49 protein-coding genes, 2 tRNA genes and 1 riboswitch (1 of these 52 cut by a window edge) are annotated in these 57,671 nt (G+C 36.9%); of the genes, 17 read left to right on the plus strand and 34 right to left on the minus strand.

Annotated elements, in window-relative coordinates:
- Window positions 1-98: 98 nt before the first annotated feature.
- Together R2Q77_RS01035 and R2Q77_RS01040 are read right to left on the minus strand one after the other, a co-directional pair.
- Window positions 99-1,064, minus strand: a complete 966-nt coding sequence (locus R2Q77_RS01035; RefSeq protein ID WP_316801855.1) for an alpha/beta hydrolase — start codon at window positions 1,062-1,064, stop codon at window positions 99-101.
- Window positions 1,065-1,212: 148 nt separating this feature from the next.
- Entirely contained in the window at window positions 1,213-2,190 is a 978-nt protein-coding gene (locus tag R2Q77_RS01040; protein ID WP_316801856.1) for an NmrA/HSCARG family protein, read from the minus strand.
- Window positions 2,191-2,300: 110 nt separating this feature from the next.
- On the opposite strand from R2Q77_RS01040, the gene R2Q77_RS01045 reads away from it, so the two are divergent.
- Window positions 2,301-2,675 (plus strand): helix-turn-helix domain-containing protein, encoded by a 375-nt coding sequence (locus R2Q77_RS01045; protein WP_316801857.1) that lies wholly within the window; start codon window positions 2,301-2,303, stop codon window positions 2,673-2,675.
- A 617-nt stretch (window positions 2,676-3,292) separates the two neighbouring features.
- Here R2Q77_RS01045 and R2Q77_RS01050 read toward each other — a convergent pair.
- The 10 genes from R2Q77_RS01050 to R2Q77_RS01095 form a co-directional block, all read right to left on the minus strand.
- Window positions 3,293-4,801 carry a serine hydrolase gene (locus R2Q77_RS01050; RefSeq protein ID WP_316801858.1) on the minus strand — a complete coding sequence of 503 codons (1,509 nt, stop codon included), beginning with the start codon at window positions 4,799-4,801 and terminating at the stop codon, window positions 3,293-3,295.
- 99 nt (window positions 4,802-4,900) lie between these two features.
- Window positions 4,901-6,037 (minus strand): AraC family transcriptional regulator, encoded by a 1,137-nt coding sequence (locus R2Q77_RS01055; RefSeq protein ID WP_316801859.1) that lies wholly within the window; start codon window positions 6,035-6,037, stop codon window positions 4,901-4,903.
- 450 nt (window positions 6,038-6,487) lie between these two features.
- Window positions 6,488-6,564, minus strand: a tRNA-Asn gene (locus tag R2Q77_RS01060).
- 188 nt (window positions 6,565-6,752) lie between these two features.
- Window positions 6,753-7,916 (minus strand): TIGR03364 family FAD-dependent oxidoreductase, encoded by a 1,164-nt coding sequence (locus R2Q77_RS01065; RefSeq protein WP_316801860.1) that lies wholly within the window; start codon window positions 7,914-7,916, stop codon window positions 6,753-6,755.
- A gap of 70 nt (window positions 7,917-7,986) precedes the next feature.
- A complete protein-coding gene (locus R2Q77_RS01070) occupies window positions 7,987-9,315 on the minus strand; it encodes a DUF5690 family protein (protein WP_316801861.1) in 1,329 nt (442 codons plus the stop codon).
- Between the two features lie 2 nt (window positions 9,316-9,317).
- Window positions 9,318-9,998 (minus strand): HAD-IA family hydrolase, encoded by a 681-nt coding sequence (locus R2Q77_RS01075; RefSeq protein ID WP_316801862.1) that lies wholly within the window; start codon window positions 9,996-9,998, stop codon window positions 9,318-9,320.
- A gap of 99 nt (window positions 9,999-10,097) precedes the next feature.
- Entirely contained in the window at window positions 10,098-10,988 is an 891-nt protein-coding gene (locus R2Q77_RS01080; RefSeq protein WP_316801863.1) for an alkaline phosphatase, read from the minus strand.
- Window positions 10,989-11,079: 91 nt separating this feature from the next.
- Complete coding sequence (locus tag R2Q77_RS01085; protein WP_316801864.1) at window positions 11,080-11,649, minus strand: XRE family transcriptional regulator; 570 nt, start codon at window positions 11,647-11,649, stop codon at window positions 11,080-11,082.
- Window positions 11,650-11,785: 136 nt separating this feature from the next.
- The gene (locus R2Q77_RS01090; RefSeq protein WP_316801865.1) at window positions 11,786-11,944 is read right to left on the minus strand and encodes a hypothetical protein; all 159 of its coding nucleotides are present in this window, start codon (window positions 11,942-11,944) and stop codon (window positions 11,786-11,788) included.
- Window positions 11,945-12,175: 231 nt separating this feature from the next.
- A tRNA-Asn gene (locus R2Q77_RS01095) sits at window positions 12,176-12,249 on the minus strand.
- Window positions 12,250-12,394: 145 nt separating this feature from the next.
- Here R2Q77_RS01095 and R2Q77_RS01100 point away from each other — a divergent pair.
- Window positions 12,395-13,315 (plus strand): PfkB family carbohydrate kinase, encoded by a 921-nt coding sequence (locus tag R2Q77_RS01100; protein WP_316801866.1) that lies wholly within the window; start codon window positions 12,395-12,397, stop codon window positions 13,313-13,315.
- Window positions 13,316-13,351: 36 nt separating this feature from the next.
- On the opposite strand, the gene R2Q77_RS01105 is transcribed toward R2Q77_RS01100, so the two are convergent.
- From R2Q77_RS01105 to R2Q77_RS01115, 3 genes are read right to left on the minus strand one after another with little or no spacing between them, the layout of a single operon-like run.
- Window positions 13,352-14,947 carry an MFS transporter gene (locus tag R2Q77_RS01105; RefSeq protein ID WP_316801867.1) on the minus strand — a complete coding sequence of 532 codons (1,596 nt, stop codon included), beginning with the start codon at window positions 14,945-14,947 and terminating at the stop codon, window positions 13,352-13,354.
- Window positions 14,940-16,004, minus strand: a complete 1,065-nt coding sequence (locus R2Q77_RS01110; RefSeq protein ID WP_316801868.1) for an HlyD family secretion protein — start codon at window positions 16,002-16,004, stop codon at window positions 14,940-14,942. The genes R2Q77_RS01105 and R2Q77_RS01110 overlap by 8 nt, the downstream gene beginning before the upstream one ends.
- Before the next feature lies 1 nt (window position 16,005).
- Window positions 16,006-17,337: a TolC family protein gene (locus tag R2Q77_RS01115; RefSeq protein WP_316801869.1), complete on the minus strand. Its 1,332-nt coding sequence runs from the start codon at window positions 17,335-17,337 to the stop codon at window positions 16,006-16,008.
- Between the two features lie 88 nt (window positions 17,338-17,425).
- Between R2Q77_RS01115 and R2Q77_RS01120 the strand changes: the two genes are divergently transcribed.
- A complete protein-coding gene (locus R2Q77_RS01120; RefSeq protein WP_316801870.1) occupies window positions 17,426-18,241 on the plus strand; it encodes an AraC family transcriptional regulator in 816 nt (271 codons plus the stop codon).
- Window positions 18,242-18,300: 59 nt separating this feature from the next.
- Here R2Q77_RS01120 and R2Q77_RS01125 read toward each other — a convergent pair whose 3' ends face one another.
- From R2Q77_RS01125 to R2Q77_RS01135, 3 genes are all read right to left on the minus strand, one after another.
- The gene (locus R2Q77_RS01125) at window positions 18,301-18,534 is read right to left on the minus strand and encodes a cytochrome b5 domain-containing protein (RefSeq protein ID WP_316801871.1); all 234 of its coding nucleotides are present in this window, start codon (window positions 18,532-18,534) and stop codon (window positions 18,301-18,303) included.
- A 207-nt stretch (window positions 18,535-18,741) separates the two neighbouring features.
- The gene (locus R2Q77_RS01130) at window positions 18,742-19,437 is read right to left on the minus strand and encodes a lycopene cyclase domain-containing protein (RefSeq protein WP_316801872.1); all 696 of its coding nucleotides are present in this window, start codon (window positions 19,435-19,437) and stop codon (window positions 18,742-18,744) included.
- A complete protein-coding gene (locus R2Q77_RS01135) occupies window positions 19,438-19,971 on the minus strand; it encodes a hypothetical protein (RefSeq protein WP_316801873.1) in 534 nt (177 codons plus the stop codon).
- 126 nt (window positions 19,972-20,097) lie between these two features.
- Between R2Q77_RS01135 and R2Q77_RS01140 the strand changes: the two genes are divergently transcribed.
- On the plus strand, window positions 20,098-21,579 hold the full coding sequence (locus R2Q77_RS01140) for a phytoene desaturase family protein (RefSeq protein WP_316801874.1): 1,482 nt from the start codon (window positions 20,098-20,100) through the stop codon (window positions 21,577-21,579).
- Window positions 21,580-21,856: 277 nt separating this feature from the next.
- On the opposite strand, the gene R2Q77_RS01145 is transcribed toward R2Q77_RS01140, so the two are convergent.
- The 4 genes from R2Q77_RS01145 to R2Q77_RS01160 form a co-directional block, all read right to left on the minus strand.
- Complete coding sequence (locus tag R2Q77_RS01145) at window positions 21,857-22,390, minus strand: RNA polymerase sigma factor (protein WP_316801875.1); 534 nt, start codon at window positions 22,388-22,390, stop codon at window positions 21,857-21,859.
- A gap of 133 nt (window positions 22,391-22,523) precedes the next feature.
- Window positions 22,524-23,540 (minus strand): UDP-N-acetylmuramate dehydrogenase, encoded by a 1,017-nt coding sequence (gene murB, locus R2Q77_RS01150; protein WP_316801876.1) that lies wholly within the window; start codon window positions 23,538-23,540, stop codon window positions 22,524-22,526.
- Window positions 23,541-23,639: 99 nt separating this feature from the next.
- Entirely contained in the window at window positions 23,640-25,202 is a 1,563-nt protein-coding gene (locus R2Q77_RS01155; RefSeq protein ID WP_316801877.1) for a thioredoxin family protein, read from the minus strand.
- A gap of 79 nt (window positions 25,203-25,281) precedes the next feature.
- Window positions 25,282-25,497, minus strand: coding sequence for a hypothetical protein (locus R2Q77_RS01160; protein ID WP_316801878.1), 216 nt, complete (start codon window positions 25,495-25,497; stop codon window positions 25,282-25,284).
- Window positions 25,498-25,879: 382 nt separating this feature from the next.
- On the opposite strand from R2Q77_RS01160, the gene R2Q77_RS01165 reads away from it, so the two are divergent.
- The gene (locus tag R2Q77_RS01165) at window positions 25,880-26,590 is read left to right on the plus strand and encodes a LytTR family DNA-binding domain-containing protein (RefSeq protein WP_316801879.1); all 711 of its coding nucleotides are present in this window, start codon (window positions 25,880-25,882) and stop codon (window positions 26,588-26,590) included.
- 132 nt (window positions 26,591-26,722) lie between these two features.
- On the opposite strand, the gene R2Q77_RS01170 is transcribed toward R2Q77_RS01165, so the two are convergent.
- From R2Q77_RS01170 to R2Q77_RS01185, 4 genes are all read right to left on the minus strand, one after another.
- Window positions 26,723-28,006, minus strand: coding sequence for an HlyD family secretion protein (locus tag R2Q77_RS01170; protein ID WP_316801880.1), 1,284 nt, complete (start codon window positions 28,004-28,006; stop codon window positions 26,723-26,725).
- Between the two features lie 43 nt (window positions 28,007-28,049).
- Entirely contained in the window at window positions 28,050-30,236 is a 2,187-nt protein-coding gene (locus R2Q77_RS01175) for a peptidase domain-containing ABC transporter (protein ID WP_316801881.1), read from the minus strand.
- A gap of 109 nt (window positions 30,237-30,345) precedes the next feature.
- Entirely contained in the window at window positions 30,346-31,932 is a 1,587-nt protein-coding gene (locus R2Q77_RS01180; protein ID WP_316801882.1) for a vitamin K epoxide reductase family protein, read from the minus strand.
- A 138-nt stretch (window positions 31,933-32,070) separates the two neighbouring features.
- Complete coding sequence (locus tag R2Q77_RS01185; protein WP_316801883.1) at window positions 32,071-32,511, minus strand: sterol desaturase family protein; 441 nt, start codon at window positions 32,509-32,511, stop codon at window positions 32,071-32,073.
- A 163-nt stretch (window positions 32,512-32,674) separates the two neighbouring features.
- Between R2Q77_RS01185 and R2Q77_RS01190 the strand changes: the two genes are divergently transcribed.
- From R2Q77_RS01190 to R2Q77_RS01210, 5 genes are all read left to right on the plus strand, one after another.
- On the plus strand, window positions 32,675-33,280 hold the full coding sequence (locus tag R2Q77_RS01190; protein ID WP_316801884.1) for a TetR/AcrR family transcriptional regulator: 606 nt from the start codon (window positions 32,675-32,677) through the stop codon (window positions 33,278-33,280).
- Window positions 33,281-33,360: 80 nt separating this feature from the next.
- The gene (locus R2Q77_RS01195) at window positions 33,361-34,701 is read left to right on the plus strand and encodes a TolC family protein (protein ID WP_316801885.1); all 1,341 of its coding nucleotides are present in this window, start codon (window positions 33,361-33,363) and stop codon (window positions 34,699-34,701) included.
- 2 nt (window positions 34,702-34,703) lie between these two features.
- A complete protein-coding gene (locus R2Q77_RS01200; protein ID WP_316801886.1) occupies window positions 34,704-35,771 on the plus strand; it encodes an efflux RND transporter periplasmic adaptor subunit in 1,068 nt (355 codons plus the stop codon).
- 59 nt (window positions 35,772-35,830) lie between these two features.
- Complete coding sequence (locus R2Q77_RS01205) at window positions 35,831-39,019, plus strand: efflux RND transporter permease subunit (RefSeq protein WP_316801887.1); 3,189 nt, start codon at window positions 35,831-35,833, stop codon at window positions 39,017-39,019.
- Between the two features lie 166 nt (window positions 39,020-39,185).
- On the plus strand, window positions 39,186-39,989 hold the full coding sequence (locus R2Q77_RS01210; RefSeq protein ID WP_316801888.1) for a hypothetical protein: 804 nt from the start codon (window positions 39,186-39,188) through the stop codon (window positions 39,987-39,989).
- Between the two features lie 5 nt (window positions 39,990-39,994).
- Here R2Q77_RS01210 and R2Q77_RS01215 read toward each other — a convergent pair whose 3' ends face one another.
- From R2Q77_RS01215 to R2Q77_RS01240, 6 genes are all read right to left on the minus strand, one after another.
- Complete coding sequence (locus tag R2Q77_RS01215) at window positions 39,995-41,203, minus strand: MFS transporter (RefSeq protein ID WP_316801889.1); 1,209 nt, start codon at window positions 41,201-41,203, stop codon at window positions 39,995-39,997.
- 182 nt (window positions 41,204-41,385) lie between these two features.
- Window positions 41,386-42,216: a bifunctional hydroxymethylpyrimidine kinase/phosphomethylpyrimidine kinase gene (thiD, locus tag R2Q77_RS01220; RefSeq protein WP_316801890.1), complete on the minus strand. Its 831-nt coding sequence runs from the start codon at window positions 42,214-42,216 to the stop codon at window positions 41,386-41,388.
- Between the two features lie 58 nt (window positions 42,217-42,274).
- Window positions 42,275-42,374: riboswitch (TPP riboswitch) on the minus strand.
- 230 nt (window positions 42,375-42,604) lie between these two features.
- The gene (lpdA, locus tag R2Q77_RS01225) at window positions 42,605-44,011 is read right to left on the minus strand and encodes a dihydrolipoyl dehydrogenase (protein ID WP_316801891.1); all 1,407 of its coding nucleotides are present in this window, start codon (window positions 44,009-44,011) and stop codon (window positions 42,605-42,607) included.
- Between the two features lie 160 nt (window positions 44,012-44,171).
- Window positions 44,172-44,834: an HAD family phosphatase gene (locus tag R2Q77_RS01230; RefSeq protein ID WP_316801892.1), complete on the minus strand. Its 663-nt coding sequence runs from the start codon at window positions 44,832-44,834 to the stop codon at window positions 44,172-44,174.
- Between the two features lie 64 nt (window positions 44,835-44,898).
- On the minus strand, window positions 44,899-46,062 hold the full coding sequence (locus R2Q77_RS01235) for an esterase-like activity of phytase family protein (protein ID WP_316801893.1): 1,164 nt from the start codon (window positions 46,060-46,062) through the stop codon (window positions 44,899-44,901).
- A gap of 145 nt (window positions 46,063-46,207) precedes the next feature.
- Window positions 46,208-47,056 carry a DUF6515 family protein gene (locus R2Q77_RS01240; RefSeq protein ID WP_316801894.1) on the minus strand — a complete coding sequence of 283 codons (849 nt, stop codon included), beginning with the start codon at window positions 47,054-47,056 and terminating at the stop codon, window positions 46,208-46,210.
- Between the two features lie 209 nt (window positions 47,057-47,265).
- On the opposite strand from R2Q77_RS01240, the gene R2Q77_RS01245 reads away from it, so the two are divergent.
- The 5 genes from R2Q77_RS01245 to R2Q77_RS01265 all read left to right on the plus strand — a co-directional run bounded on the left by R2Q77_RS01245 (window position 47,266) and on the right by R2Q77_RS01265 (window position 54,315).
- Window positions 47,266-49,134 (plus strand): CocE/NonD family hydrolase, encoded by a 1,869-nt coding sequence (locus R2Q77_RS01245; protein ID WP_316801895.1) that lies wholly within the window; start codon window positions 47,266-47,268, stop codon window positions 49,132-49,134.
- A gap of 86 nt (window positions 49,135-49,220) precedes the next feature.
- Window positions 49,221-51,086 (plus strand): CocE/NonD family hydrolase, encoded by a 1,866-nt coding sequence (locus R2Q77_RS01250; protein WP_316801896.1) that lies wholly within the window; start codon window positions 49,221-49,223, stop codon window positions 51,084-51,086.
- A gap of 3 nt (window positions 51,087-51,089) precedes the next feature.
- Window positions 51,090-52,745 (plus strand): M1 family metallopeptidase, encoded by a 1,656-nt coding sequence (locus R2Q77_RS01255; protein ID WP_316801897.1) that lies wholly within the window; start codon window positions 51,090-51,092, stop codon window positions 52,743-52,745.
- 282 nt (window positions 52,746-53,027) lie between these two features.
- Window positions 53,028-53,759, plus strand: a complete 732-nt coding sequence (locus R2Q77_RS01260; RefSeq protein WP_316801898.1) for a head GIN domain-containing protein — start codon at window positions 53,028-53,030, stop codon at window positions 53,757-53,759.
- Window positions 53,760-53,868: 109 nt separating this feature from the next.
- A complete protein-coding gene (locus tag R2Q77_RS01265; RefSeq protein WP_316801899.1) occupies window positions 53,869-54,315 on the plus strand; it encodes a DinB family protein in 447 nt (148 codons plus the stop codon).
- A 96-nt stretch (window positions 54,316-54,411) separates the two neighbouring features.
- Here R2Q77_RS01265 and R2Q77_RS01270 read toward each other — a convergent pair whose 3' ends face one another.
- Window positions 54,412-55,332, minus strand: coding sequence for a hypothetical protein (locus tag R2Q77_RS01270; RefSeq protein ID WP_316801900.1), 921 nt, complete (start codon window positions 55,330-55,332; stop codon window positions 54,412-54,414).
- A gap of 56 nt (window positions 55,333-55,388) precedes the next feature.
- A complete protein-coding gene (locus R2Q77_RS01275; RefSeq protein WP_316801901.1) occupies window positions 55,389-56,093 on the minus strand; it encodes a DUF2490 domain-containing protein in 705 nt (234 codons plus the stop codon).
- 226 nt (window positions 56,094-56,319) lie between these two features.
- On the opposite strand from R2Q77_RS01275, the gene fabV reads away from it, so the two are divergent.
- Window positions 56,320-57,513, plus strand: a complete 1,194-nt coding sequence (gene fabV / locus R2Q77_RS01280; RefSeq protein ID WP_316801902.1) for an enoyl-ACP reductase FabV — start codon at window positions 56,320-56,322, stop codon at window positions 57,511-57,513.
- A 114-nt stretch (window positions 57,514-57,627) separates the two neighbouring features.
- Window positions 57,628-57,671, plus strand: partial view of a GNAT family N-acetyltransferase gene (locus R2Q77_RS01285; RefSeq protein WP_316801903.1) — the beginning only. Its footprint extends 490 nt past the window's final position; 44 of the gene's 534 nt are visible here — the first part of the coding sequence; it begins with the start codon at window positions 57,628-57,630; its stop codon lies beyond the right edge, outside the window.

Genomic DNA, 57,671 nt, shown 5'->3' on the forward strand with positions numbered 1-57,671 from the left:
TTAAACCTTTGATTACGATTAATCTGTTTAAGGGCGCTAAAAAGAGAAAGAAATTACACTAAAATCAAGAATAACTTAACGCGTTAATGATTAAACCCTTACCTATTCTCTACCCCAGATACAAATTCTTGTACAGCCTTAACAAAAAGCGGATTCTGTTCATAATATAACAAGTGCCCTCCCTTAATTTGGGCAACCTTTGAATCTGGAAATTTAAATAGTTTGTAATGATTGGGGCCAATAGCATGATCATTTATCCCATTAATGATTAATGTTGGCTGGTTAATATTTGCAGAAATGGCCGTATAATCTTTAAAATATTCGGGATATAACATTTGTTTACTTTTATCAATGATCGGCCCTAAAACTTTAAAAGCAAAATCGTTGGTACGCGGGTGCAGAGAATCCAGTTTTTCCAATGCGGCAATAGTGTTTATGCTATCCGTTAATAGTTTAAAGCCAAGGTGTTTTTTACTCAATTTTTTTCTGAGCAACATATCGCCTGCAAAAAGTGAATCCGGATTTTTTGTTCTAATAACCGTATCTGTACCTAACAATTTGTATCCATATTCTATCTGGTCGGTAAGCATTTGCGGACTAAAAAAGTAAAGTGCTGAATTAACCAGTATTAAACCCTTAACATGCTGAGGATATTTTTTAGCATAATTTAGGAGAATTATCCCTCCAAACGAATGGCTCATTAAGTACATTTTATCAACACCAAGCTTTGCCCTTACTTCATCCATATCTTTTAGAACCCTATCCAGGCTATACACTTTGGCGTTTTGTGCACTCCCAGATCCTCTCTGGTCCATATAAATCATGGTTAAATTTTTTTCCAGATTACGACCACCCAATTGCTCAAATGAAAGATAACCTCCGCCAGGCCCTCCGGGCACAAACATGCAAGCATACCCCTTACCTGCAACTTTTACCGGTAATTTTACACTATCGGTTGTTGTGAATGTAAGCTGAACATTCTTTAATTGGGTAAGTTTTTCGCTGTTTTTACAGTTGGAAAACAGCAAGATTGCAGAGATAATTACAACAAATCCAAATTTCATATTATTATTCTATTGATTTAATTACAATAACACCTTACCACCTTTTTGTTTTTAAATAGGCTTTTATAAATATAAGAAAATTTACAGGCTTGACTACAATAGAATCTCTGCAAATCGCCAGCCGAATGCTCTAAGAAAATAAATCCGGTCAATATGATTTTTTTTGACCTGTCCAGCCCGTAGTGCGAAGAAATTGCGCCCAATTAAGTGTATTAGGATTTATTTGCCTGCTCCACAATAAATCACGGTCATTTCTAAAATAGCCGTATTCAACGGCATAATCCACCATCCCCAAAAGTTCTTCCACTAAAGGTAAATTGGAACCGTATTCGGGAAAATGGTGAAGCAATTCCTCTCGTGTAAATGCTGAACTATACACCGCTTTTTTCCCTGTTACCTCAATAAACACATCTACCATTTCCTGTGGCGATATAATATCGCCGATTATTGGCAATGACTGACCGGAATACCGACTTGGATTTGAAAATATTTCCAAAACAGCAGCTCCGGTGGCGGTAAGCGGATCAACAAATGGCGCACGGAAATCTTTAGGTAAATAAATCGGAAATACAAGCGTGTCACCTTTTAACTTAGGTGTATAAAATTCAATCAGGTTGGTATAAAAGAAAGACATATAAACAAACGAACTTGTAACGGGCAGGGTACGAATGTATTCTTCGATTTTAGCCTTGTCCGTAAAGTGGGGAGCAGACATTTTCCCTCCCGTTATTTCCTCCACGTTTTCCAGGCTACTGAAAATAATATGACCTACTCCCGCCTCAACAGCGGCATCTGCCAACTGTTTACCCAATTCCATTTCATGGGTTGCTGGTGGCGCAATATTGGGTGTCATTAAGAAAACACCATCCGAACCACGGAATGCTTCTGTAAACTCCTTTTTATGTCCGAGGTCGAGCGGTAAATTCACTAATTGAGCTCCTTGCTCTGTCAATTTAATCAATTCTGGAGAATTGATTTGGCGGGTTATACCACGTACACGATAACGACCGCTCTCTAACAGCGCACGTGCGGTACTAAAGCCCTGTTTTCCAGAAACACCAACTACGGTAATAAGTGGTTTGTCTTTTTGTGTCATTTCTCCGTGTTCTTCCAAAGTAGATACCATTTCTTTTTTATTTAGCGATAACTATACTATAATTATTATAGTTGCAAAACTATATTTAGTATTTTATATTTGCAATAACTATCGAAACAGATAGGTTGAAAACATAAAAAATGAAAACAGAGTGTATTGGGGATTATGTGAAACTTAAAGGCAAGAATTATCCTTGTACAGTAAGTCTTACGATGGATTTATTAGGTGGGAAATGGAAAGCCGTTATTCTTTATCATCTCCAAAACGAGCCAAAAAGATATAGTGAGCTTCGTAAGGAGATACCAGCCATTACGGAAATGACATTAAGCCTGCAATTAAAGCAATTAGAGAAGGACCTATTGGTTTTAAGAAAAGTATATGGTAAAAAACCTCCTGTAAAAGTAGTTTATAGCTTAACAGAATTTGGAAAAAGTTTAATTCCAGTTTTGGAAGCCATTACAAAATGGGGCAATCAGGTGGTTAAAGAGAAAGGGGAATTTGTAAAAGCCTCCTAACCATTAAAAATTTCATGGCAAATCAACCGAGTTTTTATAGCATGAAAGTTTAGCCCTGTTTTTGCAGACGATTTCACAACAGGACTTTCACAATGCTTTGGTGAATTTGCCTGAAATAAAAAAAGAATAGGAAGAACATTTGCAATCTTTTAGCCGATTGCTTAAAGCCAAAACCCAGCTTTCGTCTATGTGCTTGGGGCAGGCATTCAAAAATAACTGAAATGGTTATAGGGCAGGTTCGCAGCGCCTTTGATTTTAGGTGTCTTCCACTATGAAGACCTGGGCTCCATCAGCTGGTTTCCCTGATTAGGATAGCGAAAAAGAATTTCTCGATAAATTTAAACTTTAAACAAAAAAACCACAACTTTCGTTGTGGTTTTTGATGCTCCCGAGACTGTGTACTTTTCTAGAAATTTGCTTGATGACCTTACTAGAATCGCAAGAATTGATGAAGATTATTTGGAAAAAGACTAAACTTGTTTAGCAAAATTATCAATTTTATAATTTCTATTTATACCAAATGTACTGGATACCACTTTAACCTCCCCTATATATTTCCGATAACTAAAGCTTTAACAAAAGAAATATTTTGGATACCTTTTACGTACGGCCTGATTTTACTTATGAGTTTCTCGCTCTATTTTCAAAAGCATTTCTTTCGCATTTTGATTTACTGGATCTAAGGCTAAAACTTTTAAATAGTCATTTTTTGATAACGGATATTCTTTTGTATTAAAATAGGCTTCACCACGGCTATCATATGCATTTGCTGAATTAGGAAATGCAGCAACATTTAAACTGAATATTTTAATGGCAGATGCCACTTTTCCATCTTTTAAAAGTTGATAACCAAGCATGTTCAATTCGCTTTCATTAGAGAAATTATAATCATCACTGTTATTCTTTTTAAGTTTTTTGTAGAGCTCAATACCTTTGTCTATATCTATATAGCATTCTTTTGTTATGGTTAAAGAGATAGACTCTTTTTGTGATTCTAAGGGATAATTTTTCCAAGCATTTAAACTTGCAATACTAGAAACAATTTCTCCCAGAAATTTTGTACTACTACCATTTGTCATTACTACAATACCATTTCCGCCTTCCATACTCCCTATGTAATGGCAAACAAAACCCTCATTTCCACCACTATGCTTAAAATATTTTTCGCCATCAAAATTATATAAAAATACCCCTAAATTATTTTCAATTCTTTTTACAGAAAGTTCTTTAGAAAGTACTTTATTTGATTTCCCTAATAAAGATAGTTGTGTTTCAATAACATATTTTGCTAAATCCGTTGGATTTGTCCATAAACCAGCCGCTGCCTTTTCGGGATATATATGATACTTTCCATTAACTTCTTTGCCACTAGCGCTGTATCCCGTTGCAAGTATGTTTTCATTCATTTGCATCGGAGGTTGATTAAAAGAACTATTGTTCATCCCCAATGGGATTAACACATTCGTTTTCATATAGTCTTCATATTTTTCTCCTGTTACATTTTCAAGAATTAGTTGTGTAATTGTAATTCCACCACCAGAATATTCGAATTTTAAACCAGGTTCAAATATTGACCGAACGGGATTTGAGTTGGAGGGTTTCAATCCATTAAGCGTTTCTATTGTGGTTGGTAAATCTTTTCCTTTTTCGTAACCAGCAAAACCGCCTACAGACAAGCCAGCCATGTGAGATAATAAATTTTCAATTGAGATTTTTCTCCCTTTTGCAATCGAATCGTATGGGAATTTCCATGTTTTTAAATAATTATTGATATCACCGTCTAATCCTAGTTTTCCTTCTTCAACAAGTTTTAATAGCCCAAGACTATTGATAGATTTGCTAATTGAAGCGGCTTGAAATAGTGTTTGGGGAGTTGCTGATTTTTTTTCAGAAATATCTGCATAACCATAAGCTTTTACCCATTCTACTTTGTAATCTTTAATTACTACAATACTCACCGCATTGGTGTTGTAAAAGGCCATTCTTTCTTTTAATGTCCATTTCTTGTTTTTAGATTTATCCCAATGGTTTAAATCGTTTTCGAATAATTTTATTTTATCATTTACATTTTGCGCAAAAGTGTTCAATGATAAAAACAGCAGGACAATTAAATTTACTTTTTTCATTTTTGAATAGTTGGTTTCATTTGCCGCAAATATGATCCTTGATAACTTAAAATACGACCGACTAAAAAAAGTCGAACCCTTTTTTAGAAGAAATCTCAATTATTTTGAACTTCTTCTAAAATCGGTAGGTGTTTTTCCTGTATGTTTTTTAAAAGAAGCACTGAATGAAGACTTTGAGTTGAAGCCCACCTGATATAAAATTTCTAGTATAGTTAATTTTTTTTGTGCTGGATTCTTTAATATTTTAATTGCATGATCAATACGGTATTCATTTATAAAATCAAAAAAATGTTTGTCCATATATAAATTAATCAATACAGATAAATTCTTAACGGGCATTTTAACCTGCTCCGCCAATTCCTGAATAGTAAGTGACGAATCTAAATACGGTTTCTTTGCTATCATAAACTCCTTCAGCGCTTCTATTTGTTTATTCTTCTCATCATCAAGCAAGGCAGGAGCCTTACGATTTTGAGCAATATCTTTACTACTCTCTAATTTAGAATTCACTCCCCGGAAAAACTCCGGATTCCTTAAAGCAATTAATAAATACCAGGAGGTTGAAAGCAAAAAACTAAATCCATCCACAGTAATAATCCAATCTCTTAGTTCGCCAAAACCAATGGTGTAGGTAACCAATCTTCTAAAGAGAACTAGCAAATGCAGGAGATAATATACAATGGTGATTAGGTAGAGTGCTCTGATCATGGAGAGATTAGGATCAGTATAATTCTCAAAATAAATAGTCTTTGATCTTTTTAGAATTAAAAAGGCCGCAATAAAATAAATCTGAAACGAAGTCTCAAAAAGTATTTCAAAGAAATGGATTTCTGGCATATCATTCATATGCCGGAGGAAATACAACTTTTCAGTTGGAGTTCCTAGATATAGATCAGGAATTAAAACTAAGTTAAAAACAACAAATGGCAGCAGGTGTAATAATTGCTTTTGCTTTAGCTTAAAATCAGAAAAGCAAATTGATTTTACATACAAATAAAATACTACAGGTACCAGCAATGCAATGCTCCATCGAAATGCTTCAATGTTTATCAGATTTTCAGGTATATCATGAATCAGGTATTTGCATGCATCAATTGCGTTTGCTACCAGAAAAAATGCAAAAAGCCGGTTTCCTAATTTGTGCTTTGTTTTTACTGTAAGTAAAAACAAAGCAAGAAATAACATCACAAAAACTCCTATAACTGTTATTGTACTTACAAAGTTAAACTTATCCATATTTTAAGCAGAAGCACAAGTTTACTATTTATCCGATAATATTAATGCATTTCGCCCAGATTTTGAGTACATTCCTAGTGGATACAAAAAATCCAGCAATCAGAGATCACAGGATTTGAGTGTTCTAAAAGACACACTTACAGGGAGCAATGGAATGCATTAGAATACGATTAATCTTATAGAAATTGGTTTATCCATTTAACTAAAATTACAGACAAAACTTGTATCCCTATCGAATTTAGCAGCATCGAACCAAAAAAAGCTGAAAATATAAATTATAATTTATTCGCTAAGAAGGTGTTAGTGAAGCAAGTTTGAGTCTTTTGAGGCTTTGCACAGTATGGGTGCGGACACTGGGCTCGAACCAAAAATTGGCCTCTATTTGCACTATGCAACGATTTGAAAATCAATTAAAAACAGAAATGCCCTTCACGATATCGTGAAGGGCATTGGCTCCCTCTGCTGGGCTCGAACCAGCGACCCTCTGATTAACAGTCAGATGCTCTAACCAGCTGAGCTAAGAAGGAGTGCTGGTTGTTTCTCAAAACGGGATTATCGATGCTTTTCAGCAACTATGCCCTTGTTCGTTTTGGGAGTGCAATATTAGCGCTTTTATATTATTAATGCAAAAAATAAATCAAATATTATTTATGAAGGTTTTCCTCCATTTACGATGAAGAAACATTTCTTGATTTTTAAACTGAATTTCAAATGGTTATCCAAATATTTTACCGATACTTTTAGCTGCGTAACCTGCACTTGCGGTCATTCCTTTGCCACCAATTGCGGTACGAATGTGTATGCTGTTGTCCAGATCGTACTCTACAATATGTTTAGCAGGATGCTGTGGATAAAATCCTGCCCAGGTACTTTGCAGTTTACGCACATCAAAATCTACAATCCGTTCTGCTTCTTTAAGCATCAGTTCATTAATATGATGGCTTAAATCAAAACCCAGATCATCGAGATGATTTACATCCGCATAGATATGAGAATCGCCAATAATAATGCTGTTATCCGCAGCCTTTTTAAACAGCAGGTGAATCCCCCATTTTTTAAGTTCTTCGTAGTGGGCAGGTGTTTTTATCGTTTTAAAAGACGGACAATAATGCTCGAAACTTTCGTAACGCCTAATGGTAAGCCCGGTAAGAATGTTACCTTCCAGCTGAACGCCAGGCATAGGCACACTGCGCATCATTTGTAGCTTACTCACTACAATTCCGCTATCGCTAAACAATTCAGGATAAAGGAGCTTAAATTCATATCCATTACAAATAATGGCTTTAGCTGCAAGATAAGTTTCTGTGCCATTTATTAAACCAACAGCAACGCCTGAGCCCCTCGTTTCGCAAGAGGTAACCGGGCTGTTGTACCGGAGCTTGTAATGATTAAATTTTGCCAGCATATATTGATGCAGGTTACTGATCATAATGGCTGGCTCCACACTAATTTCCTGCGGAAAGTAAAGTGCTTCTTTCGCATAGGAAGATTTTATGGAAGGGTATTTCTTCAGCACGGCAGCTTGATTAAGCAATTCTGTTTCGTAACCCAAAGTATCGTAATGCGCTTTTAGCTCGTGTATTAAAGTTTGCTCCCCTTCATCTGAAGCAATGTAAACACTCCCATTATTTCTGACCGAAATATCAAATTCCTGCTGAATGTTTTTATAAATTTCAAGTCCGGCAACACCATATTCAAACCATTCAGCTTCCATCCCTGAAGGTACCACCTGGCCAAAATTACGAACAGTTGCCCCTACCGGATAATTATCTTTTTCTAATTGCAGCACCGATTTCCCTGCCTGCAGGGCATGGTATGCATGAAAAGTGCCGAGTATACCTCCACCAACTACTATAAGATCAAAATGTTTATCAGCCATTTTATATTGTTTTTTGTGCTGTATGCAAGTACGGCACTAATTTATTAAATATTCTAATTTCTAACCTCTATTATAAAGCGCTGCTTAAAGCCGCGCCTGTTTTTTTAACCGTGCTTCGCGATTTTGTTTTTTTTAAAGTTTTTCTTCTGAAATAAATAAGCGAAAGTATGCCACAAACCCCGCCAATAAGCGGAACAGCCAGCAAACATTGCTTAAAAAAATGCATCCAGCCAATATCAGGATCGCCAAATTCGTGGAACATCAATACCGAAAAACTGCCTACATAACCTATTGAATCGGCTACATACATAATAAAGCCTATATTACTTTTATAATGGAAATTGGCAATCATCCGTTCAAAAAAGATCGCATTGTAAGGAATGTAAGCCATATAAAGGCCCATGCCCAATAAAGCCATCCAGTTAACTGCACTGATGTAACCACGATCAAAAAGAAAAGTACTTAAACCAACCAGGAAACAGCCGCCGATAATCATAATATGTATTACAGTAAAGGCTTTAAGGTTATCTTTTATGAGAATGAGAAAACCCATCATCGCCAGCACAAAAACAGATATTACGGTATCAATCTGTGTATAGATATGATTATTATGAATACCTAATCCATTCCATATTTCCACTTCAAAATTATCGCGCATATCCCGGATGCAGGTAAGCAGCACATAAATAATGATGGTTAAAATAATTCCGGGTAAAAAGGCCAGAATAAATTCTTTTCGTTGCTTTTTATCCATGGGCACCCGCCTGGTTCGCAACCGTTGGTCTTCTTCGGAAGGGGGCGGCATTACTTCCAAACAAAAAACAAAAAAGAACAGGGGCAATAAAAAAATCAGGCCGGTCAGAAATGGCATCCAGTAATTGTTTACAGAAAATAGTGTCATTAAAGTACGGGCCACCGTTTTAACAAAACCGGAAGCAAAAATTAAACTGATTGACATTAAAGCACCCATAAATTCTGTTGTTTTCCGTCCTTCCAAGTAACTAAAAACCAAACCCCAGATCATGCCCAGCGGAAAGCCATTTAGAAACAGAAAAATAATATTATATGGCGCAGGAATTAAAGCGAAACCCAATAAAGCAAGCCATGAAAAAACAATTAACGAAATGATGCTTTTAGCCCGGTTACTTTTACCCGATTCTGAAATGAAACGAATGCCATAAAATTTACTTAGCGTATATCCAATCATTTGCGCAACAACCAGCCAAACCTTATAATCGATATGGAAAAATTCCTGGTTTTCGAAAGTTGCTGAAGCAAATGCCTTTCTAAAAGCATACATACTGGTGTAACAACCAAAAGCTGCTATACCTCCAAGCACAGTAACCAGCCAGTAAGGCAGCTTAACCGCTCGTTGACGGGCAACATCAAGCAGGTTCATTTTTAAGCGCCTATAATGCCCAATACTTCAGCCAAATCATCCACAATATGCGTGGGCTTGAAAGGCTCAAGCTCAGCACGTGTAAAGGCACCTGTAGTAATGCCAATTACATATTTACACCCTGCATTTTTGCCCTCATTTACGTCAACTTCTGTATCACCAACCTTCGCAATTTCTGCAGCATCCGCGATATTAAGCTGCTGCATCATTTTCTGGATCATATCCGGATATGGGCGCCCGTTCGGAACTTCATCACTGGCAACTACCGCATCAACTTTATTTGCCCAGTTCAGCCTCTCGATGATGACATCGGAGATGTTCTTTGAAAAACCGGTATCTAAACCAATTTTAATTCCCTGGTCGCGCAAAGCACTAAATGTATCTTCTGCATTAGGTAAAGGCACGATCTGATCGGATGTACGGTAAAATTGCAGCATGCGTTCTACAAAATCACGGTGAATCTGCTGAATCAAATCATCGGTTAGGTTCTCTTTAACGGACTCATAAACCTCCAGCATCATTTTTATAGCCAGCGGTTTCTCATAACCCATAATCGGGTTAATATCCTTTAAAGGAATTTCATACCCGTTATTTTTCATCGCCTGCTGAAAAGCATGGCCTACGTAATTCTCGTCCTTAACGGTTGTGCCCGCCATATCGAACACCACTAATTTAATTGACATAACTTTTTATTTTTATGCCACAATAGTAAACTTTGTTTATTATTTGTAAACAAAGTTTACGTTATCATATTGTTAAATTTTACATCAGCAACGGTTACATTATTTGCCAAACGCCTCATTAACAGGGCGTCCTCTCCAGCTTTGAGGTTGTTTCAATCCCATAATCCAGGCCAGCGTGGCCGCAGTATCATAAGTAATAATTACATCTTTAATTTCATGGTTTTTACGAACACCCGGACCTGCAATTATCCAGGGAATCTGAACTTCATCCAAACTTTTTCCTCCATGTCCTTTACCGGTGCCACCATGATCTGCGGTTACCAGGATAATTGTTTCTTCGGCAATGCCAGCTTCCTGAACTGCTTTTACAATTTTACCAATACGCTCATCTACAGATTCTAATTGCTTATAATAGGCCGGTGTACGGTGTCCGATATTGTGCCCCGTACCATCCGGTTCATCAAAATGAACAAATGTGAAAAAAGGTTTTTCCTTTTTAATTATGGCTGCAGCGGTATCGGCACAAAAATCGTCCTTTTCTTTTCCGTTAACAACTATGTTAACAGCCTCTTTTTCGAATAAATAGCCAATACCACTCCAGCTGTAAATAACAGCAGTTTTAGCTTGCTTTTTTTGGTCCCTGATTACACTAAAAATGCCGGGAAATAAACCATATCCTGTTTTTGTAACCGAAGGGATTTCCGGCACCTTGCTATCCCATTCTGTATAACCGTGTTCTGTGGGTCCTGCACCCATTAATAAAGAGGCCCAGTTTACCGCACTTGAAGAAGGCAATACACAACGTGCTTTATCCGTCCACGAACCATTGGCCATTAAGGCTTTTAGGTTGGGCATATTTGCCTCCTTTAAAGCATAACCACCAAAGCCATCGCAACCAATTAAAATAATATGTTTGGCTTTTTTAACCTGAGCCTGCGCCAATACCGAAAAGCAAAGCAGGCAAAAAGTAATTTTTAAATATTTTTTCATAATCATTATTATTTGTGGTTCAAGTTAAATACCAATTATGAATATGAAGATAAATATTTGTTAAGTATTAATAAACATTGTTTACAAAATGTTACTCGAAGAAATAAATTACCAACATCAAAGCCTTGGTGTTACCAATATTTACGGGCGTATGAGAAAGCCGTCCGTCAAAAAGCATTGAATCCCCTTTTTCTAATATAATTTTCTTTTTAGAGAACTGGTATTCTACTTTACCCTCTATCATGTACTTAAATTCGAAAGCTTCTGTTTTAACCATGGGCCGGTGCGCATTTACTTCCAGCTCGAGCAATACGAAATCGGCAGTAGAAAACTTAATACTTTTGGTTAGTATCCGGGAATAATTGAAGCCAACGGCTTGCTCCTTTTCAAATTTCTGATATTGATCTTTTCTTTTAACGAGTACCGGAGCATCTTTTTTTTGGAAGTTAATATCTTTAAAAAAGCGGTTAAGATCGATCTCCAGACTTTTAATAATATCCATCAGTACCATTAGAGATGGAATGGTACGGCTGTTTTCTATCTGCGAAATTAGCCCTTTACTTACCTCTGCCTTATCAGCAAGTTCCTGAACGGTAATACCGAGTTCTTTCCGGCGTTCTTTAATTTTAAGGCTTATCTGTAAAAGAATTTCTTCCTGCATAGTATGAAATAGGATTATGCCGCTAATGTATTATTTTATTCCTGAATCTAAATCAACAATTACGGTGCTTACCAATTGGCCCCAACCTGTTTAAACAAAATCGCCACCATAATTTTATTACAGTGGCGAAATAACTTTAACGGTAGTGTCCGGGAATCCAATGCCGACCGCCATAAGGATCTACATTATAATGCCCCCGTACCCAGTGCGCCCTTGGTGCACGGGCGCTAACCACGCATGCACTAAAATTAAAAACCATAACCATTAAGAGTAGCGCATATACAATCCTTTTCATAACCTAAAAATTTAAGTGAAAAATAAATCAAGCTTTATGCTGTGTGTTTTATTATGACCGTTGGTTAAAGGAAAAGTTTAATCGCTTAAAGAAAAGAAAATACAAATTCAGGCAGGCGTTGGGTTAAAAAATAATCCGCTTTACTTTACTTATTTTATTGAGCAATCGGCACAAACTTCTCAATAAGGGGATAAAACAAAAAAGCCAACTTTTCAGTTGGCTTTTAATCTGCTCCCTCTGCTGGGCTCGAACCAGCGACCCTCTGATTAACAGTCAGATGCTCTAACCAGCTGAGCTAAGAAGGAGTGCTGGTTTTCCCCAAAATCAAGTCCAAATGTGCTTTTCAGTACATATACCCTTGTTCGTTTTGGGAATGCAATATTAGGGCTTTTAAATTATTTATGCAATATTTGCAGAGAAAAAAATTTAAAATAATTTAAAATAATTTATATGAGCCTGATAATCATAGGTAGTGTAGCTTTTGATGCTATTGAAACTCCCTTCGGGAAAACGGATAAAATTGTGGGTGGCGCAGCAACTTACGCCAGTTTAGCCGCTTCTTACTTCTATAAAAACACAAAAATAGTAGGTGTTGTTGGTGATGATTTCCCGAAAGAGGCAATTGATACTTTTACCGAACATGGCATTGATACCGAAGGTTTACAGATTAAAGCCGGAGAAAAATCTTTTTTCTGGTCAGGCAAATACCATAACGATATGAACAGTCGCGATACTTTAATTACTGAATTAAATGTATTGGAAAACTTTGACCCCATCATTCCTGAAAGCTATCAGGATTGTGAATATTTAATGTTGGGCAACTTAACGCCTGTTGTTCAGCAAACCGTAATTAACCGCCTGAAAAACCGTCCTAAATTAATTGTAATGGACACTATGAATTTCTGGATGGACATTATGATGGACGATTTATTACAAACCATTAAAATGGTTGATGTTTTGGCCATTAACGATGCAGAAGCCCGCCAGCTATCAGGCGAATATTCTTTGGTTAAAGCGGCTAAGAAAATTTTAGCCATGGGACCAAAGTATTTAATTATTAAAAAAGGCGAGCACGGTGCTTTATTATTCCATGAGGATCAGATTTTCTCTGCGCCTGCGCTTCCTTTAGCTGAAGTTTTTGATCCTACAGGTGCTGGCGATACTTTTGCAGGTGGCTTTATTGGCTATTTGGCTAAAGTTGGAACAATCAATTTTAACAACATGAAAAATGCAATCATTTATGGTTCTGCATTGGCTTCATTCTGCGTAGAAAAATTTGGAAATGAAAGATTGTTAAATTTAACTGATCAGGAAGTAACAGAACGAATTAATCAATTTGTAAATTTAAGTGCTTTCACCATCGAAGCATAAATAAATTCAGAGGACCGTTTACCGGTCCTCTGTTATTTAAAACCCTGCCGGAGCCGGGTGCTTGCCTTTAACATTAATAATCGTTCTGCTGATTACGGGTTGCAAGCCAATAATGATAATGGTGACCAGGCATAAAACAGCAATCATTTCGTAATAATTTACACAGAAACTTAAAAAAGATTGCTTTTGAACGGCTTTACTTAATAAACCTGTAGCCACTTTTGCGGCTTCATCCTTCATCATACCTCTTCCTGCCAGTGCGCTTTGATAGGCCATTAAACGATCTTGCATAGCCGGATTAATTAGCGTTAATCCTTTTTCCATACTATTAGTATGCGTGCCTTTAAAAAACAGCTGGAAGAAATTAATAAAGGCAAGGCTTAAGCTAAATGTACTGAACCTTACAAATACCCCAACAGATGCAGCAGACTGGCTTAAATTGGGTGGAACAGCGGAAATAATGAACATCACAATGGGCGACATTACCATGCCTGCGCCCAAGCCTTGTAAAAATAGTGGCAGAATAAAAGTCTCGGCATCTGCTTCACTGGCAAACAAAAAGCACATCATCCCAAAGAAAACCATCAGGAGTATAAAACCGGTAATCCACAATAGCCTTAGCCCCTTTTGCCGGGTTAAAAACCGTATGGATATACAAGACCCCGCTATAACGCCGGCAATGTTGTACACCATTAACTCGTTGGCATGTAAGGAATCCATCCCTAAAACAGAAATGAAATACGTACTGGTTAATGAAAATGCGCCCCTAACCAAATAAAGAATAATCAGGAAAACAATGCCTATGCTAAAGTTACGGGATTTAAAAACAGACAAATCTACCGTTGGCCTTTTCAAGCTGAGCTGCCTCACTACCGACACTATGAACAGGCCTAAAATAGCCAGTATGCAAAATATAATACCCGAATCATCTAACCAGTCTTTTTGCTGGCCATAGATCAGCACGTAAGCAATTAAGATTAACATACTTGCAAAAAGTAAAAAACTGGCCCAATCCAACTGATACAAAGGCTTGTGTTTTAAAACTTCTACCCTGTTTAACATCAGGTAAAGCAGTGCCGCACTGGGTAAAAAGAAAAATATAATGGCTTTGTACAAAATATTGTACTCGTAATTTTCTACCAGCGGCGCCCCAAATAAAGCGGTAACCGGCGATACACATAAAATCATCCCATAAAAAATGGTATAACCTACTTCTCTGGAATGTTCTGATTTTAAACGACTAAAGAGCAGGTTTAAGCAAATACTGGTTATGCCACAATTTACAATACCCTGCATAAACCTAAAGGTAAAAACCAGCCAGATTTCGCGGGTGTTGTAACAGGCGTAAGCAATTAGAATTTCTAATACGATACAAATCAACAGGTATTCTTTTGTTTGTATACGCTCGTAAAATCTTCTTTCCAAAGCGGTAAAACTGGCAACAGCTGCATAAAAAAGCAACAAAGAAAACTGAACATCGGCTGGCTCCATTCCATAGTACCCTGCAGCCGCAGTTCCATCGGCAGTAGAAAGCGCAAACAACAATACGGAGGCTAAAAGCAGAAAAAAAAGGGCAAAGCGTATAAGCCATTCGGGTGCCCACTTTTTAAATAGCAGAACCGGATTATTCATGGTCTGTTTTTTTAACCTTTACCACAGCGCTCATTCCGGCATTCAGATTTGCCATTTTTGCAGCTTCGCCATCTAAAAGTATGCGTACCGGGATACGCTGTGCAATTTTAACAAAGTTACCCGTTGCATTATCAGGGGGCAATAACGAAAACCGGGAACCGGTTGCTCCGGCAAGCGATTCTATTTTCCCTGAAAATGATTTGCCTGGAAAAGCATCAACCTGAACCTCTACGGGCTCACCTACATACATTTTACCAATCTGCGTTTCTTTAAAATTGGCAATTACCCATTTACCGGCATCCCGATCTACAATATAGGCAATGGTTTGCCCCGTTTGGATCATTTGCCCGCTTTGAATTGTCCTTCTCCCCATTTTGCCATTATAAGGCGCAACAATTACGGTATAGGAAGTATTTAAACTGCTCCTGCTAACCACAGCCTCCCGTCTTTTAATTTCGGATGACAGCACTTCAGATTGCAGCCTGATGTCGTTGGTTTTAGAGGTTGCCGCAGCATATTCATCTTTCGCCGCAGCCAGATCGGCCCGGGCAATCTCCAGCGAACTTTCTACAGTTTCCAATTGCTGGCGGGTTGCCGATTCTACATCATATAGTTTTTTATAACGGTTATATTCTTCCTGTTGTTTCCACAAACGAGCTTTCGCAGCATCAATCTTTGATTTACTAACCGATGCGGTTGTGGCTGCCGTTTGCACATTGCTTTTTAATACCGCAACCTGTGCTTTTGCATTTAACAAAGAAGCAGAAGCCTCATCCTGTTGTACCGTATAATCGCTATCATCAATTACCACAAGGGTATCGCCTTTTTTAACTTCCTGATTTTCTTCATACCGAACCTCTTTAATATATCCACTGGCCCTGGCCGTAACCGGGTTAATATATTCATCTACCTGTGCATCATTGGTATCGTTATACTGCATGTAATGCAAAACTGTTTTCCCTCCCCAAAAAAGCAATACAACCAATACCATACAGGCAATAATGGTGGTAATCCGGGTAATGATTTTATCTGTTTTATTTTGTGTTTTAGTGATCATTTTATAAAGTTCCTACAGCTTTTTGTAATTGATAATATTGAATTTTTGCATTAACACGAGCGGTTGTTAATTCGAAACGAGATTGCAACAATTGCGTTTCGGCATCCAAAAGATCCGTTAATAGAGATAAATGATTGAAATAAGTATTTTGTACAATTCGATAGCTTTCGGAAGCTTGTTTAATATTTTCCTGCGCAACATCAATTCTTTTTAAAGATTCGGTATACCTTAAATAAGACTCCTGCACTTCCTGCCTGATGCGTTCTTTTACATCCTCATCTTCCACCTGTTGTTTTTTCAGCTGTAAAGAAGCCGCCCTGACTTTGTTCTTATTGTTGTAAAAAGATGAAATCGGGATTTTCAGTTTCAAACCTGCCATTCCATTGCTATACAGCGATAGCGAATAAGGATAAAACTGAATTTGTGGATAGGTAAATGCATATTCGCCAAACAAACCCAATGATGGCAAAACATTGGATTTTACTTGCTTTAACCTCAATTCGGCAAGCTGTTGTTCCTTTTCTGAAATTTTAACCTGGAAAGAATTTGAGTTGGCATGGTCCATATATGCTGCCATGCTCTTTAAAAAAACATTGGACTCAGTACTATCCGAAATAACCGGATTAATAAGCGTTTGATCTTCCTTTCCAATCAACAAGTTTAATTTCTGCGTAGCAATGCTGATGCTGTTTTCGATTTCAGTTAACAGCATTTTTTGTTTGGATAAACGAAGCTCGGCACGCAAAACGTCGCTTTTTAAAACCGTACCGTTTTTAAACATGTGTCCTATTTCCTGAAGCTGTTTTTCACGTTCTTTAATATCCTGCTCCAATAACTTTTTGTAAGATTGATTGCGGTATACATCATAAAAATAAACTGCTGCCGTATAATGGATTTCCTGTATCTGCGAACCTTTTTTCTCCTTCGAAATTTGCAGTTCCGTTTTTGAGGCTTCTATTTCGCGGTTGGTTTTGCCCCCGTTATACAGATTTAAATAAGCATCGGCACCAATTTTATAATATTTTGGTTCTACCGGATATTGTGATGGCGTATGAAAAAGACCGTTCTCATAAATCGGCATTTCGAAAATATGCGCTAAAACGGCATTCGCTTCCACTTCTGGCAATCGCTCTGCCTTTGCTACTTTTACCTTTGCTTCGGCAGTTTGCACATCCAACTGCTGCATTTGTATTTTCTTGCTGTTGCTATCTGCAAGTTGCCATACCTGATTAATGTTGAGCGCTGTGGTTTCACGTTGTGCATAACTAAAAATTGATGATAAAAGAAGGGATATGCACATCCAAAACATTCTTTTATACCTTATAAAATTCATATTCGTTAATTAATGATGCAAATTTCGCTCAAGAATTGTTTCTTTGTTTTATCTAAACAGCCTTATATTTATCCAAACCAGCCAAAACATGAAACTTAGCAATGAAGCGCTTTTATTTGCATTAGACGAAAAACCAGAAACGATGTATGTTTGGCACAGCAGGTTTGAAGATCGCTTTCAAGATCACACACATTTAAAAGGACAACTCACTTATGTAGAGGGCGGTGTAATATTTTTACATACCGATCAAAAATCTTATTTTCTCCCGGCAAGGCATTATGTATGGATTCCTGCGGGCGTAGAACATCACCTCCAGCATCGTTACCATGCAGCCATTACGCGAAATATTTATTTTGATACCTCAACCGATGAAAGCAATTCTTTTTATAAGCAAATTGGCATCTATCCGGTCAATAATTTATTACTCGAAATGTTCTTGTTTTCTGAAAGATGGAATGGAAATATCTTCCCTGGCACGCAGGAATACGACTTTTTAAACACTTTAAAAAACATCCTGCCAGTGGTGAGCCAAAACCCTTTACCCATTGCCGTACCCACAACCGCGAACGAACGGTTAAGACCATCATTAGCTTATATTAACCTAAATGCTGGTGATGATTCACTTAGTCTCGAAAGTGTGGCCGCCGCAAATGGTTTTAGCGAAAGAACTTTGTCGCGGATTTTCCAATCGGCGTTAAACATTTCTTTCTTTCAATATTTAAAATTGGTGAGAATGACTAAGGCTATGGAAAAACTATTGGAAAGCGACTTAACCGTTAGTGAAATTGCTTATTCGGTTGGATACAACAGTATTTCTTCTTTTAGTAATACTTTTTCTAAAATGGTGGGCAAAAGGCCTTCAGACTTTAAAGACTTAAAGCATACTACCCTAACTAAACTTTAAACCTAAATTCAATCACTCGAAATAGCATTTATTTCGTTAAAAGCTATGCTAAATTATAATTATTTTAAAACGCCAATAATCGTAAATTTTTCAAAAACGGTTTCGGTATGTGGTGCGTCGGGCATTTCATCTGTTAAATCCTGGCCGGCCCAGTGCTCGTAGTGCTTACCATTACGCCATAGCCGACTTTCGGTTACCTCGTAAATAAACCCTTTATACGCCACCCATATCTGAGGTTTATCCTGTCCGTTTCTTAAAGCCAGTTGTTGTTTGGTATAACCTGGTAAATCCATTTAAATTAATTTGCTGTAATATACTTATTCTCATTTGGGCTGCAATACCTTAAACCAATACTAAGCCGGAACATGCTTTATTTTAAGTTTAGCTCTTACACAGACGCTGTTGTCGGGGGCTGCAAACCACCAAGAGCTACTATTCTTACCTTTTCTAATTCTAAAAAAATTGCCTCATAATAAATGTAATCCACTAAAACGTTACTTTTAGCGCTCCACTTTTACACTTCCAGCTTTAGTTTTAAAAAGTTCGTACAGGTAAATATTCATGAGTAATAAGGCCATAAGGTAAAAATGATCCTCAAAAGGAATCGTTCCAACCCGCATACCTAATATTTCCTTGCTGTTGTACAATACAATGGGAATAGAAGTTAAAAAGCCATTAACAATGTAAAACGGAATTAACGACACCACATATGCCCGGTAAAACCGATACATAAATCTGAATTTTTTATTAATGTATTCTACAAAAGCTAAAACAATAAATAAAAAGCCAAAATTAATCAGCGTATACCATTTGCTGTAACCAAAAAACAAAATAGCGACGCACAAGCCCAAAACAAGATTGCTTAATGCTAAGCTATATTTCTCTAATCCACTGGCGGGAAAATAAGCATTTAAACACTCATAAATAAAAATGCAGGCATAAGGAACAGTTAAAAAGAACAAAATTTCTTCAATGGGCAAACCCAACAAATTTACCCCAATAACGTAGTTTGGATTAAAAGACCAAACATTTAACTTCACAAAAAGCAGGTCCCAAACCAGAAAAACAATACCGGTTAATAATATTGCCGGCAATACAAATTTCCATTTGCTAAAAAAATGAACCTTCTTATCGAAAGATAAAACCAAGGGAAAAAATATTACGGCCAGGTTAATGAGTAAATAGGTATAATTCATTTATAAGTGTTTTTGGAATATTTTAATTTCTTGTGCGGTACAGCGTTTGCTATCAATCATAAACTTAGCTACATTTTTAACCAAATCTTCATCTGTGTTTCCAAAGCTCCGGTTTTGATAATGTTTTACAATTTCTTTTCTATCTACATCCAGATCTTTGCTAAAGCCTAAAAATGAGGGTGTAAAATGTTCTATGGAAAAGCGCATAAAACGAATTTCCATATTTTCTTTATCCATTGCAATCGCTTTATTCATTGTTTTTAAGGATCGGCTTACGTATTTGATTTTATTGTAAGGGTTCCAGGAATGTTTAGCTTTTAAGGCTTCCAATGTTCCGGTATACGCGGTTATTAAAGCTGTTTTATCTGGCAATGCATCCAGCTTTTTAAAAAGAGAATCCGTTAATCTGGAGTTTTCTACGGCCTTAACCATATTGGTTTTTAGCCCTGCTATTTCTTTATTGCTTAGCTGTGCATAGGAAATGCTGCTTGCAAGAAGGCAAAACAATAAAAATATGGTTTTCAAATTAGTCATGTATTTGGCAAAAATAGTAAAACAAAGCATTTTACATGATTATAGTTTAGGTAATTCTGTTTTCCTTAGTCTATCGGTTATCAACATAATACAACAAATTCGGGTTTATTTGCTTTATTTATACCAATGAATAAAAAACCACTTGTTACTGTAATTGGTGCGGGTTTCGCCGGATTATCTGCCGCTGCTTTATTAGCCAAAAACGGCTGTGATGTTACGGTAATTGAAAAGCACAGTATGGCCGGGGGCCGGGCACGCAATTGGGAAAAAGATGGTTTTACATTTGACATGGGGCCAAGCTGGTACTGGATGCCTGATGTTTTTGAGAATTACTACAACCTATTTAATAAAACGACTTCGGATTTTTACCAGCTTGAAAGATTAAGTCCTTCGTATCGCATTTATTTTGGAAAGGAAGATACCCTTGATGTACCCGCTACCTTAAATGCACTTTATCAGCTTTTTGAAGCCCTTGAACCAGGAAGCAGCAAAAATTTGAATTCTTTTTTAAAACAGGCCGAGTACAAATACGAGGTTGGCATGAACGAATATGTTTTCAAACCATCGCACAGTATAATGGAATACTTTGATCCGCGTTTGGCCATAAGTGGAATTAAATTACAATTGCTGGGCAACATGCGTAAACATGTGCATCGTTTATTTAAAAATGATAAATTACGAAAGCTTTTAGAATTTCCCGTTTTGTTTTTAGGCGCAACACCGCAAAATACACCCGCTTTATACAGCCTGATGAATTATGCCGATTTAGTTTTAGGCACCTGGTATCCGATGGGGGGAATGCACAAAATTGTTGATGCCATGCAACAAATTGCCAAAGAACAGGGTGTAAAATTCGTTTTCAACACGAAAGTAACCAAAATAGAGGTTAAAAATGGTAAGGCAGAAGAAATCCTGACCAGGAAAGGGAACTTTAAAACAGATTTTGTTGTGGGTAATGCCGATTACCATCATATAGACCAAAACCTGCTTGAGCCGGAGTATAGAAATTACGATGCCGCATATTGGAATAAAAGAACCATGGCCCCATCCTGCCTGTTGTTTTATGTTGGTGTAAGTAAAAAGCTAAAAAATGTTTTACACCACAATTTATTTTTTGATGAAAATTTTGATCTGCACGCTGAAGAGATTTACGCCAATCCGCAGTGGCCATCAAAACCCCTGTTTTATGCCTGTTGCCCCTCGGTAACTGACCCAACAGTTGCACCTGAAGGATTTGAGAATCTATTTTTCCTGATTCCGCTGGCACCCGGGTTAACCGATAGCGATGAAGAAAGAGAAAAATATTTTGATTTACTGCTTAACCGTTTTAAAAATTTAACCGGAAACGATATTAAAAATCATATTCTGTTTAAGCGCAGTTATGCCATGAACGATTTTGAGGAGGATTACCATGCCTTTAAGGGCAATGCTTATGGCCTGGCCAATACTTTAAGGCAAACAGCTTTCTTAAAACCGCGGATGAAGAGTAAGGTAACAAATCTTTTATACACCGGTCAATTAACTGTTCCAGGTCCTGGAGTACCACCCGCCATCATATCAGGACAGGTGGCCGCAAAAGAAATAATAAAAAAATTAAAAAAGACTTGACAAATTTAAAATTTCGCTTATCTTTATAACCACAAAACAAAAATACTGCATTTACCATTTAAAAAACACTATAAAATTTAAATTGGCAATTGTTTCGGAATTAGAGAGAAGGATGTTGAAATACAAAATAAGAATCAACTAACCAAATATATGATAAGCAAAAAGGCCCGGAAGTTTCCAGGCCTTTTGCTTTATACGGCAATTTGGATTCAAAATTATCCAGTTAAATTCAAAACAAAAGGCCCGAATAAATTCGGGCCTTTTCAATTATTTTAGGTTATGAAACCAATTCGGCAATTTGAATTTCTTTCGAATATGTTTTTAAATATTTTTTAAGAATCCCTCTTGCTACGTGAATACGGGTTTTAACTGTTCCGATTGGAATTTGCAACATATCTGCAATTTCATGGTATTTGTAACCTTCAAAATAGCGGATAAAAGGAACGTAATACTCTTCCGGCAATTGTGATAATGCTTTGTTAATATCGCCTAATACGAATTTACTTTCGGCATCGTTCTTTGTTGCACTATAAGATAGATTAGCCGATGATATGTCTTCGCTTTGTGTAATTAAAGTATTGGTTTTTACTAAGCGACGATAATTATTAATGAAAGTATTTTTCATTATTGTAAACAACCATCCTTTTAAATTCGTTCCCTCTTTAAATTTATTATAATAGGTAATGGCTTTAAGCATGGTATCCTGCACCAGGTCATTTGCGTCTTCTGCATCTTTTGTAAAGTTTAAAGCATAAGATCTAAGAGATACCGAGTGATGGTTAACCAGATGATTGAATTCAAATTTTGTCATGATGTTTTAGCTTTAGGTAAGATTTAATAAACAAATGAATTGTCCAATATTTCACTAAAAACTAAACAAACTTAATACCAAAAATTATTTTAGGCATGCCAAAAGCACGAAAATCTATTGAGGCTGCTTTTCGTCACAGAATATTTACTTCACGTTCTAAAGTGACTCCAAAAGTAGACTTTACACTGTCTATAATCTGCTCAGATAATTGATAAACTTCCGTGCCAGTTGCATTTCCATGGTTTACTAAAACCAATGCCTGATTTTTCCAGGTACCGGTTCTACCAACAATTTTACCCTTCCAGCCGCATTGCTCAATTAACCAGCCCGCCGCTAATTTTATTTTACCATCGGGAGTTGGGTAATGCACCACATCGGGGTGATTTGCGACAACATCAGCAAATTCATATTTTTCAACAATGGGATTTTTAAAAAAACTTCCTGCATTACCAATCGTAGAAGGATCAGGAAGTTTACTGACCCGAATGTGCGAAACTGCAGCAGAAACATCTGCAATATCTGGTTCCTCAATATTTCTATTGGTCAGTTCAGCCTCAATGGCGCCATAAGAAGTGTTAACTTTTGCTACGGTAGTTAAATTAAAAGTAACCGAAGTAATAATGTATTTCCCTTTTAGCTGGCCCTTAAAAATACTTTCACGGTAACCAAAATGGCAATCATCGAAATTAAATGTTTTAAAAGTTTCGGTTTCTATCTCAAAAGCGGTACAACTTTCAAATACATCTTTCAACTCTACGCCGTAAGCCCCAATATTTTGAATGGGCGATGCACCTACTGTACCAGGAATCAGGCTTAAATTTTCTATTCCGCCAAAACCATGTTGTACACAGTAGTTGACTAAATCGTTCCAAACTTCACCGGCTCCGGCAGTTACTTTTACCGTTTCGCCAGTTATTTCATTTGAAATTCCTTTAATGCTCATCTTTATCACCAGGCCTTCAAAATTTTTGGTAAAAAGCATATTGCTTCCTCCACCGATAATTAAAATCTGATTACTTTTTATAAGGTCTGATTCAAAAAGTGCTTTCAAATCATTTTCATTAAAAATTTCGGTAAAAAAACCTGCTTTAACATCTATACCGAAAGAATTATAGGGTTTGAGTGAAATATTTTCCTGAATCTGGAGCATAACTGGTTCTGATTTTATGCCCAAAAGTAAGAAAATAGTATATGACTTGCTGAATGATTGTAATTATGTCTTCATCCAAAATTAAGATATCAACTTTAATCAGTTGAGGTTAGAGTGTGGTTTATATTTATTAATATATTTTTCGATCTGCCCTATAAATTCTTTCTCATCTGCCGGACGCGGCATTTCTTTATTTAAAATTTCAAAACTGGGACTAAGCAATATGTATTGAGGAATACTTGAAACTCCCAAGGCTTTAGCTATTTGCGACTGAAATCCTTTCTTTACCAAAAACTGATGAGATAGAGGTAGGTGTTTATCTGATGCCCCACTAATTGATTTTACCCATTTGTTAATATCTTGGTCGAACGATATTCCAGCTACATAAATATTATCTGCTAATAACTCTTTCTTCGAAAGCCTATTTAAAATAGGATCGTTATATCTACACGGAGCACACCAGCTGGCACCAATATCTAATAATATTAATTTGTCTTTAGGAACAAGATTGAAAAGATCAATCGTCTGTTTCGAGGCATTTACAAAGGTATCCTGAGTAATTATCGTTTTAAGATTTTCCGATGCCTCCAATTTTGATCCCTTTCTATCGTAATATGATTTTAAAATATTTTGAACATAAATTTGATTGGTACAATCAGAAGCATACCGATTTATAATTGAGTCATCAAGTACATATCGCCCTATCATATCATTTACCAGGTAAGAAGCGATATAATTAAAGTCCGGCTTATCCTTAAATATCTTTTTGGCTGATGTATATCGATCTACATATTGCTGCCTACTTTTTTTCTTCTGAACAGCGTCTCCATTTAAGTATAGATCATTTATTCGCCACTTTGCATCATACAAATAATAGGATTGAGAAGCTGATTTTATAATATCCTCAATATGATTTTTAGCATCCTTATTAAAATATCCCTGGGGAAATAAATGTATACTATGCAAATTATATATCGGAGCCAATAAGTTCATGATATAATTATCTTCAATCAGCTCCTTTGCCAATTGATAGAATTTCGGTCGTTTATGTTTTTCATTAAACTGCGTTAATGCTTGCATCTGGCCATTATAGATTGAATCTACCTCTGTCCTTTTATACTCAAGCAAATCAACATCATTAAACTTAGTCCTACCATAATCCAGCCTTCCATACCTCAATTCAATATTGTTTAAAAAAGCATTCTCCTCATCGCCCTTTCCTTTAAACTGAATTACTGACTGTTTATAAATATCATTTCTGTTAGCAAACATACTCCATTTCTGCTCACTTTCTTTACTTACCGGCACATCGCCTTTATAATTTACATTAAAAAAAACCGTATCCTTCGGAGTAGCATACACATGGTAAACGGCCTCTTGAATTTGAAATTCAATAATAGTGGGTGATTTTCTGGTTATGGTAAAAAGAAACTTATTACTGATACTGTCGAGGTAAAATTTTTGCATTGTAGGCCTAAACATCCTGGCTCCGGTAGCTGAAAAATCTAATTTGGAGTAATCTGTTATTATGACCATCTCTTCCAAACCTTTTTTAACAAGCTCATTTTGATTAATCACACCATTAAATATGGTTTGACTACGGGTAGCTGTAAGGTGAAAAATTAAAAAAACTAAAATAATAGATCTTAATTTATTGTTCATTCGATTTTAGATAGTTTAAATAAAGATATAAAGAGCAGGCATATTAAATGCCGCTCTTAAAAAATTGTGGAAATGTTTATTATCCGTCACAATCAACATCATCACAAGTTTCATCATGTTCACATATACCATCTGCAAAGTCCTGTCCATAGCCATCTGCCATTACTCCTGTTTCCTTTTTCCCATTTATGGTATACGTACAGGTAACACTTCCCCCTCCTTTAATGTGCTTCATTTCTTCTCTGCTTAACACGCCGCTTTGTGGGCTGATAATACCAAATCTGTTTAAATCCATGTTTTACTTTTTAATTTGAACTTCAGGATTCGCTCTATACAACGACATGTATTAATAAAGTGCATGCTCCTTTACCTTCTCAATGAATATATTTTTGTGCTTCTGTATGTATTTCCACCTGAAAGTTATACTTAGCTCTGTTGGGCTGTATAATGTGGTATAGAAATAATTAAATAGGAATGATTAAGAGCACTTTTTCTCCTTTAAATCATAAATCTAATTTGAAAAGAAATTTTAAATGAATTTTATTTATTATGTGAATGCCTAAAAATATTATGCGAGTGACCTTAATATCTTATTCATATTCAATAGAGATCGTTTATATTTGACTTGCAAATGCTATCATCATCCCAAATAGCAAAACGATTAAACTTGTTTACTGATGATTTTTACTTGCATTATAGTTGATGACGATCAATTTGCCTTAAATCAACTAATTGAATACATATCGCTCATTCCATCCCTAATTTTAATTAAAGCGTATAAAAAGCCATTAGTAGCATTAAAAGAAATACTCAAGCGTGAAGAACCTATTGACTTCCTATTCACGGATATTGAAATGCCAGAAATTTCTGGCCTGGAGTTAGCCAAACAAATTAACCAAAAAGTTTCCCGGCTCGTACTTGTATCTGCTCATACCAAAAATGCTATTGAAGGGTACAACGTTGACGCCCGACATTTTTTATCGAAACCTTTTGGATTTCAGAAGTTTCAATCTATAATAGATCAGTTAATGAGGAGTTTTTTGTTAGAAGAGGAATTTATCTGGATAAAATCAGGCATAAAAAGTGAAACCTTAAAAATATTTATCACCAGTATCATCGCCGTACAAGCTGCCTCCAATTATATCCAAATCCATACACATGAAAAAACTTATCTTCAATATGGTAAAATCTCAGACATGGAAAAACATTTGAAAAAATTTAATCGATTTAAAAGAATTAGTAGGTCCTTTATTATTTCCGTCAATCACATAAAAAAATATGACGGCAACAACGTTTATCTATCCAATAACATAGTAGTTAACATTGCTTTGTCCTATAAACCTGAGATTAAATCCTTTTTAACGTCGCTGACAAAGAATAATTACTAATTTATTTGTTAATTAAATCCACAAGGAAATTTATCAATTTATACGATCACGAGTATTTATAGATAAAAGGCTCCATGATAATTAAGTTTTTATAATTTCTTTTTTAGGTGCAAATTAAAAGCTAATACACAACTACTGGCTATGCATCATTTTGGTGATATTTCTGAAAAACCGCTGCAACAATGAACTTTCTTCTGTAATAATTTCAGCATCGGCCTGCATGCCATTTTTTAGTACAATCTTTCGGTTTGGATCTTTATTTTCGAACTGTTCGAAACTTACTTTCGCGATGAATACACTGTCTTTATAAGCTACGTCAGAAATAAAGGTTAAACGCCCTCTAATCATTCCGTACTGTTCAAAAGGATAACTTTTTAATTTCACAAGCGTACGTTCTCCTTTTCGTATTTTACCCATGTTGTACTGCGGAATCTGTATTTCTCCAAAATAATTTGCGTTACCAGGATTAACAATAAAAACCTCCTGGTTAGCTACTACATTCTGGTTTTGCTGCACAATACCTGCAAAACTTAGTTTACCAGCCACCGGGGCTCTTAAAATGTGTTGCAATATCCACGCATCGCTTTCAGTTATACATTGATTAAGCGATTGCAGAAACTTAGCTTGTTCTTCTGTTATGGTGTGTTTTAAATCAAGCAACTCTTTTTCTTTACCGGTATAACTACTGGCATTATTAAGCATCGAAGTTTCGGTTTGTTGCAATGGATATTTCGAAGCTAAATATTTATTTTCCTGCTGCGAAAATTCACTGCTGGAGATTACCTTTTTATCATAAAGCTGCCTGTACGCCTTATATTCCTTTTCGTTATTGGCATATTCCTGCTGCTGTACTTTTTGCTGCCTTATTAACTGCGCTTTAAGTGTATTAATATCTTTTAAATCGCGCTCCAAAAAGGCCATCCTATTTAGATAGTAACCATTTTTCTGCGTAGACTGGTATTGTAGGTATTGCTGAAAGAAGCTTTGATAACTGGTTTGTAACTCGCCAAGGTTTAATCCCGTTGGTAAATTAATCATAGTTAGCTTGTTGGCTAAAACATTATTTTGAAATTGTTTTAATTGTTTGCTCAACTTTAAAACATCATTGGGATTTGCGGTACTTTCAAAAAATGCAAGCACTTGATTTTCCTCAACCATCTGTCCGTCTTGTACCAGCAGGGCTGTTAATTTTCCACCTTGTTTTGCTAAAACCTGTTTGGGCGAATTTAAACTATTCACTTTCAGGTTGGTTTTCACTACATCGGGATATTCAATTAAAGCAGACAGTAAGATGATCCCACCTAAAATGGCAAAAATCAAAGTAATTCCCCAGCGCAAAATCCATGATGGAACCGCAGTAATAATATCCTGCACTTCTTCGCTGTTTACTTCCTGATATACGTTTTCCTGAGGCATTTATTTGTTATTTTTTGATTATTCAAAATCAATTGTTTTTTATTTACGAACCCAGTTCTAACTGATTTTTCACCAATTGATAATACTCGCCTTTACTTTGTGTCAGTTCGGCATGTGTACCTTGTTCTATAATTACACCCTTATCCAGTACAATGATGTTATCTGCATTTTTAACTGTACTTAACCTGTGGGCAACCACAACTACTGTCCGGCCTTTAAAAAAGCTCTCGAGGTTTTCCATAATCACTTTCTCGTTATTAGCATCGAGTGCATTTGTAGCCTCATCAAAGAAAATATATTCCGGATCTTTATATACCGCACGGGCAATTAAAATTCGTTGTTTTTGTCCCTGACTAATTCCATTACCTTCTGAACCAATTTTAGTATTTAAACCTAAAGGTAAGCTTTCTACAAAATCGTTGATATTGGCTACGTTAATGGCATGTTTTAATTTAGCCATATTCGGGTATTCATCACCTACAGCAATATTTTTGGCAATACTGTCTGAAAATATAAAGCCATCCTGCATTACAACACCACAAAGCCCTCTCCAATACCGAAAACTAACCTGATTTAAATAGGCATTACCAACTTTAACGTCGCCCTTTTGAGGTTCGTAAAACCGTAGCAAAAGTTTAAGAATCGTAGTTTTCCCACTTCCGCTCATACCAACAATAGCGGTGGTTTTACCTTGCGGAATGCTTAAATTTACCTGAGATAAAACGGGTTCATTTCCCGCTCCTGGATACGTAAATGATAAATTCTGGATATTAATGCTCTTATCTTGCGGCAACGCTCGGATAAAAGTTTTATCCAAAGGTTCTTCATCGTCCATTTGCCTGATTTCATTTAAACGCTCCAATGAAATTTTAGCATCCTGTAATTGCTGTACAAAACCCAGCATTTGCTCTATCGGGCTATTTAACTGTCCAATAATGTATTGAACCGCCATCATTGCCCCAAGCGTTAACTGACCATCTATCACGGATTTTGCTACTAAAAAGGTGATCAGGATATTTTTACCCTCGTTAATAAAAAAAGTTCCGGCTTGCTGGTATTGCCCAAGTGCCAAACTCTTTACATTAAACCTAAAAAGCGCCGCTTGTATGCGCTCCCATTCCCAACGTTTTTGCTGCTCGCAGTTATTCAATTTTATTTCCTGCATGCCACTAATCAACTGCACAACTGCGCTTTGATTTTTTGAAGAGATATCAAAGCGTTTAAAATCAAGTGCACGTCTTCGCTTAAGAAAAAATATTACCCATAAGCTATACAGAATACTGCTTACTACAAAAATGATGAATATATTGATATTGTAATAAGCTAATACAATCGCAAAAATCACCAGGTTAAACATGGAGAAGATTACACTTAGGGTAGACCCTGTTAAAAAGCTTTCAATTCTTTTCTGGTCATTCATCCGCTGCAAAATATCACCGGTCATTTTCGTATCAAAATAACCCATAGGCAGTTTCATCAGCTTAATTAAAAAATCGGTTAATATCGAGATATTAATACGGGTACTTATGTGAAGTAAAATCCAGGAGCGTATAAAATCAACACTCATCCGCCCAATAAACAACATGGTTTGAGCAATGAGGATAATGTAAATAAAATTGAGGTTGCGGGTATTAATGCCTATATCAACGACCGATTGTGTAAGAAAAGGTAAAATAAGCTGGAGTAAACTCCCTACACCTAAACCCACAAAAAGCTGAATAACCAATTGTTTATAACGATATAAATATTTTAGCAGGTAACTAAAATCAAGGCCTTCGTTTTTGTCTCCCTCCTGCGTATAAAAATCAGGACTGGGTGAGAGTGTTAACAAAATGCCTTCGCTTTGCCCATCAACTACGGTACTAAGCCAATGTTTTGAAAATTCTGCTTCCGAATATTCCATTAATCCTTTTGCAGGATCGGCAACAAAATATTTATTTCGTTTAATTTTATAAAGAACCACGAAATGGTTCTGGTCCCAGTGCAGGATTATTGGAAATTCTACTTCTTTAATTTGATTTAACGGCAGTTTTATTCCTGTGGTACGAAACCCAATTTTTTCCGCGGCTTCGCTAATGCCCAATAAAGAAACGCCTTCCCTGTTGATTCCAGAAATTTCCCTTAACCGTTGTAAACTAAAATTTTTGCCATAATGTTTGGCAATCATTCGCAGACAGGTGGGTCCGCAATCCATTTGATCTGGTTGTTTATAGTAAGGAAAGGTTTTCAATGGATGGTTAGGCTATGTTTAATGTTTGATCAATAATACAATTATTGTTATTTATTTGATGAGTTAAATTTTCATTTTTGAAATATTAGAAATTTGCGACCACAGCCTCCTAAGTAATCAAATACTTAATATCTTCCAACCGGTAAGGTTCTGGTAATTTGTAGCCATTAATTAAAATGGTTGGTGTAAAAGTAATTTCGGCCATTTTGCACCAGGCTTTATGCTTTTCTGTTACGCCGGCAACCTCATCATTAACGGTTACAGGGTATTGTTCTGCCCAGCTCTCATATTTCTTATTGGTTTGATCGTACCAGGCATTTAAAGCTTTTTCGGTTACGCTCTTATCTTTTAATAAACTCAAGGCAGTGATGTGTCTGGCCATTTTAGTTCCCGAATCATGGTCATGATCTGCTGTACTAAAAATAACCTTTAACTGAATATCGTCTCTGGTCTGTAACCATTCTTCAATGGTTTTGTGCGCTTTACTGCAGGGCCCGCAAAACGGGTTACTTACCATCGTTATAATGGTTTCAGCCTTTGTATTCCCCATTAAAACCGGCAAAAGCTCATCATTTACGGCATAGCGGGGTTGATTGGTTAAAGCCTGCTTAAATAAATCGCCATTGTATTTAAAAGTTTTAAGTTGGTTTTGTACGGGTTTTAATTGGGCAGCATCTAAAAAAAACGGCTTAAAAAATGCCCACAGTACAATTGGAAAAAGAAAGCAGATTGCCAATATACCGATATTAAAAAGTGAGATGCCTGTGCTAAAGCTAAATTGACCAGAAATAAGATTAGTTAAAAACTCCAGCCAAAGCAAAGCCTGTACAGTACAACATAATATACACCAGTTTTTACTTCTGTACTGATAGGAAATTGAATAAATCGTATACGGAAGCGCCAATACATTAAGCCAGGCTAAAATAAACATGCTTGAAGGATTGACCAGCAATAGCAAAAAAGAGCCCGCAAAGTAAAAAAAGCCAACCTCGCTCCAGCTTAACCACGAAGTAACCTTGGCTGCATCGGATTTTAAAATTGCGTTGCAATTATTTTTCCCGCCAAGGCTGCATAAATTTTGAATAAAGGGGTTATTGGAATTTATACTTTGAATTAATAAGAGTACACTTATGGTTAAACCAGATAATTTGATCAGTAATAAAAGTGCATTTGACCACGAAACGGTCTGATTATAAAATACCAGCCCGATTATACTAAGCAATAACACTAAACCAAGGGGTAACACCAAACTTTGCAGAAAATATTTTAGCCTGTTTTGGCTGTAGTCTTTTTCTCCACTACCCGTTGTTAGTTCTGCATGAAGCGCAATACCGTCCCAGCGCTTTAGAAATTCGTCTTCAGGCATTGTTGCATTCTTATTTTTTTCATCAGAAAACTGAACAGTACCTGCGTTAATGTTTCTTACTAAGATGAATCGCCCACCTTTTTCGGTAAAATGGGCAACAAAAGGAAACAATAAATCTTCAACATCATAATCTTCTCGAGCAATCCGAAAGGCTTGATTTTCAATATTCCAGTCAGTTAAGCAATCGCTAAGGGCCAATAAACTGGGATTCTCCGGATGATCGGACAAACAAGTTTCGACCGTTTGTTCGGTTACATTAACTTTTAGAGTTTTAATTAAAGAAAATAGTACGGTATCTAAGTTCGATTTGGTTGGTTGGAATAATTTCATGAGACATTAATGTATACCACAATGTGGTTAAAAATTTTAACTCTTAATAATATTTCAGCAGAAAATTATGTAAAAATTATAAGATTATCAATTGGCGGTAACAATAGACATGAATAGTTATAAAACAACACAATATTTTTAATGCAGCACACGCTTGTTAAAGAATAATAACCCAAAGGCTCTTCCATTATGTTTACCTATGTTTTTATGATGTATTTTGTGTGCTTTCCTAATCAGCAATAAATATTTATTGTTGCTTTTATATGTTTTTAAACGGCGGTGGATAAACCAATCGTGAATAATAAAATAGATTAAGCCATAACCTGAAATACCAGCGCCTATAAAAAATCTAACCCCAAAATTATTCCGGTCGTTAAACATAAGGTAAAGAGATGCCGCAGCAAAAAGCAAAGCAAACACATCATTCCATTCGAAAAAACCTTTTTTATGCCGGTGATGACTTTTATGAATGAACCATAATGGCCCGTGAAATAAATATTTATGAATAAACCATGAAAAGGTTTCCATGAAAATAATGGTCAATATAAGAACAAAAATGTTGAGCAAAACTGAAATCATGAACAAAATTTAGCTTTGTAAAGATATATAAACCAGCCATAAGCGCAAAAAATGTCATTAAATTGTAAGGTTATGACAGAAATTGATGCGAGTGATTAACAAATGAGTTTTTAGCACTATTTTTGACTAAAATATTAAAAAAGTCAGAAAGTAGAAAAGTAAAATGATTGTTGCTGATAAAAAAAGAGAACTCATTATTGATGGTGCTATAAAGCGTTTCACACATTTTGGAATTAACAAAACCACGATGAATGATATTGCTGAAGACCTTTCCGTTTCCAAGCCTTCACTTTATTATTATTTCCCAGATAAGAAAAGTTTAATTGTTGGTGTTATTGAACGTGTTTTTAATGATTTTTTTGACCTGTTAAAAAAGAAACATAATCCTGATCAATCGCTTATCGACATCCTTTACAACACGATTGATGTCCGTAATACTTTTTTTCAGAAGTATTACATGATGAGGATTGCAGAGGGTATACCTGATTTGTTAAACGATGATGTAATTAAAACCAAGCTTACCACCTTAAAAAAATCAGAAAAGGATTTCTTTGCTGAAATTTTCAGACAAGCGCAGGTTAAAAAAGAAATTGACCATGAGGACATGAGCCACATTGCGGAGCTTTACCTGGAAAGTTTAATGGGCTTAACCAATATGTGCATTATGGAAACCGGGCGTGATCTTTTTCCGGATAAAAAAGCTTTATCCAAAATGACTAAAAAGCAAAAAGACCTTTCTTCTATTTTTACCAAAGGACTTAAGTGCTAAAAGAAAGATATAATAAAAAAACATTAGCCCAATGGAGGGTTAAGTATAGATAAGAACCCAAAAACAAAAATCAATATATTATGCTTAGAATAAAAACGGTAAAATTAATGCTTATCCTTATTGCGGGCATGGCTTTACCATCATTAGTTTTGGCGCAACAGCAAGTTACACTGAAAGATGCGCTTAATTATGCTCTTCAAAACAACACTACCTATCGCAAATCCAAACTGGATATAGAAAAAGGAAGATATAAGGTTGAGGAAGTAAGAGCACAGGCTTTACCTCAACTTACAGGTAATGTTGGCTTAACGTATAACCCTATTATTGGACAGTTGGTTGCAAATTTAGGTGGCACTACACAATCATTTAAACTGGGTCAAAGCTGGAATTCAACCGCTGGCGTTCAACTTTCCCAACAATTATTTAACCAGCAGGTTTTTACTGGCTTAAAAGCAGCAAGATCAAGTGAAGAATATTACAATCTTACTGCTCAGTTAACAGAGGAACAAATTATTGAACTGGTTGCCAATAATTATTACCAGGTGTTGGTAAACAGACAACAATTGAATGTAATTGACACGAACATTAAAAATGTGAGGGTTTTAGAGAAAATTGTAACCAACCAATACAAAAACGGTTTAGCCCGAAAAATTGACGTTGATCGCATCACGGTAAACATGACCAATCTGACTACACAGCGGGATCAGGTGGTTAACTCCATCATTCAACTGGAAAATCAGCTTAAATTCTCCATGGGAATGCCGGTTAGTACGCCAATTACCTTACCATTTACCGAGTTAACAGAAGTAACACAATTACCTGAGCTCAGCAATTCAATTGACCTGTCGAACAGAACTGAAGTAAAGCTTTTGGATAATCAGGATAAGCTGTTATCGCTTCAAAGAAAAGCGTACGTATCTGAATATTACCCGAGTTTAGCTTTAACGGGAAACTATACTTATTCGAGCCAAAGTGATGGTTTCGATTTCTTAAATTCAAATAGTGCGGCTATTGGTTACGGTGCTTCGGCTATAGGCTTAACCTTAAAAATACCAATCTTTAATGGCTTTTTAACCCGTTCAAAAATCCGCCAGGCTGACGTTGACATTAAAAAAGCTAAAGAAGACAGGTTAGAATCGACAAACTCTTTGAACATGGCTTATGAAAATGCAAAAATCCAGTTGCGCAACAACATGAACACCATTACTTCTCAACGTAAAAACGCACAGCTTGCTGATGAAATTTACAGAAGTACACAGAATAACTACAACAATGGCTTAGCTACTTTAACGGATTTGCTGGAAACAGAAAATTCGCTAACCTCAGCGCAAAACAGCTATACACAGGCATTATTAAACTATAAAATTGCCGAAATACAATTAATAAAATCAAACGGAAATATTAAATCGTTAGTAAAATAGAAATGAAAAGAATAATTACCATAATCGTTGTAATTGTTATTGCGCTTGGTGCAATAGCTTACGTATTAAGCAACAATAAAAAGAAGAATGAAGAAAAAACTGCATTCATTGCTAAAGGTAGTGGTGCAATAGCCGTTCGGGTTGCAACCGTTGAAAAGAAAACTGTGGATCTTGATTTTAGTGCAAACGGAAATTTTATCCCAAAACAAGAATTAAACCTTTTAAACGAAAATGCAGGTCGTATTTCTGCTATTTATGTAGCGGAGGGTGATCGAGTTTCTAAAGGGCAGCGTTTAGCGCGTATTGATGCTGAAATTATTAATACGGATAGAGAAACGGCTGAGGCTACCTACCAGAATGCACTAAGAGATGAGGCCAGGTACCAAAGTTCTTACCAAACTGGCGGCGTAACGCAACAACAGTTAGATCAGGCTAAATTAGCTACTAAAAGCGCAAAACTTCGTTTACAGGCTTCACAAAAAACGCTAAATAATGCCATCATTAAATCGCCGATTAATGGTATTGTAAACAAAAAATACATTGAGGTGGGTGCCTTTGTAAATGCGCAGGGTACACAAATGTTTGAATTGGTTGACGTTTCAAAATTAAAACTGAAAGTTAACGTAAACGAATCGCAGGTAGCAAACCTTAAAGTTGGCAATAAAATCGACATCAGATCTTCTGTATTTCCTACGGATAAGTTTAACGGCCAAATTACTTTTATTGCAGCCAAAGCTGATGGAACATTAAATTTCCCAATTGAAATTGAAGTTTCTAACAATGCTAAAAATACTTTAAAAGCAGGTATGTACGGTACAGCTATTTTTAATTTCCCTCAACAGGCACCAAGTATCCTTATTCCACGTACGTCGTTTGTGGGTAGTGTAAGTAGTAATCAGGTTTTTGTATTGGATAAAGCAAACAATACTTCAAAATTACGCAAAGTGGTTGCGGGCCGTATTTTGGGCGATAATGTTGAGATTCTTGAAGGCTTACAAGAAGGCGAATCTGTGATTACCAGCGGACAAATTAACTTAAGCGAAGGCTCTCCTGTGAGCATTGTTAAGTAAGCAAATTTTGCAAATATAAATTCGCTTCACGTGTATAACGTAGGCTATATTAAAAGAAAATGAAGATAACAGATATATCTATAAAAAGGCCGTCGCTGGTGATTGTAGTTTTTACTGCACTTACCTTGCTGGGCTTGCTAAGTTACTTTTCGTTGGGTTATGAGTTATTGCCAAAATTCTCAAACAACGTAGTATCCATTTCTACCATCTATCCCGGAGCTTCTCCAAATGAGGTAGAAAATACGGTAACCAAGAAAATTGAGGATGCCGTTTCCTCCATGGAAAATATTAAGAAAATAAACTCGGTATCATTTGAGAGTTTATCAACGGTAACCATTACATTAACCGATAAAGCCAATATTGATATTGCTTTAAATGATGCGCAGCGTAAGGTAAACGCCATTCTTTCTACCTTGCCTGAGGATGTAAAAACACCATCATTAAGTAAATTTTCATTAGATGATTTACCGGTTATTACCATGACGGCTTCGGCCAATATGGACGACATTACCTTTTATGATTTAATTGATAAGCGTATTGCACCAGTTATTTCGAGGGTAAGTGGTATAGCGCAGGTAAATTTAATTGGTGGTTCTGAACGTGAAATCCAGGTTGCCTTAGATGCAGATAAATTACAAGGCTACAACCTTTCTGTTCCTCAGGTGCAGCAAATGATTTTAAGTTCCAACCTTGATTTCCCTACCGGAAGTGTTAAAACGAATAATCAGGATGTTTTAATTCGTTTATCAGGTAAATACAGGAGTATTGATGAGTTACGGAATTTAGTTTTAACAACATCGAAAGATGGCGCTCAAATTCGTTTGGGTGATGTATCCGATGTTCAGGATGCTAAAAAAGAAACAGAAAAATTAGCCCGTGTTGATCGTAAAGAGTCAATTGCCATTCAAATCATTAAACAAAGTGATGCGAATGCTGTAGAAGTAAGTAAGGGTGTACATGCCATTATCGACAAGCTTAAAGAAGAATATAAAACGAATAAGCTGGATATGAAAATTGTGAACGACAGTTCAATTTTCACATTAGAATCAGCTGATGCGGTAATCCATGATTTAATGCTTGCCGTAGTATTGGTGGCTTTTGTAATGCTATTTTTCTTACACAGTTTACGTAATGCATTAATTGTAATGGTATCCATTCCGGCATCGTTAATTGCAACATTTATCGGAATCAATTTATTTGGTTTTACCTTAAATTTAATGTCTTTATTAGGGCTATCACTTGTGGTAGGTATCCTGGTGGATGATGCGATTGTGGTATTGGAGAATATCCAGCGACATATGGAGATGGGTAAAAATAAAGTAAGGGCAGCGTCAGACGCAACACGCGAAATTGGTTTTACGGTTGTATCCATCACTTTAGTAATTGTGGTGGTATTCTTCCCTATTGCAATTAGTTCGGGTCTGGTATCCAATATCCTTCGCCAGTTTTGTGTGGTTGTAATTATTGCAACATTACTTTCGTTGGTTGCTTCATTCACTATTGTTCCTTTACTTTTCTCAAGATTTGGTAAGCTGGAGCATATTGAAGGCAAAAACATATTCGGCCGTTTCATTTTATGGTTCGAAAAACAACTTAAAAGCTTCACCCACTGGATTACCAATATCTTAACCTGGTCTTTAAATCATAAAAGACGTACCATTGCTGCAGTAGTTATATTATTTGTTGCAGCCATGTGGCTGGCAGGCGCTGGTTTTATTGGTTCAGAGTTTTTCCCTAAATCTGATAAAGGAGAATTCTTAGTACAGATTGAATTACCAAAAGATGCGCCATTAGAAAAAACCAATTTCTTTACACAAAGAGCAGAGGCTTTTTTAAATAAACAACCTGAAATTACACAGCTGATTACCACAGTTGGCCAAGCCAGTGGTGATTTTGGAGGTACGCAGGCTACAGCTTATAAATCAGAGATTAACGTTAAACTTGTTGACCGCGAAAAACGTGAAGGTGTTTCATCCGATATTTTCGCCACTAAAATGAGTCGTGCGCTGGCCAAAGAACTGGTTGGAGCTAAAGTTAAAACAGTGCCGATTAGTATTTTGGGTATTGCTGAAAATGCACCAATCTCCTTAGTGGTAATGGGTTCTGATTTAGATAGCGCGTTAAAATATGCTGAAGGTGCTAAAAAAGTACTTGAAGGCATTTCAGGAGCTACAGAGATTAAATTATCAGTAGAAAAAGGTACACCAGAGATTAACGTTCAGGTAGACCGCGATAAAATGTCGGCTGTTGGCTTAACTTTATCTACTGTAGGTTCTACCATGCAAACTGCTTTTGCCGGCAATACGGATGGTAAATATAGAAAAGGCGAGTACGAGTACGACATTAACATTCAATATCAGGATTTCAACAGAAAGGATATTGATGATGTACGTAACCTTATTTTTGTAAATGATAAAGGAGCGCAGGTTAAATTATCACAATTTGCAAACATTACTGAAGGTTCGGGCCCAAGTCAGCTGGAGCGCTTAAACAAATCAACTTCGGTATCTGTTCAGGCACAATCTATCGGTAGGCCAACAGGTACAATCGTTGCTGATTTCCAGGCGAAATTAATTGAGCTTCAGAAAAACGGAAAGTTAAAGGCACCTACAGGTGTAAGTTATACATGGGCCGGTGACCAGGAAAACCAGGCCGAAGGTTTTGGTACTTTGGGTATCGCCTTATTGGCTTCAATTATTTTGGTATACTTAATTATGGTGGCCTTGTATGACAGTTTTGTTTATCCGTTTGTAGTAATGTTCTCGCTACCACTTGCGTTAATTGGAGCATTCCTTGCATTGGCCTTAACCAATAACTCCATCGGTATTTTCACCATTTTAGGTTTTATTATGCTAATGGGTTTGGTAGCCAAGAATGCGATTATCCTTGTCGATTTTACCAACCACATGAAAGCAGAAGGAAAATCAACGGTTGAAGCCCTTATTTTAGCCAACCACGCCCGTTTGCGTCCAATTTTGATGACAACCATTGCGATGATTTTTGGTATGCTTCCAATTGCCCTGGCAAGTGGTGCAGGTGCCGAATGGAAAAATGGTTTGGCCTGGGTTATTGTTGGTGGTTTAACCAGTTCGTTATTCTTAACCCTAATTGTTGTACCGGTTGTTTATCTGATTTTCGACATTATGCTGGAGAAATTCGGGTTTAACAAAAAAGGAAAAACAATTGATGAGTTATTGGTTGAACCTTATGACCATAAAGATGTTTTAGAATACGATATAGAGCATTAAACATAAATTTAACCATCAAAAAAAAGACCGCCCGATAAAGGGCGGTCTTTTTTGTTTAAGCTGCAGCCATAATATCGTTCTGATTTGCAACGTTATCCATTACAACAATCAGTTTCACAGAAATTCTCATTACCAAACAAATTATACATCAATTTGTATATTACGTATGTTTAAAATCATCCTGAGCCTTATTCTAATTCAATTGACCCTTTTCGTTAAAGCACAACACCCGCCCGTTTTTGATGCCATGACCTCTGATACATCCATCATTAAACTTTATGATTTAGAAGTACAGCTGGTAAAATATAGCTACAAACCTAATGGCGTAAAGTTTTTAGTTATTCACGACGATGAAGATACAGGTGTTAAGGCTGCATTTGATTATATAAGGTGGTATGGTGGAGAGATTATAGATAGCCAGTATGGAAGTATAAGGGATTATAATTTCACTTATATGGACGATCCGTACCGGATTGATCCTAATGCTATTTATACAAAAACCGGTGTACATACACGGCTGAAGAAAAACTTGAACAGTACAAACGAAGTGGAAGAAGCTTTACTTAAAGCAGGAAAACAGATTGTTGATTTTTACGACCCGAAATCGACAGGATACATTCTTACCCTGCACAACAATGCAGATGGTGGATTTGGAATCTCGTCTTACTTACCGGGATATGATTTATCCAGCACAGCAGATTCTGTTTTCATCAATTTCCAGATGGATGGCGACGACCTGGTTTATGTAACCGAGCCGAGGTTATTCAGTAGCTTTAAAAAAGCAAATGTAAATGTAATCCTTCAATCTAAATTTGCAGATAATGATGGTTCTTTATCTGTTTACGCTATGCAAAATCACATTCCTTATGTAAATGTTGAAGTTCAGCACGGGCATATTGATGAAAATTTCAGGCTTATAGAGTTATCTGTAGCCATTTTAAAGGAATACAACCTGGTTAAGAAAGAATAGGGATGTTATTCTATTGCCCTGATTTTGGTTACAATAAAACTAACCAGCAAGCCAAAACAACCTATTACAGCATATGAATATTGCAGGCTTGATAATTGTGAAATGTAACCGATTAAAGGCGGCCCCATTAAAAATCCGAAATAACTTACACTGGAAACAATGGCAATTGCCATTCCCGGAGGTACTTTACCATTCTTTCCGGCTACGCTATAAACCGTTGGCACAATACTGGAAACACCAATACCAACCAGCATAAAACCTAAGGTAGCTGTTACCACATAGGGAAAAAGCACTGAAATAAACATTCCGGTTGAAATAATTAAGCCACTGATTTGAATGGTTTTTTTACGGCCCATTTTTGCTATGATCTTGTCGCCAACAAAACGCCCGGTTGCCATCATAATCATAAAAGATGCATAACCCAAAATAACCAGGGAGGTTGGCGCTTTTACAATTTCTTTAAAATATACACCACTCCAGTCAAACATGGCCCCTTCTGTAGCCATACTACAAAAACCGATTATACCCAACTGTAATAAAACCCCTTCGGGCATAACAAATAATTTTGGCTTCCGCTCACTTGTAGCGCCTTTGCCAGGCACAAGGTGTTTATAATTCAGCAATACATTAATCCAGATAAGCCCGACAATTACCCAAAAATGATAATAAGGGATAATGTGTAAATTAACCATTAATAAACCGAGCAAGGCCCCAGAAAAACCAGCAATACTCCATGCCCCATGAAAGGAGGTCATAATTGGCCTGCCAAATAGTTTTTCGGCCTCAGCCCCTTGTGTATTTACTGCAATATTGCACATATTACCCACTACGCCGAATAAAAATAAAAATGCGGCTAAGTGCCATGGAGCAGTAGCAAGCCCCAGGTTGCTCAGCGCTAAAACATATAATGGTGCGGTAATGGTTAAAATTCTTTTACTGCCAAACCGGGTAACCAAACTTCCCGATATAGGCATGGTAACCAACTGCCCAAGCGGTAAAGCCAACAATATACTGCCTAATGCTCCATCTGATAAATTTAAACTATGCTTAATATCAGGAATACGGCTTGCCCATGAAGCAAAAGCAATTCCCTGTCCGAAATAAAATAAAGAAACAGCTAAGCGGATTCTGTTTGGAGTACTTTGCGCTGCTACAGGTACATTTTTTATGGGTGATGAAGGGATGATATCTTGATTTGCGTTCGTTTCTTCCAAAATTTAGCTTTAGTTACAAATATAAGTAACTGCAAAGGTCTTAAATCTAATGCTAATAGTCACAAACTTTAACATTAATCTTTAAATATTTGTACAAAAATGATGTTCAAATTTCTTTAATATCATATTTATACCTTTGTGCTCAAAGGGTAAGATGAATTATGATCAGTTATCAGTGGTTTTTATTGTATGATTAATTTCAGTGGATCAAAAAAATGATTTAATGGCCCGCTACCTGCTCCGATTTTCACCTCGTTTCCAGCTAAAATAGCTTTAATGAAATAAGCTTTAGCATTTTTAACAGCCGTTAAAAGATCATTCCCTTTGGCCATCTCGGCAGTAATGGCCGAAGAAAGGGTACAACCTGTTCCGTGTAAATTGTTAGAATGAATAAAAGGATTTTCAAAGATTACAGGTTCGTTATCCGCCAAAATAAGCACATCATAAATGACAGGACCAGGAAGATGTCCCCCTTTTACAAGCACAGCATTTACCCCTTGTGCTATGATTTTCTTTCCAGCCTGAATCATTTCTTCAAGACTGTTTATTTTTTGTCCGGAGAGAATAACCGCTTCATCAATGTTCGGGGTAATCAGGGTAAGCAGCCCAAATAGTTGTTCCTTTAATTGCACAACTGTTTCTGGCTCAATTAAATTTTCACCACTGGTGGCTACCATTACAGGATCTAAAATTACAGGAACGTTATTTCCATATCTAATTAGCTCATCCCTGATTAAACCAACCACCTGCAGATAACCAATCATTCCGATTTTGATGGCAGCAGGCTTTAAATCGTCTAAAACGGCTTGAAGCTGATCTAAAATAATAGGTACAGGAATATGATGAACAGATTTAACGCCAAGGGTATTTTGCGCGGTTACTGCAGTAATAACCGATGTTGCGTAGCAACCTAAGGCAGAAAATGTTTTTAAGTCGGCTTGTATCCCAGCCCCTCCTCCACTATCAGAACCGGCAATGGTTAATGCATTAATATACTTTTTATACGGGACCATGTTTTTACTTGCAACTTCAGGAGTTTTTCATTGTTGAACGCTTTATGCGCAATGATAAACTGGCAGACGAACTAATTTCCTACGCCGGTATAATCCGGATCAGGTAATGAGGGTATAATCTCAGCCAGTCTTAAATAAAGGCACCCCTAAAGTTTTTTTATACCGCAATATAGCGCTTATTTTTAATGCAGCAAAGGCCATTTAACGGAATAATGGTTAAAGACTAAAGGCAGAAAATGGCCAGCACAAAAAAAGCCGACAATTTCTTATCGGCTTTAGGTTTTGCATGAGGGATAGGCGTGTAAATCCTTTTTTGCTTTTTTCGCAAAAAAGATTGAAACAGATAGCCCGACCCTTGCACAGCTTGGGGCATGCCCAAATTATTATTTTAAATATGTATGGCTCTGTTATCAGTAGCGGCCAGTGCAGCTTCTTTTAAGGCTTCTGTATACGTTGGGTGTGCATGGCAGGTACGTGCAATGTCTTCTGCTGATGCGCGGAATTCCATTGCAATCACGGCTTCAGCAATCATATCTGCTGCACGCGGGCCAATCATGTGTACACCTAAAACTTCGTCTGTTTCTGCATCTGCTAAAACTTTAATGAAACCGTCAGTATCCATACTCGCTTTTGCACGTCCACTGGCTTTAAAAGGAAATGAACCCGCTTTATATTTTTTACCTTTTTCTTTTAACTGCTCTTCTGTTTGACCAACTGATGCTACTTCTGGCCAGGTATAAACCACACCTGGAATCAGGTTGTAGTTAATATGAGGTTTTTGTCCTGCAATGGTTTCAGCAACGTACGTTCCTTCATCCTCTGCTTTATGTGCCAACATTGCACCTGTAATTACATCACCAATAGCATAAACACCTTTAACAGTTGTTTCCAGGTGCTCGTTTACCGGAATTTTCTTTCCTCTTTCTTCTACGGTGATTCCAATTTTATCTAAACATAAACCTTCGCTGTATGCTGTACGGCCAACCGCTACAATGCAGTAATCTGCATCAAAACTAACTGCCTCGCCTTTGGCATTATCTGCAGTAACTGTAACCGTTTTTCCTTTTACTGATGCGCCGGTAACTTTATGGTTCATGTAAAAATCCATGCCTAAAGATTTCTTTAACACACGCTGAAGTTCTTTACCTAAACCTGCATCCATAGTTGCAATAATAGAAGGTAGAAATTCGATAACCGATACTTTTGTGCCTAACCGTGCATAAACAGAGCCCAGCTCTAAACCTATAACGCCACCACCAATTACAACCATGGTTTTAGGCACTTCTTTAATGTTTAAAGCTTCAGTTGAGGTAATGATGCGTTTTTTGTCAATTGGCAAAAATGGCAATGCTGTAGGTTTAGATCCTGTTGCAATAATTACATTTTTAGCGTTCAAGGTTTCCGTACTGCCATCAGCTTTGGTAACCAGAATTGTATTTTTATCTACGAAAGAACCAACGCCTTCGAAAGAATCTATTTTATTTTTTTTGAATAAATATGTAATACCCGCAGTGTTTTGAGCCACCACATCATCTTTACGGGCAATCATTTGTTTCATATCAACCTTTAAATCTTTAAGGTTAATACCATGAGTGGTAAAGGTATGAGCAGCATTATGGAAATGTTCAGAAGAATCTAACAATGCTTTTGAAGGAATACAGCCCACATTTAAGCAAGTACCTCCAAAAGTTTTATATTTTTCTACTACGGCAGTTTTTAAGCCTAACTGGGCACAACGGATTGCTCCAACATAACCACCAGGACCTGAACCGATAACAACGACATCGTATTGCATAATTTATGGATTTTTTTTGATGATCCAAATGTAGAGAAAAAAGGCGAAAAGCTGAAAGTCAAAAGTTTAAAGATTAACCTGAAAACAAACAATTTTACAATGCAATGCAAACTTCATTTGCATGTTAACCATCTGTTTTATTTTGATTTTCTACCCGACATTAAATCAATTCATTCTGATGCATATAATCCTTGGCGTGAGAAAAATTAAGAAATAGCTTGTTGGCAATGCGCAGCTTCTCGTGCTCAGTCACATTACTTTGAATAGCGTAACAGGTAATTCCTGCTGCTACAGCAGATTTCACACCATTTATGGTATCTTCAAAAACCAAACAATGCGCCTTCGGAATGTTTAGCTTTTCGCAACAAATGTTATAGCTTTCAGGGTCGGGCTTACTTTTGGTAACTTCTGTTCGGGTAATCACTAAACTGAAATATTTATCCAGTCCATTTCTTTCAAAAACTGCTTCTACATCTTTGCGTGGGCTCGAAGTAACCAATGCCATGGTTAATCCTTTGTTGTAAAAAAAATCAAGAAACGCCAATGCACCAGGCATCAGGTTAACATCTTTGGTTTTTAACCTTTCGAGCGTAAGATTTTCTCGTCTGGTAATTACATCTTGCAATACGGCATTAATATTATACTTTTCAAGCAGGTTTTTAGCATTTACAGGCAAAGGAATGCCGGCATAAGTAGTAAGCCAATCTTCATAAGTTAAGGAAACATTGTATTCTTCCAGAATTTCATTCCAGCATTCATAATGGAAAAATTCTGAATCGATAAGCGTACCGTCTAAATCAAATAGCAATGCTTTGAAGCTCATAATAAATCTGTAAATTATTAAATTCTAATTTTGGAAAACCTTTCTTCCTACCCGTTCGGGGTATTTACGGCATTACCTCGAACAAAAAGAATTGACCTTTTTCTGTTTTGGCAAAGTTATCATCTACCACAAAAATTAAGGTATTATGGCCGTTGGGCAATTTTGGACCAAAGGTTACACCTTCAAAATTGTCAATATACCTGTTTAAGGTATCAAAATCAAAAAGTAATTTCTTTTTAAGAGGTTTAGGTGGGTTTTTAACAAAAGAGAAATTATCGATTTCATTTTCAGCACCCTTTAAATCAACTAAAAAAAGCTTAATAAAAGTATGATCATCATTTCCTTTAGCCCAGGCACGCTCCATAACTAATAATGTATGATCGTTAACCGCCAGAATTTCCGAAATCCCATTTATATTCCAGTCCATATCAACGGTTGGCTGAACAGGTAATTCGCCTAAATTATAAGCATACTGGGCAGTATTTTTTTTTGTTTGCGCATCAAATTTCAAAATTCGGGTAAGGGCTTTATCATAGCCAAAACTCGCCTTTGGACCATCTTCATACCTTGGTTCTTCTAAGCTGGCATAAATGGTCTGGTAATGATCAGCATAGGTTGTTCCTTCAAAAAGGGCATTTTTCCTGACTCCATTTTCAGTTTTGGTAAACTGAAATCCAGTTGGCAAAGGAATGGTATCTACAAAAACTCCATTTAAACTAATATTGGTTAATGTTGGCTGAACAATCATGGTATCTCCATTTTTAAATAAACGTTCGCCTTCACTGCTCCACAGCAATTGCTTGGTTAATGGATTGTAACGTACCGATTCTCCGTCGGCTTTCACCTTTTTTGTAGTACCCAGCTTTGGAAATGGCTGCCCGTTTTCCTGTAGCATAAAAGTAACATTGGTAAATTTTATGGTATCTATCTTATGGTCTTTAATGTCAATTTTAGCGGTATAAATTCTGGTCGGACTAAATTGTGAGGGATCATCGCTGATGATAAAATACTGATTATTTTCCGCATCATAATCTATACCCGACAAACCTCCAATTACCGTATTATTATATTCAGGGCGGTTAGGAAGTGTATACTCACTTAAAAAACGAATTGCTGAAATGGTGGTTTCCTTTTCCTGTTTTTTAGATATCAGTTTCTGACTGCTGCAGGCGCAGAGTAAAGTAAAACTTAAAAGCAAAAAGGATCGTGCTGCTGTAATTGGTTTCATTTTATACCCGTATTATTGCGTGTAAAAATATAGAATGTTGTATAAATACGGGCATAAAAAAGCCACGGAACTTTAAAGCGTACAGAAAAATTATAAATCACGTTCTGTAAACTTATGTTCCGTGGCAGAAAAAACTTAATGGCAATTAAAACAACTTGCCGATAACGCGGTAACTTGTTTTGTTTCCATCTGTTACTTGTTCGTAGTAAACATCATCAGGAGAAACAAAATATTTCTCATTTTTTATGGTTACTTCTCTGCAGCCGTCAGGAAGTTGATCAATAAGATCGCCAATTTGATAATTTTGCGTAGTGCTATCTCCGGTATTTAAAACGCCGTCTTTACCCGCTACAACATAAACCGCTTTCCCGTCGGCATTGGTACTTTGGGTATAATAAACACCCTTGTATTCATAATAACTCTGCCCGTTAATGGTAACCTGCTGTGCATCAGAAGGTAAATTTGGCACCTCGGCACCTACCGGTGGAACAACAACTTCGTAATTATCATTATTTTGCTGATAGAATAAACCTCCGGAATAATAATATTGTGATGGTCCGAACCAGAAAGGATAGTATCCAAACGGCAACACATTAATACGGAAACCTAAAAATGGCCTGTAGTAATTGTAATAACTATAATATGGTCTATACCCGTACCCTGGCCTGTAACCATATCCTGGGCGGTAGCCTGGTCTGTAACCGGGGCGATAACCTGGTCTTCCGGAAACATATCCCGGACGGGAAGGCCTGCCCGAGCCTGGCCTGTAACTACTCACACCCGGTGCGCGAGAAACCCTGTTGCCTGATGAGGCGTGCATAGAGGGCTGTCTTGAAAAAGACCCACCTCTTGACGGTGCTACAGAACTGCTTCTTCCGCCGCCGCCACCTCCACTCCTGCTTGCACGTTGTGCTGAAGCAGAATCTATATTTATTGTAGCAATCATTGCTGCTACAGCAACAATAGCTAATCCTTTATTAATTAAACTCTTCATTTTCTGTATGTTTAAATGATTTATGAGTAAGACGATAGAAGTGATTAAAAGATTACTTCGCTATATAAATTTAACTAAATTCTGATATAGAAATGACGAATTAAACAATTAAAATTGATCGCATTTGCTAACAAACCTTTTACCTGATGTTTTTCACCTAATCAATCCTTATATCTATCTTTAAATTTTATTCCTCAAAACTATTTTAAATGAACTTTAGCAAACTTTACAGCCTTTTATTTTTCTTAGTCCTTTCCAGTCAATTATTTGCCCAGCAAACTGATTCGGCCTATGTAAGAGCAAATTATACTAAAATAGAACGCCAAGTTCCAATGCGTGATGGCGTAAAGCTTTTCACTTCTATTTACATTCCAAAAAACCAATCAAAAAAATACCCATTCCTGATTAACCGTACCCCCTATACAGTTTCGCCTTACGGAGAAGATAAATACAAAACCAGTTTAGGCAATTTTCCTGCAATGATGCGTGAAGGCTTTATTTTTGTTTACCAGGATGTTAGAGGAAAATGGATGAGCGAAGGTACTTTTGAAGACATAAGGCCGCAAACTTTAAAAAAGGGAAAAAAAGATATTGATGAAAGTACCGATACTTACGATACCATCGACTGGTTGGTTAAAAACATCAAAAACAATAATGGCAACGCCGGTATTTATGGCATTTCGTATCCTGGCTTTTACTCTACAACTTCATTACCCAATGCGCACCCGGCGCTAAAAGCAGTTTCGCCACAGGCACCAGTTACAGATTGGTTTATGGGCGACGATTTCCACCACCGCGGAACCTTATTTTTAATGGATGCCTTCAGTTTCATGAGTACTTTTGGTGTACCTCGCCCACAACCCATTACACCCGATAAAGGTCCAAAAGGTTTCAGATTCCCAATTCAGGATAATTATCGTTTTTATTTAGAAGCAGGATCGGTTAAAAACCTAAAGGAAACTTATTTTGCAGACAGCATAAAATTCTGGAATGATTTATTTAAACATTCAAATCAGGATACATTCTGGAAATCCCGTTTAATCCTTCCACATCTTACCAATGTAAAACCAGCAGTTATGGTTGTGGGCGGTTTTTTTGATGCAGAAGATGCTTACGGAACTTTTGCAACTTACAAAGCCATCGAAAAACAAAATCCTGGTGCAAATAATATTTTAGTGGCAGGCCCGTGGTTTCATGGTGGTTGGGTTAGAAGCACAGGCAGCAGCTTTGGCGACATCCAGTTTGGACAAGCTACAAGCACTCAGTACCAGGAAAATTATGAACTGCCTTTCTTTAAGCATTATTTAAAAGGCGAAGGTGATTTTAATGCTGCCGAGGCTAACATTTTTGTAACCGGAAGCAATGAGTGGAAAAAGTTTAAAACCTGGCCTCCGCAGGAAACTGAAACTAAGAATCTTTACCTGCAGCCAAATGGCAAACTTGGTTTTGAAAAAGTTGGCAGAACCGATAGCTGGGATGAATACGTGAGCGACCCGAATAGCCCTGTTCCTTATCAGGATGGAATTCAGGCAAGAAGAACCCGCGAATATATGATCGATGATCAGCGCTTTGCTTCACGCCGCCCGGATGTTAAAAGTTTTCAAACCGATGCTTTAACAGAAGACATTACCTTAACGGGGCCGGTTTTGGCCAACCTGGTTGTATCTACAACCGGAACTGATGCCGACTATGTTGTTAAATTAATAGATGTTTACCCTGAAGATGCCCCAAACCCGGTACCTAACCCAAACAACATTATTATGGGCGGTTATCAAATGTTGGTAAGAGGCGAGATTATGCGCGGAAAATACCGCAACAGTTTTGAAAAACCTGAACCCTTTATTCCTGGCACCATAACAAAGGTAAATTACCCACTGCCTGATGTGGCCCATACGTTCAAAAAAGGACATAAAATTATGATTCAGATACAGAATTCCTGGTTCCCTCTTGCTGATAGAAATCCACAGAAATTTATGGATATCTACCAGGCCGAAAAAGGAGATTTCCAAAAGGCAACACAAAAAATTTACCACGATACTTTTAACAGTTCGCACATTACGGTTTCAGTTTTAAAATAAACAAATAATAGAATTCGCTATTTCGAGGCACGAGGCCATCTTGTTTTACTCGCGATAAACCCATAACTAAACTTATCATATTCAAAATGAAATACCTTAAACTCATCATCATCCTGCTCTCGGCATCTTCTGCCTTTGCGCAAAGCGATGCAGAATACCCGAAAGAAAACTATACCAAGAAAGAAGTATACATTACCATGCGCGATGGTGTAAAACTTTTTACGGCCATTTATACCCCTAAAGATGCTTCAGCGCAGAAAAAGTACCCGATGATTATGCAACGTACCTGTTATAGCATTGCACCTTACGGCGAAAATAAATTCCCTGCACGTTTAGGCCCATCAGATTTAATGATGAAGGAAGGTTATATTGTAGTGATGCAGGATGTTCGCGGACGTTGGAAAAGTGAAGGCACCTGGACAAATATGACCCCGGTTATAGACAATAAAAAGGCTAAAACCGATGTAGATGAAGGTTCTGATACTTACGATACGATTGACTGGCTGGTTAAAAATGTGAGCAATAACAACGGCAAGGTTGGCCAGTGGGGCATTTCTTATCCGGGTTTTTATACCGCAGCTGGTATTTTAAGCAATCATCCGGCTTTAAAAGCTTCCTCCCCGCAAGCTCCAATTTCTGATTTTTTCTTTGACGATTTTCACCACAATGGTTCTTTTCTTCAAAGTTACTTTTTAACTTTCCCGGTATTTGGCGTGCAGAAAACCGATACAACTTCTAAAGCCTGGTATAACAACCAAATGATTAAGCCCAATACTAAAGATGGCTATCAATTTGCTTTAGACCTTGGCCCTTTAACCAATGCCGATAAATATTATAAAGATAATTTTTACTGGCAGGAAACCATTAATCATCCAAATTACGATGAATTTTGGCAAAAAAGAGGCTTATTAAAGCACTACGGAACCATTAAACCTGCAGTAATGTTGGTTGGTGGCTGGTACGATGCTGAAGATTTATCAGGTCCGCTGAACATTTATAAAACCATTGAAAAGAAAAACCCAGATGCCTACAACACCATTGTTATGGGGCCATTTGGCCATGGACGATGGAGCCGCGAAACGGGACATACCATGCACAGCAATGTATACTTTGGAGATAGTATTGCTACTTTCTATCAGAAAAATATCGAATCAAAATTCTTTAACCATTTTTTAAAAGGAACTGGAGATAAAAACTCAGGGCTACCCGAAGCTTATATGTTTGATACTGGTAAAAAGGAATGGGAAACTTTTACAAAATGGCCTGCAGAAAAAGCCACCAAACAGAAATTATACCTTTCGGCGGATGGAAAATTAAGCATGAGCGCGCCCGGCAGCACAGCTTCTGTTAATTACATCAGCGACCCTGCAAAACCAGTTCCATATACAGAAGACATTACAACTACTTTGGGTTTTACCCCTCATAATTATATGAGCGAGGATCAGCGCTTTGCTGGTCGCAGGCCGGATGTATTGGTTTATCAAACCGATGTATTAACTGAAGACATTACTTTGGGCGGTGAAATTATGTCGCACCTAAAGATTGCCACCACCGGAACAGATGCCGATTTTTTTGTAAAACTAATTGATGTGTATCCGGGTGATGAACCCAACAACCCCTACATGACAAACAAAAACATTACGCTAAGCAATTACTGGCAAATGGTTAGATCAGAAATTATGCCTGCACGTTTTAGAAACAGCTTCGAAAAGCCAGAAGCTTTAGTCGCCAATCAAAAAACAGATGTAAACTTCCGTTTGCAGGATGTATTGCACACATTCAAAAAAGGGCACAGAATTATGATTCAGGTTCAAAGCACAGCCTTTCCTTTATTTGCCCGTAATCCACAAAAATTTGTAGACAATCCTTATAAAGCAACCGAAACCGATTACATAAAGGCTACACAAACCATTTTTAATGATAGTTTTGTTGAAGTAGATATTATTAAATAAAAAATGAAAAAGCTTTTATTTTTATTAGCCCTCAGTTTAAGCCTTTCTTCTGTCAGGGCTCAAATGTTGGGTAAAGACCAACCAAATTCACGTGCAGATAGTTTACGTGGAACTTTAACCCCGCTGCGTACTTGTTATGACATTAACTATTACCATCTGGATGTTAAAATAGATATCGATCAGAAATTTATAAGCGGCAGTAACGAGTTTGCTTTTACAGCAACGCAAGATTTTAACAAACTGCAATTTGATCTTTTTGCAAATCTTAAAGTAGAAAAAGTTGTATACCAAGGTACAGAATTAACTTTTACGCGAGAATATAATGCCGTTTTTGTTACCTTCCCTAAAACCATAAAAAAGGGCAGCAAAGAAAAATTTACAGTTTTTTATTCGGGCAACCCGGTTATAGCTAAAAGACCGCCCTGGGACGGTGGTTTTATTTTCAAAAAAGACGCCGATGGAAATCCATGGGTTTCGGTAGCTTGCCAGGGCTTTGGTGCCAGCTGCTGGTGGCCTAACAAAGATCATCAAAGTGATGAGGTAGACAGTGTTTTAATCAGCATTAGCGTACCAAAAGGATTACAGGACATTTCTAACGGAAAGCTCAGAAGTACGGTCGAAAAACCGGATGGATATACGCAGTACAACTGGTTTGTTAGCAACCCGATTAACAACTACAGTGTAACATTTTATATTGGTAAATACGCGCATTGGCAAGATAGTTATGCCGGCGAAAACGGTAATTTAAGCATTGATTACTGGTCGTTAAAAGCTGATAGTGCCAAAGCCCGCCCTCATTGGGATGCGGATGTAAAACCAATGTTAAAGTGTTTTGAGTATTGGTTTGGGCCTTATCCTTTTTATAAGGATGGATATAAGCTGGTTCAGGCACCACATTTAGGCATGGAACATCAAAGTGCAGTAGCCTACGGAAACCAATTTAAACAAGGTTATCTGGGCCGTGATTTGAGTGGCACCGGACATGGATTAAAATGGGACTTTATCACCATCCACGAAAGTGGCCATGAGTGGTTTGGAAACAACATCACCTCAAAAGATATTGCCGACATGTGGATTCACGAAGGTTTTACCAATTATGCTGAAGTTTTGTTTACTGAATGCACGGAAAATAAGACTGCAGGAAATGAATATGCGGTAGGTTTACAAAAAATCATTTCAAATGACATACCTGTAATTGGCCCTTACGGAGTGAACAAGGAAGGATCTGGCGATATGTACCCCAAAGGCGCAAACTTAGTTCACACCATCCGTCAGCTAATAAACAATGATGAAAAATTCAGGCAATTATTAAGAGGTTTGAACAAGACTTTCTATCATAAAACCGTAACCACGGCAGAAATTGAAAATTACATTGCCAAACAAAGCGGCCTAAAACTGGATAAAGTATTTGACCAATATTTGCGTCATACCCAAATTCCAATGCTCGAATATAAGGTAAAATCAGGCATTTTATCTTATCGTTGGGTAACCGATGTAAAGGGATTTGATATGCCGGTAAGGGTTACATTAAAAGATGGGACTTACAGTTTGATAAAACCAACAAATGATTGGAAAACAATTAAGGTTGATGCGGCGATAACAGCTTCAACCTTTAAAACCGATCCTCAGTTTTATATCAAATCAAAAAACGTAGAGTAAAAACACACAGAAATGAATTAAAGGTGGAAGGTTTTTAAAATTCTTCCACTTTTTTTATTTCTAAAATTTTGCACACTTATCGCAAAAACTTTGTGATTAAAACGTGTTTTATTTGCACGACCAACCGAAACATTCATTTCCAACCCTCTAATTAGTAGTTTCTTTATATCACCAGCGAAAAAATTTTATTGTTGGTGCAACTTTTGCTTAGCTCAGTCGTCTTATATTTAAAATTAATAATCAGCCAGCGGGGAGTTCCCAAAGGCACTAAACCTATAAACAATGAAAAAAATATTCACAATTGCATGCACAGTTTTAATGCTTTCAGCAGGCTTAAACTCAGTTATAGCTTCGCCGGTTAAAAATAAAACCACAAAAATATCAGGCGATGAGCGTGATGTAAAAAACTTTAATGGCATTGCTGCCGGTGGCCCAATTACGGTAATTGTAAAGTTAGGCAATACAGAAAGTTTAAGATTCGAAGGCGACGCAGATGCCATATCCACTTTGGTTACCGAAGTAAAAAGCTCAGTATTAATTATCCGTCCGGAAACAAGCTGGAAAAGCTGGTCGAGAAAATACGAAGGCAAAAAAATTATTGCTTATGTAACCGCAAAAAAAATAAGCAGTTTAACCATGAGCGGCGATGGAAGTATTTCTGTTGATGGCACCCTAAGCACTTCTGAATTGGCCACAACGATAAGTGGTTCTGGAAAAGTTACGGTAAATACTAATGCCCAAAAAATAACGAGTGTAGTTAGTGGTTCAGGTATTTTAAATATTTCTGGTAAAACAGAAGAAGGCAGTGTAACCATTAGTGGCTCTGGCGCTTTCAACGGTAAAAACCTAACTGTTCAAAATTTCTCAACAAGAATCAGTGGTTCAGGTTCGGTTAACATTCATGCGGAAAATAAAATCGATGCAGTAATCAGCGGATCGGGAAGTGTAAATTACAGTGGGAATGCTGAGGTTGAAAAAACTATAGTTGGATCAGGAAGAGTACGTAAAATTTAACCTGATTTAAGCATCTAAATAATTCAGCGCTTGCCTCAGGGCAGGCGCTTTTTTTTATGCTTTTTTCTTATCTGACAAAACCTTACTGATAAAAGCACTAATTTGCAACATGCTAATTAAAACCTTAACCTGGCTTTTTAACAGGGATTTGAAAACACTTAAATCTGAAATTGAATCTTACAAAACAGAATCAAACCTTTGGGTCATCGAAAAAGGCATTTTAAATTCGGCCGGAAATCTTTGCCTGCATTTGGTTGGTAACCTGAATACCTACATAGGTGCAACACTCGGCCAGTCGGGTTATATAAGAAATCGTGAACTGGAGTTTTCTTTAAAAAACATTCCTCAACAGGAACTCGTAAAAAAAATTGAGGACACCATTTTGGTTTTAAATAAAACGCTTGCAAGTTTAACCGAAGCTGATTTAAGTGCTGAATATCCGATTGTAGTTTTTGAGGATAAAATGACAACCGAGTTTTTCCTGATCCATTTAACCACCCATTTAACTTATCATCTGGGACAGATTAATTACCATAGGCGGCTGCTGGATCTTTAATCGATTCTAAAATGTTATGGCCATTAAATACACCATAAGCATATGTAAAAAAGAGATTTTAAACACTCACCAGATCAATCCGGTGAGTGTTTATTTTTAAAACTGAACGCCTATTGCGAAAAAGTTTTCGATGTATTTAATTTTCTGACTGGCTTTATCCAGATCATCATAACCCGTAGTATGTACCGTTTTTAAATTGGTAGAACCCAGTTTAGTGGTATTCTGGAAGTAAACATGTTTCCAGGGATAGAATTTTAAACCGGCCTCAACGGAAACGCCATAACCAGCAACATTCCAGTGGTTATTCCGGCCCAGCTGAAATAAACGCACGTCAGAACGTGGCACCATCATTCCAAAACCAACACCTGTTTCTAAGGTTAAAGAAGTATTTCCTGAAGGTGCAACCCAAATGTCGTCATAACGGGCAATTTCAATATTGGCATAGTTAAAACCATCAGTATGCTCATAAGTAAGCATCTTATCCGTCACATTAATCTTTTCTCCGTTATATGTACCGGCCAATGCACCTGTTGGAACATTTTCTGCCGTAATTTTTGGTCCGATATAACCTGTAATGGCTACTGTTTGAGGAATATCCATTACATATTTCATATGATCCCAACCAATGGATATGCTATAATTATCTTTAATAAAATAACCTACACGAATATTGTATTGAGGAACTGAAATTAATCCGGGATTTAAATAATTCCAGTCTAATTTTGATTGTCTGTCATGGGCAACAACATCTTTTAATGTAAAATCATAATTGGGGCCGGTAAATCTGATATCGCTTTTATCGTACCACGAATGGTTATATCCCCAATGGAAAAAGAAATCTCCTTTACGGGAGAAATTCCTTTTATGCTCTGGATTAAATAAGCTTTTTGAAGCCGGCGTATTTTCTGTTGTTGAAGTTTTTATTTCCTGGGCCTGCATCCGCCTGCCAAATAAAAGTGCAATAAATAAAATAGAAATTCGTTTCATCGCCGCAAATTGAGCAAAAAGCAAACTCATTTACAACATATTTAACAGTTTGTATATTCTGCTTTATAAAAAATGACTTTCAAACATTAAAACCGGGTATAAAGTGCCAGTTGAACAATATTATTCAGGGTATTAAACTGCGCACCATGCGATGCCTGATTCATATAACCTGCCTCAATATCAACTGTTTTAGAAAAGCGATAACCCGCAGCTAAGTACAACCTGTTCTGATCAAAAAAACTGTTGTTAATTTTATTTTTATTCTGAATATTTAAGAAAACTTCGTTCTGTAAAGCCACGAAAACACCCTTTGTAAAAGTGGGTTGTGTTTTTTGCAAAGGCTGGATTAACCTGAAGAAATAACGGAAACGTTGTGCAAAAACATCTTCTCCGGTTCGGCCTATAAATCGCTGTTCTACCCTAACCCTATGGCTGGCAAAAATTGAACTAATTTTATGCGTATAAATATATTGTTCAAAAATACGATGCTCGTTTAAAGTGAAATTTTCAACGCCATCCATTCTATTTTGGGTGGTTTGCCATAAATAACCCAATGTTACATTGTGTTTATCGTTAATAAAATAAGTAATTCCCGGCCGTACCAGTGTATTGCGCATATAATCCCAGCCATCTGCCGAACGCAGTTGTAAATCGAACTGTAAACCCCAGTGTTTATTAAATCGGGTATTATTAAGATACATAAACCAGCCCGTATTTTGGTGCTGCGTTTGCGCCGACAATTCGTTCCAGGCTAAAAATAGCATCAGAACGCTTAAAAGTACTTTTCTCATCTTTAGATTAATTCCGGTTAAATCTGTGTGCCGCTAAAATAATATAAATTGAATAAGCAGGCAATAAACTTTTTAAAACCTTTAAAAGCAGCAATATTTAAATTTCATTTAGCCATAAACAATTAAAAATTTATCTTCGTTAAAGATTTGGCTATTTTAAGCGTTATAAAATTCGTAGGATTTGCCTTAATTTTTAAAAATTACAAACGTAAAATCAAAGAATAAGATGATTATTGAACCAAGAATGAGGGGCTTTATCTGTTTAACATCGCATCCTGATGGCTGTGCACAAAACGTAAAGAACCAAATTGATTATGTAAAATCTAAAGGTGCAATTAACGGCCCTAAAAAAGTATTGGTAATTGGTGCATCAACCGGGTTCGGTTTAGCATCAAGAATTGCTGCTGCCTTTGGTTCTGATGCTGCAACAATTGGCGTTTTCTTCGAAAAAGCACCTTCTGAAGGCAAAACGGCATCACCGGGATGGTACAACAGTGCTGCATTTGAAAAAGAGGCTCATGCAGCGGGTTTATATGCAAAAAGCATTAATGGTGACGCTTTCTCAAAAGAAATTAAAGAAAAAACTTTAGAATTGATTAAGGCCGATTTAGGCCAGGTTGATTTGGTAATTTATAGTCTGGCTTCTCCGGTTAGAAAACATCCCGATACAGAAGTACTGCACCGTTCAGTATTAAAACCTATCGGCGCCCCTTTTAGCAATAAAACAGTCGATTTCCATACCGGTAACGTATCTTCAGTAACTATTGAACCGGCAAGCGAAGAGGATATTACCAACACGATTGCTGTAATGGGTGGCGAAGATTGGGCCATGTGGATTGATGCCTTAAAAGCCGAAAACCTGTTGGCTGATGGCGCTACAACCGTTGCTTATTCTTACATAGGCCCTGCATTAACGGAGGCCGTTTACCGCAAAGGAACCATTGGGCGTGCTAAAGATGATTTGGAAGCTACAGCATTCAAAATAGGAGATAAATTAAAAGACATTAGCGGAAGGGCGTACGTTTCCGTAAACAAAGCATTGGTTACACAAGCAAGCTCTGCAATTCCTGTTATTCCATTATACATTTCATTATTATACAAAGTGATGAAAGCAGAAGGTATTCATGAAGGAACGATAGAACAAATTCAACGTTTATATGCCGATCGTTTATACACCGGCAAACCTGTACCAACAGACGATAAAGGAAGAATTAGAATTGACGACTGGGAAATGCGTGAAGATGTACAAGCTAAAGTTGCCAAGTTATGGGAAGAAGCCACAACAGAAACCCTTCCTTCTATAGGTGATTTACCGGGCTACAAATCTGATTTCTTAAGCTTATTCGGTTTTGAAATTGATAAGGTTGATTATCAGAAAGAAGCTAATGAAATGGTAGAAATTGAAGGATTAGTTTCGTAAAAATATTAAATAACCTGGTTCTAATATTTGCAGCCATGGTAATTTAAATGTTTTTTTATTTTATAAATTATAATGGCTGGCGTTTCGTCAGCCATTTTTTATTAATTTACCTGCATGAATTTCGAGCTACAACCCCAACTGGAAAATGACTTATTAAA

This window comes from Pedobacter nototheniae (assembly GCF_032678625.1).
Classification (GTDB): Bacteria; Bacteroidota; Bacteroidia; order Sphingobacteriales; family Sphingobacteriaceae; genus Pedobacter; species Pedobacter nototheniae_A.

Bases quoted from the DNA above. Each gene is read 5' to 3' on its own strand.
- R2Q77_RS01125 (WP_316801871.1), bottom strand. From the start codon at position 18,534: ATGGATTTACCAGGTTATACCAAACAACAACTGGCTTTAAGAAACGGA.
- R2Q77_RS01065 (WP_316801860.1), bottom strand. From the start codon at position 7,916: ATGGCTGATAAACATTTTGATCTTATAGTAGTTGGTGGAGGTATACTC.
- R2Q77_RS01055 (WP_316801859.1), bottom strand. From the start codon at position 6,037: ATGGATAAGTTTAACTTTGTAAGTACAATAACAGTTATAGGAGTTTTT.
- R2Q77_RS01230 (WP_316801892.1), bottom strand. From the start codon at position 44,834: ATGAGCTTCAAAGCATTGCTATTTGATTTAGACGGTACGCTTATCGAT.
- R2Q77_RS01240 (WP_316801894.1), bottom strand. From the start codon at position 47,056: ATGAAGAGTTTAATTAATAAAGGATTAGCTATTGTTGCTGTAGCAGCA.
- R2Q77_RS01105 (WP_316801867.1), bottom strand. From the start codon at position 14,947: ATGAATAATCCGGTTCTGCTATTTAAAAAGTGGGCACCCGAATGGCTT.
- murB (WP_316801876.1), bottom strand. From the start codon at position 23,540: ATGCTCCAGATTCAGGAAAATATTTCACTCAAACCCTATAATTCTTTC.
- R2Q77_RS01245 (WP_316801895.1), top strand. From the start codon at position 47,266: ATGAACTTTAGCAAACTTTACAGCCTTTTATTTTTCTTAGTCCTTTCC.
- R2Q77_RS01075 (WP_316801862.1), bottom strand. From the start codon at position 9,998: ATGTCAATTAAATTAGTGGTGTTCGATATGGCGGGCACAACCGTTAAG.
- R2Q77_RS01050 (WP_316801858.1), bottom strand. From the start codon at position 4,801: ATGAAAAAAGTAAATTTAATTGTCCTGCTGTTTTTATCATTGAACACT.
- R2Q77_RS01190 (WP_316801884.1), top strand. From the start codon at position 32,675: ATGATTGTTGCTGATAAAAAAAGAGAACTCATTATTGATGGTGCTATA.
- R2Q77_RS01255 (WP_316801897.1), top strand. From the start codon at position 51,090: ATGAAAAAGCTTTTATTTTTATTAGCCCTCAGTTTAAGCCTTTCTTCT.
- R2Q77_RS01195 (WP_316801885.1), top strand. From the start codon at position 33,361: ATGCTTAGAATAAAAACGGTAAAATTAATGCTTATCCTTATTGCGGGC.
- R2Q77_RS01130 (WP_316801872.1), bottom strand. From the start codon at position 19,437: ATGAATTATACCTATTTACTCATTAACCTGGCCGTAATATTTTTTCCC.
- R2Q77_RS01170 (WP_316801880.1), bottom strand. From the start codon at position 28,006: ATGCCTCAGGAAAACGTATATCAGGAAGTAAACAGCGAAGAAGTGCAG.
- R2Q77_RS01085 (WP_316801864.1), bottom strand. From the start codon at position 11,649: ATGCAGGAAGAAATTCTTTTACAGATAAGCCTTAAAATTAAAGAACGC.
- R2Q77_RS01090 (WP_316801865.1), bottom strand. From the start codon at position 11,944: ATGAAAAGGATTGTATATGCGCTACTCTTAATGGTTATGGTTTTTAAT.
- R2Q77_RS01035 (WP_316801855.1), bottom strand. From the start codon at position 1,064: ATGAAATTTGGATTTGTTGTAATTATCTCTGCAATCTTGCTGTTTTCC.
- R2Q77_RS01110 (WP_316801868.1), bottom strand. From the start codon at position 16,004: ATGATCACTAAAACACAAAATAAAACAGATAAAATCATTACCCGGATT.
- R2Q77_RS01185 (WP_316801883.1), bottom strand. From the start codon at position 32,511: ATGATTTCAGTTTTGCTCAACATTTTTGTTCTTATATTGACCATTATT.
- R2Q77_RS01200 (WP_316801886.1), top strand. From the start codon at position 34,704: ATGAAAAGAATAATTACCATAATCGTTGTAATTGTTATTGCGCTTGGT.
- R2Q77_RS01070 (WP_316801861.1), bottom strand. From the start codon at position 9,315: ATGAACCTGCTTGATGTTGCCCGTCAACGAGCGGTTAAGCTGCCTTAC.
- R2Q77_RS01115 (WP_316801869.1), bottom strand. From the start codon at position 17,337: ATGAATTTTATAAGGTATAAAAGAATGTTTTGGATGTGCATATCCCTT.
- thiD (WP_316801890.1), bottom strand. From the start codon at position 42,216: ATGGTCCCGTATAAAAAGTATATTAATGCATTAACCATTGCCGGTTCT.
- R2Q77_RS01265 (WP_316801899.1), top strand. From the start codon at position 53,869: ATGCTAATTAAAACCTTAACCTGGCTTTTTAACAGGGATTTGAAAACA.
- R2Q77_RS01275 (WP_316801901.1), bottom strand. From the start codon at position 56,093: ATGAGAAAAGTACTTTTAAGCGTTCTGATGCTATTTTTAGCCTGGAAC.
- R2Q77_RS01155 (WP_316801877.1), bottom strand. From the start codon at position 25,202: ATGAACAATAAATTAAGATCTATTATTTTAGTTTTTTTAATTTTTCAC.
- R2Q77_RS01270 (WP_316801900.1), bottom strand. From the start codon at position 55,332: ATGAGTTTGCTTTTTGCTCAATTTGCGGCGATGAAACGAATTTCTATT.
- R2Q77_RS01180 (WP_316801882.1), bottom strand. From the start codon at position 31,932: ATGAAATTATTCCAACCAACCAAATCGAACTTAGATACCGTACTATTT.
- lpdA (WP_316801891.1), bottom strand. From the start codon at position 44,011: ATGCAATACGATGTCGTTGTTATCGGTTCAGGTCCTGGTGGTTATGTT.
- R2Q77_RS01260 (WP_316801898.1), top strand. From the start codon at position 53,028: ATGAAAAAAATATTCACAATTGCATGCACAGTTTTAATGCTTTCAGCA.
- R2Q77_RS01160 (WP_316801878.1), bottom strand. From the start codon at position 25,497: ATGGATTTAAACAGATTTGGTATTATCAGCCCACAAAGCGGCGTGTTA.
- R2Q77_RS01080 (WP_316801863.1), bottom strand. From the start codon at position 10,988: ATGAAAAAATATTTAAAAATTACTTTTTGCCTGCTTTGCTTTTCGGTA.
- R2Q77_RS01210 (WP_316801888.1), top strand. From the start codon at position 39,186: ATGTTTAAAATCATCCTGAGCCTTATTCTAATTCAATTGACCCTTTTC.
- R2Q77_RS01135 (WP_316801873.1), bottom strand. From the start codon at position 19,971: ATGACTAATTTGAAAACCATATTTTTATTGTTTTGCCTTCTTGCAAGC.
- R2Q77_RS01235 (WP_316801893.1), bottom strand. From the start codon at position 46,062: ATGAAACCAATTACAGCAGCACGATCCTTTTTGCTTTTAAGTTTTACT.
- R2Q77_RS01140 (WP_316801874.1), top strand. From the start codon at position 20,098: ATGAATAAAAAACCACTTGTTACTGTAATTGGTGCGGGTTTCGCCGGA.
- R2Q77_RS01145 (WP_316801875.1), bottom strand. From the start codon at position 22,390: ATGACAAAATTTGAATTCAATCATCTGGTTAACCATCACTCGGTATCT.
- R2Q77_RS01045 (WP_316801857.1), top strand. From the start codon at position 2,301: ATGAAAACAGAGTGTATTGGGGATTATGTGAAACTTAAAGGCAAGAAT.
- R2Q77_RS01100 (WP_316801866.1), top strand. From the start codon at position 12,395: ATGAGCCTGATAATCATAGGTAGTGTAGCTTTTGATGCTATTGAAACT.
- R2Q77_RS01040 (WP_316801856.1), bottom strand. From the start codon at position 2,190: ATGGTATCTACTTTGGAAGAACACGGAGAAATGACACAAAAAGACAAA.
- fabV (WP_316801902.1), top strand. From the start codon at position 56,320: ATGATTATTGAACCAAGAATGAGGGGCTTTATCTGTTTAACATCGCAT.
- R2Q77_RS01165 (WP_316801879.1), top strand. From the start codon at position 25,880: ATGATTTTTACTTGCATTATAGTTGATGACGATCAATTTGCCTTAAAT.
- R2Q77_RS01120 (WP_316801870.1), top strand. From the start codon at position 17,426: ATGAAACTTAGCAATGAAGCGCTTTTATTTGCATTAGACGAAAAACCA.
- R2Q77_RS01205 (WP_316801887.1), top strand. From the start codon at position 35,831: ATGAAGATAACAGATATATCTATAAAAAGGCCGTCGCTGGTGATTGTA.
- R2Q77_RS01250 (WP_316801896.1), top strand. From the start codon at position 49,221: ATGAAATACCTTAAACTCATCATCATCCTGCTCTCGGCATCTTCTGCC.